The following is a 56776-nucleotide window of genomic DNA, read 5'->3' as shown; positions in this document are numbered from 1 at the left end:
CTGTCCCGGTCTGATCTTCCACGCGCTGCCCGCGCGAAATCCTGCTGACACTTTTCCGCACTCCGCACGTGCGTCTTCGGCGTTGCCGACGACAGCTATCGCGGTGCGGCCATTCGTCCGCGCTCAATTGACTTGGGCGTGTGTGCAGGCGTTCGTGCGTGCCGATCGACGGCGATTCCGTCGCAGACCTACGACACAACAACGACATGGCATCTCACACTTCGAACGCCGCGCGTGCGCGCGCCGCGTCCTCGCCCGCCTCGGCACTCTTTGGCGCAGACCACAATGAACTCGGCCACCGCGATCATCGCCGCGACCGCACACATCGCGCTTCACCAGCCTTTGCACCGCTGCCACTAGCCGCTTGCCTGACGCTGGCCTTCGCCGCCATGCAGGCAAATGCGGCTGACGTTGCCCCTGCGCCGACGTCCACCGTCACACAAACACAGCCCCCCGTCGCGGTTGGACTCGGCGACGATTCGCTCGCGCTCTCGACAACCTTCGTCACCGGCAATCCGCTGGGTCGTGCGGCCGCCGACCTCACGGTGCCTGTCACGGCGCTCGACGGTAAAGCGCTGACGCTGCGCCGCGCAGGCACATTAGGCGAGACGCTCGACGGCCTGCCCGGCGTCTCGTCGACGTCGTACGGCCCGAACGTCAGCCGTCCGATCATCCGCGGTCTCGACGGCGATCGCATTCGCCTGCTGCAAAACGGCACGGGCGCGCTCGACGCGTCGTCGCTGTCTTACGACCACGCCGTTGCACAAGATCCGCTCACCATTGAGCGCGTCGAGATCGTGCGCGGCCCGGCGGCGCTGCTCTATGGCGGCAACGCCGTGGGTGGTGTGGTCAACACCATCGACAATCGGATTCCACGCGAGCCGATCAACGGCGTCTCGGGTGCGGCGGACGTGAGCTACGGCGGTGCGAATCGAGAGCGCGCGGGTGCCGCGTTGCTTGAGGTGGGCAACGGCCAGTTTGCGTTTCACGTCGACGGCTTCGCGCGCAAGAGTACCGATCTGCGCATTCCGGGCTTCGCCCGTTCTGCGCAGCAACGCGCGCGCGATCCCGAGGGCACCGAGCAACCCTCCGGCACGTTGCCGAACAGCAATGGTCAAGCGAGTGGCGCTGCGCTCGGCGCGTCGTGGACGTGGGCGAATGGCTACACCGGCTTGTCCTACTCCGGTTATGACTCAGACTACGGCACGGTCGCCGAAGAAAACACGCGTATCCGTTTGCGTCAGCAGCGCCTCGCGCTGGCGAGCGAAGTGCGCAACTTGAGCGGCCCGTTCACGGCGCTCAAATTCAACTTCGGCTACACCGATTACGAACACAAAGAGATCGAAAACGGCGAGACCGGCACGACCTTCAAGAATCACGGTTACGAAGGCCGCATCGAAGCGCGTCACGCGAAGATCGGGCCGCTCGAAGGCGCCGTCGGCGTGCAGTTCTCGCAGAACACGTTCTCGGCACTCGGCGAAGAGGCCTTCGTGCCGAAGAGCGATACGAGCAACGTGGCACTGTTCGCGCTCGAAGAATGGGCGGTGAATCAGGCGGTGAAGCTGTCATTCGGCGCGCGCATCGAACATACGCACGTGAAGCCGTCGGCTGGCGGCAACGAGCGCTTCGACAATCTACCCACGCGCAACTTCACGCCGGGCAGCGTCTCGGCGGGCGCCGTCTTCGCGTTGGCACCGGCGTGGTCGGTGGCGTTGAACACGTCGTATACCGAACGCGCGCCGACGTTCTATGAGTTGTATGCCAACGGTCCGCACGTGGCGACCGGCATCTGGGAAATCGGCAATGCGCAATCGAAGCTGGAGAAGGCGTTCTCGACCGACCTTTCGCTGCGCTATGCGAGTGGCCCGAACAAGGGCAGCGTCGGGGTGTTCTACAGCCGATTCTCGAACTTCATCGCGCTGGAGAATACGGGGCGCTCTGTGAACGAGGAAGGCGAGCCGGTCACTTCGGGCGGCCTCCCGGTCTATCAATACGCGGGGGTGCCAGCCGAGCTTTACGGCGTGGAAGCCGAGGGCCGAGCGCGGGTGTGGCAAGGCTACGGCAACGTCGATGTGGAGTTGCGCGGCGACTACACGTTGGGCCGCAATCGCGACACTGGTGAGCCGCTGCCGCGTATCGCCCCGCTGCGTTTGACGGCCGCAGTAGCGTACGGACTTGGCCCATGGGGCGCACGCGTGGAAGTCGTGCACGCGAGCAATCAAGGGCGTGTACCGGCGGGTGACCTGACGACCAACGGCTACACCACGCTCGGGGCGGCACTGACCTATCAGTTCAAGACGGGTGGGGCGCAGTGGCTGGCGTATTTGAAGGGCGAGAACCTGACGAATCAGGAAGTGCGTCTGGCCAGCTCGTTCCTGCGCGACATTGCACCGCAGGGCGGACGTGCGGTGCGGGTGGGTCTGCGTACTACGTTCTAAGCGAAACCTGCCGCATAAACGGGGTAATTTCCGAGAAATTATCTCGTCACTCCCGCATCCGCGCGGTGCAATGCCGCGCGGATGGCGTGTTTCGCGATGCCTCTCCCAGCCGATGAAACGCGTGTCAAACACCGCCGTCGACGCCCCTTGATATTCCTTCGATTGCCCTAAACTACAGTCACGTCTCGCCCGGTCGGGCGTCTTTCCTCAGCGACGAGGGGACGCGCGTGAAGTCCGGGCCAATCGTTACGGGGCGCGTGTCGCCCCCCGAAAAGGAACAGGCATGGAGCAATATCACGGCACCACTATCGTCTCCGTTCGGCGCGGCGATCAGGTCGCGCTCGGCGGTGACGGACAGGTCACGCTCGGCAATATCGTGATGAAGGGCACCGCCCGCAAGGTGCGAACCGTTTATGACGGCAAGGTCATGGTCGGATTCGCCGGGGCTACGGCCGATGCGTTCTCGCTGCTCGATCGTTTCGAAGCGAAGTTGCAAAAGCACCAGGGTCATCTGACGCGCTCCGCCGTCGAACTCGCCAAGGACTGGCGTACCGACCGTATGCTGCGCCGTCTCGAAGCGATGATGATCGTCGCCGACGCCGAGACCACGCTGGTGATCACGGGCAACGGCGACGTGCTCGATCCGGAAGGCGGCGTGGCCGCGATCGGTTCGGGCGGTTCGTACGCGGAAGCCGCAGCGCGTGCGCTCGTGCAGAACACCGACTTGTCGCCCGCCGAGATCGTCAAGAAAGCGCTGACGATTGCTGGCGACATGTGCATCTACACGAACCAGAACCACATCATCGAATCGTTGCCGCCCAAGGCTGCCAAGTAACCACCGGGCCGAGGTCAAAGCAGCGACCGACACAGCGATCGAAGCAGCGATTCACGCAACGACTAAACGAGCATCAAGTGACGACGGTCGACGCGCACGCCGCAGCAGGTGGACTCCTGCGGTGTGACTTGCCGGCCGGGGTATGACCGGCCGGGCGTCACCCTGATCGAACCTCTAAATTGGCGAACGTCATGACCCATATGACCCCCTCCGAGATCGTTTCCGAACTCGACAAACACATCATCGGCCAGAACAAGGCCAAGAAGGCAGTCGCGGTGGCATTGCGTAACCGCTGGCGCCGCCAGCAGGTCGCCGACCCGCTGCGTCAGGAAATCACGCCGAAGAACATTCTGATGATTGGCCCGACCGGCGTGGGCAAGACCGAGATCGCGCGCCGTCTGGCCAAGCTGGCCGACGCACCGTTCATCAAGGTCGAAGCGACCAAGTTCACCGAAGTGGGCTATGTGGGCCGTGACGTGGACAGCATCGTGCGCGATCTGGCGGAAATTGCCATCAAGCAGACGCGCGAAGCCGAAATGAAGAAGGTGCGTACCAAGGCCGAAGATCGTGCCGAGGACCGCATTCTCGATTTGCTGCTGCCGACGGGCCGCGAGTCGTCGCGCGACATCCGTTTCGGTTCGGTCGCGCATGAGCCGGAAGCCAGCACCGAAGATAACGCCACGCGTCAGACGTTCCGCAAGCGCCTGCGCGAAGGTGCGCTCGACGACAAGGAAGTTGAACTCGAAGTCGAGATCCCGGCGCAGGGTATGGAGATCATGGGTCCGCCGGGCATGGAAGAAATGACCGAGCAGATCAAGGGCATGTTCGCCAATCTGGGCAACCAGCGCAAAAAGCGCCAGAAGCTCAAGATCAAGGACGCGCTCAAGGTCCTGACCGACGAAGAAGCGTCGAAGATGCTCAACGACGAAGAGGTCAAGCAACTGGCCCTGCGTAACGTCGAGCAGAACGGCATCGTGTTCCTCGACGAAATCGACAAGATCGCCACGCGCAGCGAAGTCGGCGGCGGCGATGTGTCGCGTCAGGGCGTGCAGCGCGACTTGCTGCCGCTGGTCGAAGGCACGACGGTGAGCACGAAGTTCGGCATGATCAAGACGGACCACATCCTGTTCATCGCGAGCGGGGCGTTCCATCTGGCCAAGCCGAGCGATCTGATTCCGGAGTTGCAAGGCCGCTTCCCGATCCGTGTCGAACTCGACTCGCTGTCGGTCGAAGACTTCGAATCGATTCTCACGCAGACCGACGCGAGCCTGGTGAAGCAGTATCAGGCACTGCTCGCAACGGAAGACGTGGCGCTCGAATTCGCGCAAGACGGCATCAAGCGTCTCGCGGAGATTGCCTTCTCGGTCAACGAAAAGACGGAGAACATTGGCGCGCGTCGTCTTTACACCGTGATCGAGAAGTTGCTGGAAGACATCTCGTACAACGCTGGCAAGCAGGCGAATCAAGTCGTGACCATCGACGCGGCGTACGTGAACGAGTCGCTGGGCGAAGTGGCGCAGAACGAAGATTTGTCGCGCTACGTGCTGTAAATTCAGCTGGCGGTAAGCGGTAGATCCAAAAATGAAGAGCGGCCCCTGCGGGGGCCGTTTTTCATGCCTGCGTGGACGACTAGGCCCGGCGCAGTATTCAGCCCACTCTCAGTAGCCGGGTTAAGCCGCGTAGTTCACGATCTTCGATGCGTGCGACGCGATTGGCGCGTGTCGTGTATTCGAGTAGCGTGCCGGGCTCGCGCGCGTAGGCCGAAGAAATGCGAACGTTATCGTGCGCATGCTGCATCAGCGAATTCTCAAGCATGACATGCAATCCTCGTTCCACGTTCGGATCTCCGACAGGACGAATGCGCAAGTCTCCTGTGATCAGCTCGGTCAGGGCACCGACGGTGCGATGTGTCATCGTCATGTACCGCGGCCCCGAGCGCGAAAGGTAATACACCGGCCCGGAGTGCATCTCGATCTCGCCTAACGCGCGGTTGATTTTCCAAGGTGCCTGGGTAGCGCCCCGACTCGAGGAGGGCATCTCAGCCTCAGTGCGTGCCACGATCTTCCATTGGCCGACGTTATCTCCGGGCATCCAGCGATGATAGAGAAAGCGATACAAGCGGCTGCGCAGATAGAGCCGATGCGAGACGTCGAGCAGGTCCGTATTGGTGCCGAGCAAACGCCCCGGGGCACTCACGTCGGGGCTTACCAGTGGGTTGCTCTGCGATGTCACCCACAGGCGCTCGAATCGCAACGTCTGCTCCAGTCGCAACCCATCGGCCACTGTCGCGCGCGAGGTGACATCTTGAGCGAGTGCGTGCGTCGACGGGCGCAAATTCATCTGCCGCTCAAGCATCCGATCCAGGTACCGATTCTCGTCGTGCATGCGGGCGACCACCTCATCCGACACCGGTGTGACGGGACTCTCGACCTGACCGGAATGTGAATTCTCCGACGAGGTCACGGAGCTGCCCGAGGGAGACCGGTAGATGACCCGTTCCTCGTAATCCCAACCCGCTTCGAAGCCGATGCGATCGGTGAGATACACGATCGCACCACGATGCTGCGCCCCGTCGATGGGATCTTTGAGATCGGTCAATGCATGAAGGCACTCATGCAGCCATCCCCGTTCCGCGGGAAACGTCGTGGTGCCCGAGCGCGTCGGGTAGCGTCGTCGCCCGAATTCCTCCTCAGTGCATAGCCAGATGCGACCGGCGTCGGGGTTCACTTTCGGCGGGAATCCATCGGCCACTTCGAGCTTCCATGGTTGCCCGTTCTCCGGCAACGAGGCGCGGTCGATGATGGCGCGGAATGTGGGCGACTTCTCTGCCAAAGATTCCAGTCGAGCAATGACCCGCTTGCCGGGCACTGTCGTGCTGGTGATGAGGTCGGACAAGACGCGCCCGGTCAACGGCGCGCGCGCGGAAACGTAGTCGTAGAACACGCGCATGGCGTCCGTAAGCGACACTCGGCGAGGCCCTTCGACCCATCGTTTTAAATCGATCACCGTGGGCTGCTGTTCAAGTGCGAATGCAGAGAGCGGAGCATGCGGAGGAGAGGGAACGATGGGCTCGATGGGCGGCGTCTGCGTGGCGAAGATCTCGATATCGTCGTTAAAGCTCAACTCGAACGAGGGCTCTGCCCGAGCGCCGGGGCGAGCGTCTTCCGGTAAGCGCTTGATCGACGGGAGTCGCCGTACCTGCACCGGCAATTTCGCCGGATCGACAAACGCATCGAAGGGATCGATTGCCGACGCGTGCGAATCGGAAAAAGACGACACGGAATCAGCGGAGAGCAGATTGAAGTGGGTCAACGACATCGCTTCTGCATTCGCGTCCGAACCTGGTTCGGCCAATGGTTCGGAGAGCACGTTGAGCATCGACATGGAAGAGCGCTGGGACGGTGCCATTCGCATCGTTTCGACGAACGCCTGCTCCATGCGTCTTGTCAGCAGGCGTCCGCCAATATGTGTCAGGCTGCCCATCAGTGCATCGACACCGAGGCCGACCACGCCATCGCTGAACGTCGTGAAGTTGCGGCGAACAATGCCGTCGGCAACTTCCCACGACGGCACCAGAAACGGGACCATCTCTGCAACGGCGCGCCAGTTCCCCTCCTGAGCCTGTTCAACGACGTAGAGCATGGGCGGCGCAATCGTGATGCGATTGAGCATGTCATACGCGGCTTCAAAAAACGACAACCAGTCCGGTGAATCAAGCGACGGCGCGCGCGAGTTCCGGTTGTTCATCCCAACGATAAATTTCAACGCCGACGCGCGGATATGCGAGGTGTTGTCGACACCGGCCAGCCGGATCAACTCATCGATTTTGGCGGGTATTTCGGCACGCCTCTGTAAGCGCTTGTTGAAGGCATCGAGCGCGTGCTTCATCCGCGAATAGCCGTCGATCAGGCGAGTGGGATCACGATCGAAGTAGAAGGTGGTGCGGCGCTCAACAGAGCGAAGAAAATGGTCGACAGGTGTGGTGGACGTTGCGGTGCCACCCAGCCGCGATGGCGCGCCGACATAGTGGGTTGCCGATACGTCCCTATGAAGTTCGTCGGGCGAAAAGCCAAGCTTGCGCAGTATCTCTTCTGCCGCCAGGGTTTCATCGAACACGGGAAGCGGGTCATAGGCCCGCAGGCGACTTTCGAATGTCTCGCTCAGATGGTCGAGCCACCGGTGTCGATCCGCGGTTGTCGACGTTGTCGCGTTTGTCCTGTCGATCAGCAGCGCGCTCAGCGTCGTGACATTACCGAAATTGTCGCAAGGGGTGCTCGCCAAGAGCATATGTGTGGCGGTGACCAGAAGCGGATCGATGGGCCACGACTTTTGATCTTGCCAATCCGATATCAGGCGATTGAACTTCTGAACCATTGCCTTGGCATCGTCAAGATTTCCGGGATCGATCCCGTGCATGGGCCCCAGTCGGGTCACGACGGTGGCCATCGACTGAAGTGGCGTGCCGAACGGATAGTCCGAATTCTCGGCGAGTTCGCCCAAGCGCCCCTTGAGTAACGCCTCAATGCCGTCGCGTGTCTCGCCGGTGGTGGCCCGCACTGACGGAAGGGCCTGTTCGATGCGCTCTGCAATGCACTGCGCCCGCACGCTGTCAATGCGTGTCGTGTTTTGCGCCAGCGTATCCGCCAGCGCTGCGACGCTCATGTCCTGCGCGCCACGTACGGCCACGCCATCGAACCATGGCCCCGCGTCAGTGGGCGCAATCGGAGGTATCAACAGATATCCGACGCGCAGCCGGGCAACGTGATCTTGCAGCAGCATTTGGAAGTGCTGGCATACGGTGGACACTGGGGTGTCTGGGGTCGACGGAGCATCCTGCGAGACTTGCTCGTGCAGGCGTGCGGCTTCCTCCAGCAGGGTTTCATTAAGCCCATCCAACAAGCGGTAGTCGTCCGAGACCACGTCTTGCATCGACAGCCCATGGCGAAGGTGCACGATGCGCACGATGTCGAGTGGCGGCGGCCGGCGATCTCGCAATTCCGTGAAGTTGAACGCCGCGAGCGAATCGTCCACCGGCGCGTCGCTCAGGTCGGACAGCAATCGGGGTTGTCTGAGTTCGCGCTCCCATCGGTGCTCTGCAATCGTATAGACGCGTCGTTGCATGTCGGGTGTCGTGATGCCTTCGGTAAGTAGTGCGCGTTGAAGGTCACCCTGAAGACGTCCCGTGACAAACGATTCGTGAAGCAAGCCGCTGGCCACAAAAGGGCGTGCAAACGCGACGCGCTGTTGCCAAAACCCGGTACCGGTGATGTTCTCGAAGACGGCCTGAGGTGTGCGCGCAAGTACCGGTGTGGGTGTTGTCATCCGGATGGGCACGGCAGGCGTCGTATGCAATGCCACGGTGGCCGGGTTCGTCGATGTCTGCCATTGCGGTCCGATCGCCGTGCTGACGTCCAGATCACGCATCGCCGACATCGCTTGCGGGCATTCATAGTCACCGATGTCTTGACGCATCTCCGCGGCGCGCCCGAGAGTCTCAGACGCCGGACGCAGCCGCCGGCGTGCGAGTGCCGTTCGTGAGTTCGTGCCACACGCACTGGCAATCACAAACAGCGAAGCGAATGCCACGAGCGTCGATGCGATGGCGAGACCCTTGGTCGCTGCCGGTTGTCGCGGTGGCTGCGTCGTCTCAGATTGGCTGGCGGGAAGGTGCGCTCCCGCCAACCGTTTGCTGACGGAATGCGCCGCCTGTATGTCTCGCGCGCAATCGCGCCAGCGCACCGGCACCGTGCCCTCTAACACCGCGGATGGTGCAGGCGGTTGGCGTGCCGGATGCCGAGAGCGTCGCCGCCCGCTACGGTCCTGCGCCGCACGAGGCGATGCGTTGGCGTGAGGCGTGCGCCCGCGGGCGTGATGCGAAGCAATCCAAGGTTGCGGCATATCCGGATCTCCGTCCCGGCAATGCGATACGCGCGTGGGCACGACGATGTGCTAGATGGCGCTCGCTACCGGATAAATGGGGAGTCCTGATGGTGCGCGCTGAAATGCGCATTGCGAAGCCCAGAAAAGGGCTTAGAGAGGGATTTCAGATCAGTCCGAGGCGGCGCTAGGAGCGACGTTTCGGCCGCTCGGACAACCGGCATGCGATGACCGCGATGCCGGTGACGCGGCTTACTGTTTGACCGGCCGCTTGAGCAGTTTGCGTTGCAGCGTGCGGCGATGCATGTTTAGCGCACGCGCCGTCGCCGAGATGTTGCCGTTGTGCTCGGCGAGTACGCGTTGGATGTGCTCCCATTCGAGGCGTGCGACCGACAGCGGCGACGGGTTCTCGATGGCCTCGTCGGCTTGCGTTTCGCTTGCATCGTTGCGCAGCGAGGCGAGGATGGTGTCGGCGTTGGCGGGTTTGGCCAAGTAGTTGTCGGCCCCGTCCTTCACCGCCTGCACCGCTGTGGCGATGCTCGCGTAGCCGGTCAGCACCAGCATGCGGGCCTTCGGTTGCAGGGCGCGCAGCGGCGCGATCAGCGGCAAGCCCGAGTCGTGACCCAGATGCAAATCGACCGAGATCAGGTCGAACTGACGGGTACGCGCCGCGAGCAGTGCCGCGGCACCGTCACCGGCAATTTGCACGTCGTAGCCCCGTCGGGTGAGGGCACGTGCCAGCGTTTCGGCGAAAACGACGTCGTCGTCGATGAGAAGAAAGTGGGAGGCGTTCATGTCTGACTCCGCGAGCCGAAGAAGAAGGTGGCCATCGGCAAGCGCAGCTCGGCGCGCGTGCCTTGCGGCGTGTTGGGGGTAAGGATGATGTCGCCGCCGAGACGTTGTGCGCTGGCGAAAGCGAGATACAGCCCCATGCCGTGCCCGCCGTGCGTACTCATGACGGGCGAGTTGCCCAGTCGCGTGCGCAGTTCGGCGGTCATGCCGGGGCCTTCGTCGCAAACGGTAAAGCGCAGATCGTCAGGCGCGACCGCCACGTCGAGCGTGACCGACGACGGGCTGAAGTAGGCGGCGTTATCGAGCAGGATGGTCAGAATCTGGCCGACCTGAACGGTGTCTTCGATGCGCGCGGTCAGCTGCGGCGGCACATGCAATTGAAACAGCACCTGCGGATGCCGCAAACGCCATTGCGTGGTGAAGGCCGGTAGCCATTCCGCCAACGCTTGACGCACGGGCGCCGCTGCGCGCATCTGCACGTGACCGATGGCGCTTTTGCAAAGCGCGATCTGCTGTTCCAGCGTCTGCAAATCGGGTTCGAACGGTTTGAGCGAGGCGTTGCCTACGCTCTCGCTGCGCAACTCGCCGACGACGACGGCCATCGTCGAGAGCGGCGTGCCAAGTTCATGGGCGACGCTCGCTGCCTGCGCCCCGAGGGCCGCCATGCGCTCATCGCGCAGCAGGCGTTGTTCGGCGCGGGCGAGTTGGGCGTCACGGGCGCGCAGCGCACGCGACATGCGTGACACGAACCAAGCGATGACCAGCACACTCACCACGAAGTTGACCCACATGCCGGCCAGATGCAGCCGCAGCAGATTGCCCGGGTCGGCCAGATCGAGCGGCACGTACTGGAAGTTCAACGCGCCGTAGGCCACGAGCGAGAGCAGCGCGAGCTGCGACGCGTTACGCCACGGCAGTACGGCGGCGGCAATGGCCAGGCCGGGCAGGAACAGCGAGACAAATGGATTGGTGGCGCCGCCCGAGAAGAACAGCAGCGCAGTGAGTGCGGCCAGATCGACCAGCAACTGCCCCATCAGATCGAGATCGGTGCGCCGCTTGGCGCGCTCCACCCCGCGCCGTGCCCGAATCCACGTGAGCACGTTGAACAGCACTTCGAGCGCCACAATGGTGAGCATCGGTTCGAGCGGCAAACGCACGCCGAGCCAGAGTTGTGCGACACCGATAGTGGCCAACTGGCCGACGATGGCCAGACAGCGCAGCCAGAAAAGCTGAACGACGTTGGTTCGCTCGATAGGGAAATGAGTCATACGACAAGTGTACCAAGAGCGGCTCACCGGCCGTCCGGCAGGCCTGGGCGCTGCGACACTCTGCCGCACGCAGAAATTCTAGGTATTACATAGACGCCACGCATCGCCGACGGGCCGCGACTACAATGAATGTCCACGTCCTGCGCGGCACATCGTCGCGCAACGTCTCATGCGATACAAGGCCGGCATCTTCCGGCCGACAACCAAAAGGAGTTTGCATGAAACACAAGATTTGGGTAGCTGCGGCTTTGAGTCTGGCGACGGCATCGGCCTTTGCGCAGGTCGACGTCTCCGACGCGTGGGCGCGCGGCACCGTGCCGGGTCAGACGGCCACGGGCGTGTTCATGACGTTGCAGTCGCATCAGGCGACCACGCTCGTCGGCGTGAGCACCCCGGCGGCAGCCACCGCCGAAGTTCACGAGATGAAGCTCGAAGGCACGCTGATGAAGATGCGTGCGCTGCCCAACGGTCTGCCGTTGCCGGCCAACCAGCCGGTGCAGCTCAAGCCGGGCAGCTATCACATCATGCTCAACGACCTGAAGGCACAGTTGAAGAAGGGCGACACTGTGCCGGTCACGCTGCGCTTCGAGAGCGCCGATCACAAGAAGACGGAGCAGCAGGTGCAAGTGCAAGTGCGCGACCTGACGGCGGCAGCCCCGCCCGCTGGCGGCGCGATGAGCGCCATGCCGGGCATGGCGCACGGCACGCATAGTCAGTAAGCAACGCACATGGCTAACAAGTCGCTCGGTACCCGGCAGAAGCTGATGTTTCGCGGCGTGGGCGGTGCGGGCAGCGGCGCCGGTAAGCTGGCACCTCGTGGCGGGCCGCCGGGCCGGCAGCCCGGCTCAGGGCAGGTCGGCGGGCGTACCCTCGAGCGCGACGCCCGCCGCAAGCAGCGCGGCACGAAGACAGGCGGGGCATAGGCACGCACCGACACCCAGCCGCGCCGAGGCTGGCAGGTGCGGCCAGTCGAGGCACCAGCAGGTCACGTTCGCAGTGCCGGTGTCCCCTGGCTGCACCCCTTGTGCGCCACACGCCACCTCGTTGCCGCATTGCGGGCAGCGGGTGGCATGGCTGGCGCTCGCGATGTTTGTTTTCCCTTCCATCCCTAGTTGATCCCTCGATCCCTCAATACACGGGCATATCCATGCGGATTACCAGCCTGTGAGACGTCGCCCGCCCCAGCGCGGCGGCTGGGTACCCGCTAATCCTAGCCAAGTTGCGCAACTGCAACAGCCGCGGTCCTGTCACCCGTTCGCCACACAGCGCGCGACGATGGCCGATTAAACGCCCTTGAGACGGACATTGGAAGACGATCAGGAAAAATCGGGCGTCAGAGGGCGTCGCCGGTCAAGTGAAAGGGGTGATACGCGGATGACGTCGTAGCCCGGTCACGGGGCGGAATTGACCGCATTTGCGGTTGCTGCCTGAGTGGTGCCGAAGGGTACCGGCGCGCGCACGCCGACGCAAGAAAATTGCCCTTCCAAAACCCGGCAAAGCCCAGCACGCACGGGCTTCTTGGCTGTACAATGCGCCGTGTTTCTGGTCCACCTGCGAAAACGTTCCCGCCATGTCCGATCTGCAACTGAATTCCATCGACGACATCGCACCCGCTCTCAAGGCCGAGATCTTGGCCGAGGCGATGCCGTACATCCGCAAATATCACGGTAAGACCGTGGTGATCAAATACGGCGGCAACGCGATGACCGAGGAGCGCCTGAAACAGGGCTTCGCGCGCGACGTCATTTTGCTCAAGCTCGTGGGGATCAACCCCGTCGTGGTGCACGGCGGCGGTCCGCAGATCGACCAGGCGCTCAAGAAAATCGGCAAGCAGGGCACTTTCATTCAGGGCATGCGTGTCACGGATGAAGAGACCATGGAAGTGGTCGAGTGGGTGCTCGGCGGCGAAGTCCAGCAGGACATCGTGATGCTGATCAACCAGTACGGCGGCCAGGCGGTGGGTCTCACCGGCAAGGACGGCGGTCTCATCAATGCCCGCAAGATGCTGATGCCGGATCGCGAGAACGCCGGTCAGTTCATCGACATCGGCTTCGTCGGCGAAGTCGACTCGATCAACCCGGCCGTGGTGCGCGCGCTGCAAGACGACGCTTTCATCCCGGTGATCTCGCCGATCGGTGTGGGTGAAGACGGTCAGGCGTACAACATCAACGCCGACCTCGTGGCCGGCAAGCTCGCGACGGTACTCGGCGCCGAGAAGCTGGTGATGATGACCAACATTCCGGGTGTGATGGATCGTGAGGGCAATTTGCTCACCGACCTGTCGGCACGCGAAATCGACGAACTGTTTGCCGACGGCACGATCTCGGGCGGCATGCTGCCGAAGATTTCGTCGGCACTCGACGCGGCCAAGAGCGGCGTGAAGTCGGTGCACATCGTCGACGGCCGTATCGAACACTCGGTGCTGCTCGAAATTCTGACCGAGCAACCGTTCGGTACGATGATCCGTTCGCACTAAGCGCAACGCCATGCCGTAAGTTTCATCAACGGACCCCACGGGGTCCGTTTTGCATTCCACCGCCATGCCCACACCTGCCTTTTTCTCATGGAGCGGCGGCAAGGACTCTTGCCTTGCCCTGCACCACGCGCTGTCCCCCGATGCGACCGGCGCGCCGCACTTCGACGTCCGCCGTTTGCTCGCGATGTTCGACGAGACAGGCGACAGCTCGCGCTCGCATGGCCTGCCGCGTGAGTTGATGCAGGCGCAGGCGGATGCGCTAGGCATCGCGCTAGATATCGGCCAAGCCGGTTGGAAGGGTTACGAAGCGGCGTTCATTGCGCGCTTGCAGGCGATGCGCGCAAAAGGCATCACGCATGGCTTGTTCGGCGACATCGACTTGCAGCCGCACCGCGATTGGGAAGAAAAGGTGTGCGCGGCGGCGGGCATGACGGCGGTACTGCCGCTGTGGCAACGCGAGCGTCTGGTACTCGCGCGTGAGTTCATTTCGCTGGGCTATCGCGCGGTCATCGTGTGCGTGGACGGCCGCTATCTCGGGCCGGAGTTCGTGGGTCGGGAATACGACGAGGCGTTGCTTGCCGACTTGCCTGCCAACGTCGATGCGTGCGGCGAGAATGGCGAATTCCACACGTTTGCGTACGCTGGCCCACGCTTTTCACAACCGGTGCCGTGGCATATCGAACGCGTCGAGACGATTCACGGTCCGGCCGAGTACGGCGGCACGCCCTACCACCGGGCGAGCATCGCCGCCGGTGCACAACGAAACGTCACATAGACGCGCATTTGCGGAACCCGTACGCTCGGCGACGATAGCGGCGCACACTTCGCGGCAACACCATCCCCGATACTTTTTATCGGAGGATTGTCATGCCTGCTGTGCAACTTTATTCGCCGCTCACCTCATCGTCTGCGCTGGCAAACGTCAGCGGCCCCGCGCTCGTGCCGTTGCCTCAACCTATCGCGCCCATCTCCCATGCCAGCGTGTTTTACGGCGACTTCGACGGCGCTGCCAATCGTGGCGAACCGCGTGATGCACTGCGTGGCGAACCGGCAGCGCGCGACATCGAATCCGCCCGATCTTCGCCGCAAGCACGTCCGGTGCGCTCGCCGTTCTCGGGCCCGTGTCGCACACGCTATCCGACGCAGGGCGGATTCACGCGGCAGAGCTTATCGTCTCCTAAACAGATTGATGAGCACGAGCATAAGTCGTTCATGCGCAAGAACGGCGAAAGCGTTGTATTCGGCGAGCTATTGGAAATGCTCCGCCCCGTCGGTCAATGTCCGAACCGCCGTTACCAACGCAACGTCGAGTTGCGTGACGCGCTTTGGCATCGCATGTACTGCCATGAAATCTTCGCCTACGCGTCGGTCGACGGGATGGCCATCACGCACAAGATTCCGTCGTTGATGACGGACGAGCCTGCGTATTTCCCGGGCAGCGTCGGCGGCGTGTTCTACGACATCGGCTTCGAAGCGTTACGGCGGCAACGGGTATCGACACGAAAACTCGATGAGATGCCCGCGTCGGACATCGAGCGCGCCGGGCGCTTCGAGGTGCGGCAAATTCTGTTGAGCCGACCGAACCCGCGCGATCCCTATCATGGCTTCACGGCCTACTTCAAACCGTTGCAGTTCCATGCGCATGCCAACGGCATGCAAGACGCCGCCGACATGCTCGATCGCATCACGCGCGACGATTCCTTCGGCTACCCGGTCACTGGGCCCAGCGAAGCTGCCAGTTTCCTCGCGGATGACGCGTCGTTGCTCGATGCTCACTTGCGTGCGTGCGAACGCGCTGCCGAACCAAGTCGCTTGAAGCGTTGGCTTCGCGCTTTCGCAGACTGGCTGCCGAAGCTGTAATGCCAAGTTGAATGTCGGGCGACGATAGCGGCCATCGCACGGTGTCGACATCATCCCGCGATACGCTCACGGAGACTCGACATGCCTGCCCTGCGTCCCTACCATCCACCGATTCGTCCGGCGACCATGCCGGTAGCCCCGACTGTACTGGCACCAACCGGCGCCACGATGCTCGCCACCGATTTCAGAACTGTGACGAACCACACGGGCCGGTTGCCGCCATCGGCGACGTTTCACGAATGGCCAGCGCCTGAACCCGCGTCGCGTGAAGCCAGCGATGTCCCGTGCCGCACGCGCTATGCGGCACAGGGCGGCTTCACGCGGCAGACCGCATCGGGTGCCGAATGGATTTCTCCAAAGGCGCACAACGCCTTCCTGAAACGCAATGCCGACAGCGCGTTGTACGGCGAACTGCTGGAAATGCTCAGACCTGCCAATGCGTGCCCGAACCGACACTACCGTCGAAATGCCGAAGTGAGAGACGAGCTTTCGCGTCGCATCGAATGCCTGCAAATCGTCGGGTATATCTCCGTCATCGAAATGGCGCTTCGCCACGATATCCCGTCGCTCCTCGTTGACGGCGCCGAGTACTTTCCGGGCACTGTCGGCGCGAACTTTTACGACATCGGTTTCGATGTGCTGCATCGTAGCGGCACGGCACGACGGGCGATTCACGAGATGCCAGCAGAAGACGTCAGGGACGCAGGCAGTGACGAGGTGAAACGAATACTGGCGAGCCAACCCAGTGCGCGCGATATGTATTCCGGGTTCGGTGGCTACTTCACGTCATTGCAATTTCACGCACACGCCAACGGCATACAGGACGCGGCCGACATGCTGGATCGTATTACGCGCGACGATTCCTTCGGCAGCCCGATTGTCGGCGGGCTTCATGCCAATACGTTTCTCCTCGCTGACGGATACGCCCTCAACCTTCATCTGGCGCAGTGCGCGCGCAAAAACGTGCCGACGACGCCACAACCTACCTCGTCTGCCTCGGGCATTTGCACCATTCTGTAATGTCGCCGAGAAGGCGTCAGCACTCAGACAGTGGCCGTCAATCGCCGCAGTTCATCGAGCAACTTCACCGCGGGGCTTGGCAGAATGCCCTGACGGCGGCGAAACGCCGTCAGCGTGCGCGTGGCGCGCACCGTGGGAATCGGCAGCGTGTCCATCACGCGCGCTTTGGCTTCCACGTCGTACATCGGTTCGGGCATCCATGTGAGGAAGCCGCAGCGCGCCACCATGCTTTTGAGTACCGGCACCGAGCGCGTTTCTACAACGATATTCGGCAAGCCCAAACCGTGCGCTTCGAAAACCCCCTGCATGTGGGCATACGGCGCGGTGCCGCGCGGGGGAATCGCCCAGCGCTCGCCGAGCGTATCGGCGAGCGCGATGCGCTTCTTCTGGCGCAGCGGATGATCGCATCCGGCCACGACGAAGCTGTCGTCCTGCCAGTGGCAGTCGTTGATCGCGACGATGTCCTCGGTGTCCGGGGCAACCGTCGATAGCGCCAGATCGATCTCGTGGCGCATGAGGCCTTGCGCGAGCCGGTCCCACACCCCTTCGATGATTTCCACGCGCAGATTCGGCCAGCGGGTGAGGACGCGGTCGATCGCCAGCGGCAACACATGACTGGCGATGGCACCGACCGCGCCGACCTTGATCGTGCCTTTCGACAACCCGCGCAGTGCGTCGATTTCCTCGCGCGCCAACTCGGCCTCACGGGCGAGCAGCATCGCGTGCGGTAACAGCGCGTGCCCGACGGCGGTGAGTTCCATCCCCTTGCTGTGGCGCTCGAACAGCGGCGCGCCCAGATCCGTCTCCAGCCGCTTGATGGTGCGGCTCAACGCGGGCTGGGTGAGATGCAACTCCGTCGCCGCGCGCCCGAGACTACCGGTGGCGACGATGGTCGTGAACGCGCGAAGTTGCTGGAGGTTAAGGCTCATGGGCGTGCCGTCTCAGGAAAACCAGCGTGAAAAAAGTCATGCAAAAGCGTAATGACTTCGGCACATAAAAGCAATTCCAGTGCATATATCGGCTGCCTATACTCGGTCGCATTACCTGACACACGCGGATCGCCCTGATCGCGGAGACTGTCGGGACCGACAAGATCAACGAGACAAGCGCAAGTTATGGACGACAGCCGACAACTGCGTGCGGGCGAAGCCGCCAGCACCCCCACTCAACTCACCGTGCGCGAGGTCGTCATCGACCTGATGCGACGCCATGGCATGACCCGCGTGTTCGCCAATCCGGGGTCGACGGAATTGCCGTTGTTCCGCGATTTCCCGGCCGACTTCGAATACGTGCTGGGCCTGCAAGAAGCGGTTGTCGTCGGCATGGCCGACGGCTATGCACAAGCGACCGGCAATGCCGCACTCATCAACCTGCACTCGGCGGCCGGTGTCGGCAACGCCATGGGCAACATCTTCACGGCGTTCAAGAACCAGACGCCGCTCATCGTGACGGCGGGGCAGCAGGCCCGCTCGATACTGCCGTTCGATCCGTTCCTCGCCTCGGTGCGTGCGACTGAATTACCGCAGCCGTACGTCAAGCTCAGCCTTGAACCGGCGCGTGCGGAAGACGTGCCGCTGGCACTCGCCCGTGCGTATCACGTCGCGATGCAGGAGCCGAAGGGCCCGGTGTTCGTGTCGATTCCGGTAGACGACTGGGACCGTCCGGCAGAGCCGGTGCCGCCGCGTCAAGTGAGCACGCGCGTGCAGCCCGACGCGCAGGCACTCGATCAACTCGGGGCGGCGCTCGACGCGAGCGAACGCCCGGTCTTCGTCGTCGGGTCGTCGATCGATCGTGCGGGGGCATTCGATGCCGTGGTCGCATTGGCCGAGCGCCACAACGCCCGCGTCTTCACTGCCCCGATGTGCGCACGTTGCGCGTTTCCGGAAGATCACCGCTTGTTCGCCGGCTTCCTGCCGCCGATGCGCGAGAAGATCGTCGGCCTGCTCGGCGGTCACGATCTGATTCTGGTGATCGGCGCGCCGGCGTTCACGTATCACGTGGAAGGGGCGGGCCCGCACGTGCCGGAAGGCGCCGCGCTTTTCCAACTGATCGAAGATCCGGGCGTCGCCGCATGGACGCCGGTCGGTGCCTCGGTCGTCGGCAACGTGCGCCTCGGCGTCGAAGCGCTGCTTACACGCGCAGCACCGCGCCTGCGTGCGCTACCCGCGTTGCGCGCCGTGCCGCCTGTCGCGACCCCTGGCGATGGCGACGCACCGATGACCACCGCCTTCGCACTGCAAACCTTGGCGAGCCTGCGCAACGCTGACGACATCGTCGTGGAAGAAGCGCCGAGCGCGCGCTCGGTGATGCAGCAATACTTGCCGTTCACGCAAGCGGGAACGTTCTTCACGATGAACAGCGGCGGCCTCGGCTACTCGATGCCCGCAGCGGTCGGCGTAGCGATGGCCAGCCCGGGCCGACGCATCATCGGTCTGATTGGCGATGGCTCCGCGATGTATTCGATTCAGGCGTTGTGGAGCGCGGCGCAATTGCGCTTGCCGATCACGTTCGTGATTCTGAACAACCGTCGCTACGCGGCGTTGCAGGACTTCGCACCGTCGTTCGGTTTCGGTCCGCACGACCCGGTGCAGGGCACCGACTTGCCCGATCTGGATTTCGTCCATCTGGCCGCAGGCATGGGGGTGCGCGGCGAGCGCGTGACGCAGGCGCTTGCGCTGCGCGACGTCTTGTCGCAGGCCATCGCGAGTGGCGAGACCCGACTCGTTGAGATCGAGGTGGCATGATGCACACCCCGACTATGAAGGAGACAGACATGCAAACCCCTCAGACGCTCACCATGCTGATCGGCGGTCAACGCGTTGCCGCGAGCAACGGTGCGACATTCGAACGACGCAATCCGCTCGACGGTGAAGTGGCCTCACGTGCCCCTGCTGCTACCGTCGAAGACGCTCGCGCCGCAGTTCGCGCAGCGCGGGCAGCGTTTCCCGCATGGTCGAGCACTGGCCCGAGCGAACGTCGCGCCCTGCTGATGAAAGCCGCCGACCAGCTCGAAGCAAAGGTCGAACAGTTTCAGGCCGCGATGGCGGCGGAGACCGGCGCGTCAGGTTTGTGGGCCGGTTTCAACGTGCACCTCGCGGCACAAGGTCTGCGCGAAGCGGCCTCGATGACGACGCAGATTGCCGGAGAAGTGATTCCGTCGGACGTTCCCGGCAGCCTTGCGATGGGCTTGCGTCAGGCCGCTGGTGTGGTGCTGGGCATTGCCCCGTGGAATGCACCGGTCATTCTCGGCGTGCGCGCGTTGGCGCTGCCGCTCGCGTGCGGCAATACGGTTGTGTTCAAGGGCTCCGAGCTATGCCCGGCCACGCATGGACTGATCGCCGACGCACTGGACGAAGCCGGTCTGCCGCCGGGCGTGGTGAACTTCGTGACCAATGCACCGCAAGACGCCGGTGCCATCGTCGACGCGTTAATCGCCGAACCGGCCGTGCGGCGCGTGAACTTCACCGGCTCCACCCGCGTAGGTCGCATCATCGCCACGCGTTGCGCTGAACACATCAAACCGGCGGTGCTGGAGCTGGGTGGCAAAGCGCCGTGCCTGGTGCTCGACGATGCCGATCTCGATGCCGCCGTGAATGGCGTGGCCTTCGGTGCGTTCGCCAACTCTGGTCAGATTTGCATGTCGACCGAGCGCATTGTCGTCGCTGAAGCCATTGCCGATGCGTTCACGGAGAAACTGGCAGCAAAGGCCCGCACGCTCCCGCTGGGCGACCCGCGTAAAGGGCCGGTCGTCCTTGGCTCGGTCATCGACATCGCGACCGTCGAGCGCTGTAACGCGCTGATCGACGACGCGTTGGCTAAGGGCGCAAAACTGCTTTGCGGCGGCCGTGCCGAGACGACGTTGATGCCGGCGACGTTGCTCGATCACGTCACGCCCGACATGAAGATCTACAGCGAGGAATCGTTCGGTCCGGTAAAGGGCATCGTACGCGTGAAAGACGACGAAGCGGCGATTGCCTGTGCGAATGACAACGCCTACGGCTTGTCGTCGGCAGTGTTCAGCCGCGACATCGCACGCGCGATGCAAGTTGCCGCACGTATCGAATCCGGCATTTGCCACATCAACGGCCCGACCGTCCACGACGAAGCGCAAATGCCTTTCGGCGGTGTGAAGGCCAGCGGCTGGGGACGTTTCGGTGGCAAAGCCGGCATTCACGAGTTCACCGATCTGCGCTGGGTGACGGTGCAAACGACGCCGCGTCACTACCCGTTTTAAGGCGAGCCAGCGCGGCAGCCCAAGTTTCACAACGCAGGACCACCATACCGCCGCAGCCGGGAGACCGGAACAGACGGCCGGAGGAGACAACCGTGTCACAACCTTATGAGACCGCCCCTGCGGGCGGCGGCAGTTCGATGTCGGAATCGCAGCGCAGCGATGCTGCAAGCCAAAGCGCGCCGCAGGGTGCCGCGGCGGGCTATGGCCGCGTCGTGGCTGCAAGCTGCTTCGGCACCGCCATCGAGTGGTACGACTTTTTCGTGTACGGGTTTCTCGCCCCGATCGTCTTCGACCGGCTGTTTTTCCCGCAGCTCGACCCGATGGCGGGGATGATCGCGGTGTTTGCGACATTCGCTGTCGGCTTCGTCGCGCGGCCCATCGGCGGCATTGTGTTCGGGCACTTCGGCGACCGCATCGGGCGCAAGTCGATCCTGCTCTTCACGCTCATTCTCATGGGCGTGGCGACCACGCTCATCGGTTTGCTGCCGACATACGACATGATCGGCATGTGGGCGCCGATCATGCTCGTAACGCTGCGTTTCGTGCAGGGCTTCGCACTGGGCGGTGAATCGGTCGGTGGCTTGCTGATGACGGTCGAGGGCGCACCGGCCCATCTGCGCGGGCTGTTCGGTGGCTTGATTCAGGCGGCGGGGCCGACGTCGATTGTGGGTGCTTCGCTCGCTATCGTGCTGATTACGCGACTGCCGGAAGAGGATCTCCTTAGCTGGGGCTGGCGCATTCCGTTCCTGGTGAGCTTGCTGCTTGTCGCGCTCGGTACCTATGTGCGATTGAAGGTGGAAGAGTCGCCGACGTTCAAGGCGGTGGAGAAGCATCGCGAGATTGCGAAGGTGCCTGTCGTCGAAGTGCTCACGCACTACTGGCGTCCGACGCTCGTCACGTTCTTCATCTGTCTGGCGGAGACGAGCTTCTTCTATCTGGTGGCGATCTTCTCGCTGTCTTACGGCACGAAGACACTGGGTCTGCCGCGCGGCATGATGGCCGACGGCGTGCTCTACGCGAACATTCTCGCGATGCTCACGATTCCCGCGTTCGGCATGCTCTCCGACAAGCTGGGCCGCCGTCCGATGTTCCTGATGGGCTTGGCTGCGACGGCGATCTTCATCTATCCGTTCTTCCTGATGATGGGCAGCAAGGAAACCGCGCTGGTGGTGATGGCCATCGTGATCGGTGCGGGCGTTATCCACCCGATGATGTTCGGCCCGGAGGGCAGCTTCTTCTCGGAGTTGTTCGACACGCGGGTGCGCTTTTCGGGCGTGTCGCTGGGTAAACAGATCGGCACGGTGCTGGGCGGCGGACTTGCGCCGATGATCGCCGCGAGTCTGCTGGCATGGAGCCACGGGCAGATTTGGCCGGTCATCGCGTACTTCCTCGTGCTGGCAGCGATGGCGCTGATCTCGACATTCCTCGTGCGAGAGACGAAAGACCGGACGCTGTAAGCCGTCATGTATCAAACAAAACGCCCTGCCTCGCAAAGCGAGCAGGGCGTTTTGTATTGTCGTTCGACGCCGAAAAGCCAACTACAGGTCGAGCACCAGCATGGCCGACTTGCTGCGCGAACAGCACGGCAGCATTTGATCGTTAGCAGCGCGTTCATCGTCGGTCAGATAGACGTCGCGATGGTCGGGCGTGCCATCGATCACGCGCGTGAGACAAGTGCCGCACACGCCTTGCTCGCACGACATCTGAACTTCGACGCCTTGCGCCGCGAGCGCTGCAACGATGGTCTCACCGGCCTTGACGTCGATGACACGGCCGCTCGAATGCAGCTTGACCTGAAACGCCGCATCACTCGCGCCATCGGTAGCGATGGGTGCAGCGAAGTACTCGCGGTGCACGTTGCCTTCCGGCCATTGCGCAGCTTCCGCACGCGAGAGCACCGCATCGATGAACCCGGCCGGACCGCACACGTACAGATGCTTGCCGCCCGAAGGCTGCGCGAGAATCGCGTCGAGATCGGCGCGAACGCCTTCGCTGTCGTGATAGATGCGCGTCTTTTCGGCGAGATCTGCTTGCGCGAAACGCTCACCGAACGCGGTGCGCGCTGGTTCGCGCGTGCAGTAATGCACTTCGTACGAGGCACCGCTCGCGGCCAGCGCTTCGGCCATCGCCAGAATCGGCGTCACGCCGATGCCGCCAGCGAGCAGAATGCTGTGCTTCGCGGTGTCGGTCAGCGGGAAGTGATTGCGCGGCTCGCTGATCTCCAACTCGACGCCAGCCGTCAACGCGTGCATGCCTGTCGAGCCACCACGCGACGCCGGGTCGCGCAGCACGCCGAGGCGATAGTGCGGCACATCGCCAGTTTGTCCCGGCGCATTGCACAGCGAGTACTGCCGCACGAGACCGCCCGGCAGATGCACGTCGATATGCGCGCCTGCGGTGAAGCCTGGCAGCGCACTGCCGTCCAGGCTCACCAGTTCGAAAGCGCAGATGTCGGTCGCGACATCGTGCTTGTTCGCCAGCCTGACTTTCATGCTGCGTGCTCCGACCCTTGCGCGGCACCTGCACGTTCCGCTTCGAGCAGACGATCAAGCACTTTGCGCGACTGCACACCGCCAGCGTCGATGTTGAGCTTGAGAATCTTCTTCTCCGGATACGCCGACAGGTTGCGCTGCTGTGCTTCGAGCACTTCTTGGTCTTCGGCGAAGATACCGCCTTGCCCGCGTTTAATCGCCGCCGTCAGTTCTGCGTCCTCCGGCTTGAAGTTGCGTGCCATGCCCCAGAAATACCAGATCGACTCATCGGTCTCGGGCGTGATGAAATCCACCACGATGCTGCCCGCCTTCTTATCTGCTGGCGCTTCGTAACCGCCATGACCGGCATGCGCGACACCCACTTCGATCATCACGTGGCTCGGCGGCGTGAAGCGGCAGATTTGCCAGCGGTCGCACGGCACCTGGTCGTCGAGACCGTTCGCGCGCAGTGCACTCGCCCAGAACGGCGGCGCCTTGATGTTTTCCATATGACGTGCGGTCACGACGCTGTCGCCTTCCGTGACCGTCTTCGGCGGGGCTTCTTCGATTTCTTCCTGCCCGATACTCGTCGCGTGCACGTACGTCTCGTGCGTGAGATCCATCAGGTTATCGATCATCAGGCGGTAATCGCACTTGATGTGATACAGCCCGCCGCCGTACGCCCACTGATCGCTCACGGCCCATTCGAGATGCGGAATCTCGTCGGCATTGGCCAGCGCGGCATCGCCCGGCCAGACCCACACGAAGCCATAACGCTCCACGCACGGATACGCGCGCGTCTTCGGAAAGCCGCCCACGCGCTGACCGACCATCTTCGTGCACTTGCCGCCGCCATCGACCGTCAGGCCGTGATAGCCGCACACCAACTGACCGTCTTTGACGAAGCCCAGCGACAGCGCCGCGCCGCGATGCGGGCAGAAGTCTTCGAGCGCTGCGACCTTACCGTCGCCGTCGCGGAAGAACACCATCGGCTCGTTGCAGACCTTGCGGCCCAGCGGTTTTTCGGCGAACTCGTCGGGCGTGCAAGCGACATACCAAGTGTTTTTGAGGAACATGATCGTTTGTCTCCTTGGCGCGCCTGGGGACGGCGCACTCTTGTTTCGATACGGGATAAGGAAAAGGTCGGCAGGGCGGGGCGGCGTAACGCCTCAGAGCAACTGCGCCCCCATGCTGTGTTCTTGCGTCACGATGTGCTCGCGGCACATGAATTCGGCACGGTCAGGCTGACGCGCAGCAATCGCCTCGACGATGGCGTGATGCTGGCGATGCGCATACGCGATGATGTCTGCGTATTGGCGACGGTCTTCGTGACCGAACGCCACCGTGCGGGGTGCCACGAACGGCACCAGATTGCAGCGAGCGATAAAGCCCTCGAGCAACGGGTTATGCGCACCGGTCACGAGCAGATCGTGAAAGCGCGCATTGAGCGAGGCGTAGCCAATTTGCACCTCCGGCGTCATCGTGTGATCGGCCAGCAGGGCGTCGCCTTCGGCGAGCAACTCGCGCAGTTGCTTCAACAACTCGGCGCTCGCGCCTTTCTCTGCGAGCAGGCGTGCGGCGTAGCCTTCGAGCGCGCCCCGCAGGTGCAGCGCTTCGACGCTCTCATCTCGCGTGTGAGCGCGCACGGCGTAACCGCGTTGTCCGGCACGCACCACCAACCCTTCTTCGGCGAGTACCGGCAGCGCTTGCCGTATCGGCATACGCGAGACCCCGAGTTGCTCAGCGAGCTTCGCTTCCGCAAGGCGTTCGCCGGGGGCGAGCTCGCCCTTGAGAATCATCTCGCGCAGTTGAACGGTGGTCGGCGTGGGGTGCAGCATGCGTTTCCTTGTGATCGCTGGATGGCGTTGCCGGTCTCCAAGATTCCGGCTTTTTTCATTATGGGATCCCGTAATTACAAAACGCATCAGTAGATACCCTTGTTTATGCAAATATGGGATCCCGTATAGACTCGGCCCTGCATAAATGCGGGGGGAGCCATGCACGACCACGGCGCCCTCTCGGCACTACAAGACAAGAGACGGAGACTTATCGTGGCAAAGATCATTGGGGGGATTGGCACGTCGCACGTGCCGACCATCGGCGTGGCGTACGACAAGGGCAAGCAGCAGGATCCCGCGTGGGCACCGCTGTTTCAGGGCTATGAACCTGTCGCGAAGTGGCTCGCCGAGAAGCAAGCCGACGTGCTTGTGTTTTTCTATAACGATCACGCCACGACGTTCTTCTTCGACATGTACCCGACGTTCGCGCTGGGCGTGGGCGAGTCGTTCCCGATTGCCGACGAAGGGGCCGGGTTGCGTCCGCTGCCGCCGATTCGCGGCGACGTGGCGTTGCAGGCGCACATTGCCGAGTCGCTCGTGAACGACGAGTTCGACATCACCGTCTTCCAGGACAAACCCATCGATCACGGCTGTGCTTCGCCGCTGCCGCTGCTCTGGCCGCATAAGCCGGACTGGCCGGGCACGGTTGTACCCATCGCCATCAACGTGTTGCAGTACCCGCTGCCCACGGGCCGCCGCTGCTACCGGCTGGGGCAGGCGGTGCGTCGCGCCATCGAGTCGTATCCGGAAGATCTGCGCGTGGTTGTCGTCGGCACCGGCGGTCTCTCGCACCAGATTCACGGCGAGCGCACGGGCTTCAACGATGAGTCGTGGGACCGCGAATTCCTCGAGCTGCTTCAACACGAACCCGAGACGCTGGCCGAACTCAAGCATGTGGACTACGTGCGTCGTGGCGGCGCGGAAAGCGTCGAGCAAATCATGTGGCTGTCGATGCGCGGCGCGCTCGGCCCGAACATCAAACGCCTGCACCTGAACTACTACTTGGCCACCACTACGGCCATGACCGTCGCGCTCTACGAGGAGGCCGCATGAATCCGCAACTCGAAGGCATCGAGACGATCACCGGGACTTACGCATTCGACTTGCGCGTGAGCAACCGCACGTTGGCGCTCAACCGCTTCTTCTGGCACATGATTCGCGCCGAGAACCGCGAGACGTATTTGAACGATCCGGTCGCGGCGATGACGGCAGCGGGGTTGTCCGCCGAGGAACAGGCGCTGGTGCAAGCGCAAGACTGGCTTGGGCTCGTGCGTCACGGCGTGAACTTCTTCGTGCTGGAGAAGTTCGCACGGGTGGTGCGCAAGACCAATCTGGAGGTGTACGCGATCATGCGTGGCGAGTCGTTCGACGACTTTATGGCAACGCGTCGCGTGCCGACGATGCGCTAAGCCGGACACCCTGCATGTCGATCGACACCGTCATCAGTCTCACCAACGCGCCGCCGACGTCGAGCCTTGCCTGTCACGAGCGCGGCACGTGGAGCCGTGCGCCGCAGAACAACGACGCCACGCTGCTGTGCCGCAAGTTGCGCGGCTTGCGTGCGATGGTTGCCGTGCTGGAATGCGATTCCGTCGCACGGGCGGCGCGCATGTTGCATCTGTCGCAGTCGGCGGTGGCCCGTTCGATTTCCGATATCGAAGCAGAACTGGGTTTCCCGCTGTTTCATCGCAGCGGGCGCGGCCTGATTCCGAACGCCGCAGGACAGCGTCTGGGCGTGCGGGCAACGCGTGCATTGGCGGAGCTGGCTAACGGTTATCGCGAAGCTTTCGCGGCCACCGCGTCGCAGGCCGATGGCGGCGCGCGTGCGGCGAGCCGCTTCGCCGCGGTGGTAGCACCTCAGCAACTCACCAGTTTTATCGCCGTGGCGGAACTGGGCAGCGGATCGCTCGCCGCGAACCGGTTGCAATGCTCGCAGCCGACGATTCAACGCAATCTCGATCAGCTTGAGGACCTCATCGGTATCAAGCTGTTTCGGCGCACGCCGCGCGGCACGCGTCTGACCGACGAAGCACAGGCGCTCCTCGGTCCGGTCAAGCGCGCACTCGCGGAGCTGGCGATTGCCGAGGACGAACTCGCCCCGTTCGGCGGACGTCAGCAAGGCACGGTGATCGTCGCCGCGCTGCCGTTGTCGAGCGGTTTTCTGTTGCCGAAGGCCATCGACAGCCTGCTGCACAAGTCGCCGTATCTCACGGTGACGGTGGTCGACGGGACTTACGAAGCGCTGGTGCGTCAGTTGCGACAAGCCGATGTCGACATGATCGTCGGCGCGCTACGTGCGAACGACGTCCCCGCCGATATCCGGCAGGAAGCGCTCTTCGAAGATCACCTGTCGGTGGTCGCGCGTGCGGGCCATCCGTGTCTGACGATGGGCCGCGAACCCACGCTGGCAGAACTGGCGCAGTACGGCTGGGTGAGTCCGTTGCCGTGCACGCCCGCGCGTGGCGTGTTCGAGCGCGTGTTCCGTGCAGAAGGGCTGACGTTGCCGCAGACGCAGGTGCACGCGAGCAGTTCACCAGTGGTGCGCGGACTGTTGCTGTCCAGCGACCGGCTCGCGTTGCTCTCTCCGGTGCAGATCACGTCGGAGTTGCGCACAGGCGAACTGGTCGTCGTGCCAGTGCCGCTTCAGCATGCGCGCCGCGCGATCGGTCTCGCAATGCGCCGCGACGGTCTGCTCTCACCGGCGGCCGAACAACTGCTCGACGAATTGCGGGCATTGGCTCCGTCGGTCATGCACCCGAACTGACCCGTGCGGCACGCCCGCACGATACGTCTGGCGAGCGCGGCGAAATTCGCCGGATTCGCCATGACTTGCATGTCGCGCGACTCGCTCGCGCGAGTGCGCCTCTCTCCTTAACCCGCGTATTGCCACCCGCCCGCACAGCCTTATGCTGCGGGCCTTCCACCGGTGGCGTCGCGTGTGTCCCGCAGCGCGAAATTACCGTGCCTGAAATCCCTCGATTACGTAGGGGAAATCTCGGGGATATACGAAAAACGCAACGCTCGACGCGGGACTTTCATTCGACGCCACCATTTCGGCTGCCTAAGCTGTTCCGGACATCATCGAAAAGGCCCGCCTTCCCGGCGCGGACCTCACCAAAAAACGGAGCGGCGCGCGACGCCGACGAGGAGACGACACCATGATGAAGCGCCACTTGTGGCTCGCTGTGGCACTTGCGAGCGTTTGCCAGTTCACCGCTATGGCGGCTCGCGCCGACGATATCAAGATCGGCGTGCTGGGCCTGTTCTCCGGCTCGGCCTCGTGGTGGGGCACCGAGTACCGCCGCGGTATCAACCTGTGGATGGACCAGAACAAGAACAAGGTCGGCGACGACACGCTCGTGATTCTCGAGCGCGACGAAGGCGGTGTGAACCCGCAACGCACGCGTCAGCTCGCACAAGAGCTCGTGGTGCGCGATCAGGTGCAATACCTGTTCGGCGGCTCGTTCACGCCGAACGTGCTGGCGATGGCGGACGTGGCCAACCAGACCAAGACGCCGCTCGTGATCGGTAACTCGGGCACGTCGAGCGTGACGCTCAAGTCGCCGTACTTCGTGCGCACGGGCTTTACGCAATGGACCGTGAGCGTGCCGCTCGTTGAATACGCTGCGAGCAAGGGCATCAAGAACGCCGCCATCGTGGTGGCCGACTTCGCCACGGGCTACGACGCCATCGACGCTTATTCGGAAACCTTCAAGAAAGCCGGCGGCAAGATCAGCGTCGAAGTGAAGGTGCCGCTGGGCACGACGGACTTCTCGAGCTACCTGCAACGCGTGCGCGATGCCAAGCCCGAAGCCGTCTTCATGTTTATGCCGGTGGGCCCGATGTCGGCCGGTTTCGTGAAGGCCTTCAAGGAACGCGAACTCGACAAGGCAGGCATCCAGCTCTTCGCCACCACGGAGACGATGGAGTCCGACTTGCCCGCCATTGGCGACAGCGCACTGGGCACGATCACCGCGCTGCACTACTCGCCGTTCCTCACGTCGCCGGAAAACGTGGCGTTCGTGAAGGCCTACAAGGCGAAGTACGGTCCGGGCGCACTGCCGTCGATCGCTTCGGTGTCGGCCTACGACTCGATGACGCTCATCGCACAGATGATCAAGGCGACCAAGGGCAAGAAGGACGCAGATAAGGCCATCGCCGCCGTGAAGGGCTACGCCTGGACGAGCGCTCGCGGGCCGGTGTCGATCGACCCGAAGACGCGCGAAATCATTCAGAACGTGTACATCCGCCGCGTGGAAACCATCGACGGCAAGCTCGGCAACAAGCCCATCGAGACGTTCAAGTCGGTGGTCGAGCCGTGGCACATCAGCCACCCGCAAGTGGCGGCCAAGTAATCCACGCAATCGAAGCTTTCACCGCAATCGATGTGACAGCGAGCGCCCACGCGCTCGCTCCCCCCGCCCCCGGTAATTCCTCATGACGCAATCGCTTGCCACCTTCCTGTCGTTGTCGATCGACGGCGTGGCCTACGGGATGCTGCTGTTTCTCATCTCTGTCGGTCTCACCGTCACGCTCGGCGTGATGCGCGTAGTCAACCTCGCGCACTCCGCTTTCGCGATGATCGGCGGCTATTTCACCTTGTGGGCCATGCAACACGCAGGGCTCGACTTCTTCGTCGCACTGCTCGTCGGCGTGGCCGGCACGATGGTGCTCGGTGCTGTACTCGAGCGCACGCTGTATCGCTGGGTCTACACCGCGAACGGTCTCGGGCAGTTGCTCATGACGATCGGGCTGGCGTTCATCATCTGCGCCATCGCCAAGCACCTCGCCGGGACGGAGCTGCAAACCATTCCGGTGCCGCAGGGGCTGCGCGGCACGTGGGACTTCGGCGGCTTCTCGGTCTCGATTTATCGCATCTTCGCGCTGGTGTGCAGCGCGGTCGTCGCCCTCGGTATCTGGTGGGGGCTGGAGCGCACGCCGTTCGGCGCCAAGCTGCGCGCTGCCGTCGATAACCCGCGCATGGCGCGTTGCGTCGGCATCGACGTGCCGCTCGTGTTCTCGATCACGTTCGCCATCGGTTGCGGCTTGTCGGGTCTGGGCGGTGCGCTCTCGAGCCAGATTCTGCCGCTGGAGCCGTACTACGGCCTCAAGTACCTCGTGCTGGTGCTGATCGTGGTGGCTGCGGGCGGTCTGGGCAGCCTGCGCGGCTCGCTGTACGCGGGTCTGCTGCTCGGTCTGATCGATACGCTGGGGCGCTACTACGTGCCTGCACTCGGCGCTTTCATGATTTATCTGGCCGTGCTGGCCATTCTGCTGATCCGCCCGCAAGGGTTGGTCGGCCGTGCGTGAGCGGAGGGTGACGATGCAAAACACGAATCCCTCGACGCTGGCCGGTGTGGCCCAGGTCGCCCTGGCGCTGCGCCGCAAACGGCTTGGCATGCTCGACGCGTTCCTGCTGGTGGCCGCCGTTGCCACGTACTTCTTCGCCGATCTGTATCTCGCGCTTGCTACGAGCGTGGTGATCATGATCATCTTCGCGCTCTCGCTCGATCTCGTGCAGGGCTACTGCGGTATCGAAACGCTCGGCCATGCGGCGTTCTTCGGCAGCGGGGCTTATGCCGCTGGTTTGTTCGCGCTGCATGTCTCACCCAATCCGTTGCTGGGGCTTGTTGCGGGTGCCGTCGTTGCAGCAGTGGTCGGCCTGATTACCGGCATCGTCGTGCTGCGCGTGAGCGGGCTGACGCAGATCATGCTCACGCTCGCGTGCGCCACGCTGCTGTATGAAGCGGGCAACATCGCCAAGTCGATCACGATGGGCGACGACGGTCTGACCGGCTACACCATCGCGCCGGTGCTAGGCCTGTTCGAGTTCGATATCTACGGGCACACGGCGTATCTCTATGCGCTCGTGGTGCTGGTGGTGGTCTTCTTATTCACGCAATTCCTCGTGAATTCGCCGTTCGGCCTCACGGTGCAAGGCATTCGCGAGAACGCTATGCGGATGTCGCTGCTCGGTGTGCGCGTGGGCTTTCGTCGCCTGATGCTCTACACGATTGCGGCTGCCGTTGCCGGTGTGGCCGGTGCGCTCTCCGCGCAGGTCAACAACATCGTTGCCCTCGACACGCTCTCGTTCACGCTGTCCGCCAACGTGCTGGTCATGCTCGCACTGGGCGGCACCGGACGCCTCTACGGCGCAGTGCTCGGCGCAGTGGTGTTCATGGTGCTGTCCGACCGTATCGCGGCGATCGACCCGACGAACTGGCTGGCGGCGCTGGGCGTGCTGCTGATCGTCGTGGTGCGCTTCGCGCCGGACGGGTTGATCGGTGTGGTCGATCGCTTTGCATTGCGTGCGCGCCGTCGCAACGTGCCCGCGCCCGCCGAAACGAATGCCAAGGCGAACACGGACAAGGAGGTGACGCCGTGAGCGCCGCACTCGAAATTCAAGGACTGTCGAAGCGCTTCGGCCAGCTCGATGTCACGCGCAACGTCAGCCTGTCGCTGCAAGCCGGTGCACGCCATGCACTGATCGGCCCGAACGGCGCGGGCAAAAGCACGCTGATGAACCTGCTGACCGGTGTGCTCAAGCCCAACTCGGGCGTGGTACGCGTGGGGGGCACGGACGTCACGTCGATGGCTTCGCATAAGCGAGTGAAGCTGGGGCTGGCGCGCACGTTCCAGCTCAACACGCTGTTCAACACGCTGACCGTGGCCGAGAACGTTGCGCTGGCGCTCACGTCGCGTCGCGGTCTCGATGGTTGCATCGGCAAGCCGTTGGCGAATCGTCCTGCGGTGGTGGAAGAAGCCGCCGAGCGTCTGCGCGCGCTGGGCATGCTCGATCTCGCTGGCCGCCGTATCGACGAACTCGCTTACGGCCAACGCCGTCAAGTGGAAATCGCACTCGGTCTCGCGCTCGATCCGAAGGTGCTGCTGCTCGACGAGCCCGTCGCCGGTGTGCCGTCCGGGCAGGGCCGCAAGCTGTTCGATTTGCTTGAACGCCTGCCCGAAGACGTGGCGGTGATGGTCATCGAGCACGACATGGATCTGGTCTTCCGCTTCGCGCGCCGTATCACCGTGCTGGTGGAAGGTGCGGTGCTGATGGAAGGCGAGAAGGAAGAAGTGCGCCGCGACCCGCGAGTGCGTGACATTTATCTGGGGCGTCGCCATGACTGACATCCTGCTTGAAGCCGGTGGCCTCTCTGCGGGCTACGGCGAAACCATCGTGCTCGAAGACTTGAGCCTGCGCGTCGCCGCTGGCGAAGCCATCGCCATTCTTGGCCGTAACGGCGTGGGCAAGAGCACGTTGCTGCTTAGTCTGCTCGGACTGACCACGCGCCACGGCGGCGTGATTCGCTATCTGGAAAACGACATCTCGCATTGGCCTGCGTACAAACGGGCGCGCGCCGGGCTCGCCTTGGTGCCGCAGGAGCGCGAGATCTTCAAGTCGCTCTCCGTCGAAGAGAACCTGCAAGTCTCGGCGATGGGCGACGCATGGACGCTGGAGCGCGTGTACGACCTGTTCCCGCGCCTGGCCGAGCGCCGTCGCAACCTCGGCAATCAACTCTCCGGCGGCGAGCAACAGATGCTCGCCATCGGCCGCGCTCTGATCGGCAACCCCCGTGTGGTGCTGTTCGACGAGCCGTTCGAAGGACTCGCGCCGGTGATCGTCGACCAACTGGTCGATGCGTTCTGGAAGCTGCGCGCGGATGGCGGCATGGGTGTGGTGCTGGTGGAGCAGCACGCGGAATTGGGGCTGGAGCTGACCGACCGCGCGCTGGTGCTCGACCGGGGCCGTGAGGTTTGGGCAGGACGCAGCAGCGAGCTCGCCGCGTCGCCGGAATTGCTCGGCGCGCTGGTTGGGTTGGAAAGCGTTTGATCGCCGGGGCACGGCCGTAAGCGATACGCATTAGGAATCGACGGAACATCATGACGACATCACAGAACAACACGAACACGACGGGCCTGTCCGGCCTTGTCGTCAGCGCCCACTCGGCAGACTTCGTCTGGCGCGCGGCGGGCACCATCGCCACGCATGTGGCGCAGGGTTATCGCATGAAGGTCGTGTGCCTCTCGTTCGGCGAGCGCGGCGAGTCGGCCAAGCTCTGGCGCAAAGGCGCAGAGATGACCGAAGCGAAGGTCAAAGCGGCACGCCGTGAAGAAGCGCAACGCGCAGCCGACATTCTCGGCGCGGAGATCGAATTCCTCGATATCGGCGACTACCCGATGCGCGTGTCCGACGAGACGCTGTTCCGGCTCGTCGATATCTATCGCGAGTTGCAGCCGTCGTTCGTGCTGAGCCATTCGGAGAAAGACCCCTACAACTTCGACCATCCGCTCGCGATGCACGTCACGCAGGAAGCCCGGGTGATTGCACAGGCCGAAGGCCACAAGCCGGGCGAGAAAGTGATCGGCGCGCCCGCTGTGCTGGCGTTCGAGCCGCATCAGACCGAACAGTGCGAGTGGATTCCCAACACCTTCGTCGACATCACCCCGGTGTGGGAAACGAAGCGCGCCGCCATCGAATGCATGGCCGGGCAAGAGCACCTCTGGGATTACTACACGCGCGTGGCCTTGCAGCGCGGCGTGCAGGCCAAGCGCAACATCGGCATCACGGCCTCACGCGACATCAAATATGCAGAAGGGCTCATGCGTCTGACGCCCGTCGTTACGGAGCAACTGTCATGATTCGCGGCGTCGTCGTTCGTCAAATTCCCCGCGTCGATGCCGCTACGCTCGACATTCTGCGCAGCGCAGGCAGCGCAACCGTGCACGAGGCGCAGAGCCGTCTCGGCCTGATGGCGACGTATATGCGTCCCATCTACGCAGGTGCCGCCGTGGCAGGCAGCGCCGTGACCGTGCTGGCACCGCCGTCGGATAACTGGATGCTGCACGTCGCTGTCGAACAAGCACAGCCGGGCGACATCGTGGTCGTCGGCGTGACCTCTCCGTGCGACGACGGTTACTTCGGCGACTTGCTCGCCACGTCGATGAAAGCACGCGGCGTCGCTGGGCTTGTGATCGATGCGGGCTGCCGCGATATCGCCACGCTCACCGAGATGAAGTTCCCGGTCTGGTCGAAGGCGATCTCCTCGCAAGGCACCGTGAAGGAAACCCTCGGTTCAGTGAACGTGCCGGTGGTGTGCGCGAACCAGATCGTGAACCCCGGCGACGTGATCGTGGCGGATGACGACGGCGTGACCGTCGTGCCTTACGCCACGGCGCAGGCCGTCGCGAAGGCGGCAGCGGCACGCGGTGCCGACGAAGCCTACAAGCGCGGCGTGCTCGCTGGCGGCACGTTGGGGCTGGACTATTACAAGATGCGCGAGCGTCTGGCCGCCAAAGGCCTGCGCTATGTCGACTCGCTCGACGAATTGCAGGGCGAGTGACGATGAGCGTGGGTGAACTCGTGAAGCACTCGCAAACACGCATCGACGCGGCGGTCATTCGCGGCGGCACGTCGAAGGGCCTGTATTTTCTCGCCGACGACTTGCCTGGCGATGCCGCCACGCGCGATGCGGTGCTGCTCGCTGCGATGGGCTCGCCCGACGCGCGACAGATCGACGGTATGGGCGGTGCCGATCCGCTGACCAGCAAGGTCGCGATTGTCTCGCGCGCGACGCGGCCCGATGCCGACGTCGACTATCTCTTCGCCCAAGTCGTGGTCGACGAAGCGCGTGTCGATTACGGACAGAACTGCGGCAACTTGCTTGCTGGCGTCGGGCCGTTTGCTATCGAACGCGGTCTCGTCGCCGTCGCGGGCGATGTGACCGATGTTGCGATTCATATGGTCAACACGGGGCAAGTGGCGCTCGCGACCGTACAGACGCCCGCTGACTCGGTGAAGTACGACGGCGACATCGCCATTGATGGTGTGCCGGGCACCGCGGCGCCGATTCCGCTGATGTTCCGCGACACTGCTGGCTCGACGTGCGGTGAATTATTCCCGACGGGCGCACGTCAGGACGTCGTCGACGGTGTTGCGGTGACGTGCATCGACAACGGCATGCCGCTGGTGCTGATGCGCGCTGCCGATCTGGGCGGCACGGGTACCGAGTCGTGCGAACAACTCGAGACCGGTGCGCAGTTTCAGGCAATGCGCGAAAAGATCGAAGCCATTCGACTCGCCGTTGGCCCGCGCATGAATCTTGGCGACGTGCGCTCGCGCACGGTGCCCAAGATGTGCCTCGTGGCACCGCCGCAAGCGGGCGGGGCGTTGCTCACGCGTTGCTTTATTCCGCATCGTTGCCACTCGTCGATCGGCGTGCTGGCGGCGGTGAGTGTGGCGACGGCGGCCGCCTTGCCGGGCACCGTCTGTCACGACTTGGCCGTGGTGCCGGATGACGTCGCACCGCTGATGTCTATCGAACATCCGACCGGTGAATTCACCGTGCGCCTGACGCTCGCGCGTAGCGAGACCGGAGACAGCGAAGTCACGGGCGCTGGGTTGCTGCGCACCGCGCGCTGGCTCTTCGACGGGCAGGTGTGCATACCCCGTAGCGTCTGGGCGCAGGGAGGGCGGGCATGAGCACCGCACGTCCCCCGTTGCTCATGCTTCCCGGCTTGCTCTGCGATCAGGTGGCGTGGGCCGCCACCGCTGCGTTGTTGCCGGAACACGATTGCCGCGTGCCCGCGTGGGGCATGCTCGATTCCATCGAAGCGATGGCACGCCACGTCCTCGCCAGCGTCGCCGAGCCGCGCTTTGCCGTGGCGGGACATTCGATGGGCGGGCGCATTGCGCTGGAAGTGGTGCGTCTCGCACCCGAGCGCGTCACGCATCTCGCGTTGCTCGACACGGGTTATCAGGCATTACCGGAAGGCGAAGCCGCCGAGAAAGAACGTGCCGGACGCGCCGCGTTGCTCGCACGCTCGCGCGACGCCGGTATGCGCGCGATGGGGCAGGTCTGGGCCACCGGCATGGTGCATCCGGACCAGATCGGCACACCGTTGTTCGCCGCGATTCTCGACATGATCGAGCGCAGCAACCCCGATCAATTCGCTGCGCAAATTCACGCGCTGTTGGGCCGTCCTGAAGCCACGCCGCAACTCGCGGGCATTCGTTGCCCGACGCTTGTGCTGTGCGGCCGTCAAGACACATGGAGCCCGCTCGCCCGTCACGAAATCATGGCCGCGACGATTCCCGGCGCGACGCTGAGCGTGATCGAAGACAGCGGCCACATGAGCCCGATGGAGCGCCCGCAAGCCGTGGCCGCCGCATTGCAGGCGTGGCTCGATACACCCGCCCACGGCATGGCCGGAGCGCAGGCATGACCTCTCTCGATATGACACACACCATCGATCAGAACACGCTCGACGCGATGCTCGCCAAGCAGGCGTGTCAGGACCTCGTGATGCGCTTTGCCGCCTGCAACGACCGGCGCGATCCGCAGGGACTGGGCGCTTTGTTTGCGGAGAAGGGTGTGCTCGTGCGCCCGGGCGGCGAGCCGTTGGTCGGGCCCGCAGCGATCGCAGCGGCCTACGCCGATCGCCCTGCCGAGCGGATGACGCGCCATCTCGTCGGCAATGTGCTGATCGACGTGACGTCAGCGACCAGCGCCATCGGCAGCAGCACGGTGCTGCTGTGGAGCGGTTCGACACAAGACGCACCGGGGCCGTTTGGCCGCCCGGCGCAGGGCCGTCAGGTCATGGGCGAGTTCGAGGACACGTTCGTGAAGACGGCACAAGGCTGGCGCATCGCACGACGCGAAGCGCGGTTCACGCTTGTGCGCGACGCGTGAGGGGTCACGCGCCGCGCTTGATGGGCAATTTGGAGGTAGCAGGGAAAAAGAAGTCAAAAGGCGGGCCGGCGCGTTGACGCCATCAGTCCGACGTTTGGCGTGGGGTAGTAGCTGTGTATTTATAAAACAAGGGGACAGAAGTGAAATTGAAATACGCATTGGCCGCTGGCCTGATGCTGGGTGCAGGCCTGGCACAAGCCCAAAGCAACGTCACGGTGTACGGCATTATCGACACCGGTATCGCCTATTACAACAATGCTGCCAACGGCGGCAGCTTCGTTGGCGAACCGACGCTCACCGGCAAGGTGCCGTCGCGCTTCGGCTTCAAGGGTGTGGAAGATCTGGGCGGTGGTCTCAAGGCCGTCTTCACGTTGGAAAACGGCTTCCAGCCGGGCACGGGTAGCCTGAACTACGGTGGACGTCTGTTCGGCCGTCAGGCGAACGTCGGTCTGTCGAGTTCGTGGGGCACGCTGCTCATCGGCCGTCAGAACAACATGACGTTCTACGTGACCGGTAACGCCGACGTGATCGGACCGTCGATCTTCTCTCTCGCGAGTATCGATCCGTACATCGCCAATGCGCGCAGCGACAGCGCCATCGGCTACATGGGCAAGTTCTCCGGCGTGACGCTGGGCGCGACCTACAGCTTCGGGCGCGATGCGTCGAGCGCTGGCGGGCCGTCGGCGACGAACTGCGCGGGCAACGTGGCAGGCAACTACCAGGCGTGTAAGCAATTCACGGGCTTGATCGGCTACGACTACGAGAACTTCGGTATCTCGGCATCGTACGACCAGATGCGCGGCAACACGGGCGCGGCGGCACCGCTGACGAGCTCGCAATACACCGATTCGCACTCGGTGATTAACGCGTACTACAAGTGGTCGACGGGCCGCGTGGGCGGTGGCTGGATTCACCGCAACGTGAGCGCCGATGCCGCGTCGCTGCGCTCGGACATCTACTTCATCGGCTTCACGTATTTGCCGACGATCACGTGGGCGTTCGATGCACAGGCGATCCGTTACCAACTCAAGAGCCGTGCCAACGCGACGATGCTGATCGGGCGCGCCACGTACTCGCTGTCCAAGCGTACGTCGCTGTACGGCATGGCTGGCTGGGTGGCGAATAGCCAGAACGGCGCCGTGGCGATTGCGGCTGGCGGCTCGGTGGTCACGGGCGGCAACCAGTTCGGCACGATGCTGGGCATTCAGCACACGTTCTGATCGGGCCATCCCGTTGTCGTTTTGTTGTCGATGTTCTGACGCGAGCCTCGGTTCGCGTTAGCCAGATACGCGGTGCTGCGCGCGTGAATTCGTCCGGGGGGGCGGTTCACATGACGCGCGGCACCGCGTCACTCCCTCTTGCTGCGGCATACGACGTGGTGGCGGTGCCGCGCACCACGAGAGAGTGATCCGGCAGACGTCGCGTGGCCGTTCCGTGTGCAGCCGTACATTCCCCGAGCTGCACCACCGCACGCGATCTTCCTGCCCGGCCCGGGTGGTTCAGTCAACCGTTCTCCCGGGCCGTCCATTTTTCCTTGCCGGCTCGCTCGGCAGCTTGGCTCGCGTCGGCGCGCCTGCCTCTCGCGTTTCACGCATTTCCGGTAATCTGCGCATGTCCAAAAGCGTGACCCAATCCATGCCTTCTCCCGCGCCACTGGCCGACGGACTGAGCGCCCGTGCGCGGCGCATCGCCGTGCCGTCGATTCTGCTCGGCACCTTCCTTGGCAATCTCGACGCCTCGATCGCCAACGTCGCGCTACCGACCATCGCGCGCGATTTGGTGGCCGACCCCGCGGCGACGGTGTGGGTCGTCAACGCTTATCAATTGATCTTCGCCATGGCCGTGCTGCCGCTCGCCGCGTTGGGTGAGAAGCTCGGCTATCGGCGCGTGTTTCTGTTCGGGGTGGCTGGTTTCACGGTCGCGTCGCTCGGGTGTGCGCTTGCGCCGAACTTGGCGTGGTTGGTTGCGGCGCGCGTGGTGCAGGGGTTGTGCGGTGCGTGTATGTCGACCATCGTGCCCGCGCTGCTTCGCATGGTCTTTCCACCGAATATGGGTGGCCGGGCAATTTCATTGCTCGCGCTGACGGTGGCGTTGTCGACGGCGGCGGGGCCGAGTGCCGCCGCGCTGATTCTCTCGCTGGGCGACTGGCGTTGGCTCTTTGCGATCAATCTGCCGATCGGACTGGCGGCGTTCGCCGCGTCGTCGCGCTTCCTGCCCGCGACGCCAGGTGCTGACCGGCGGCTCGATGTGCCCGGTGCGTTGCTCAATGCCGTGGCGCTCGCGCTCATCATCATCGGACTGGGGCACGTGGGCGAGGCCGGTCACCATGGCGTGGCTGCGTTGCAGATTGTGCTGGGGCTGGTGGTCGCTGTCATTCTCGTGCGGCATCAACGTGCGCAGTCTGCGCCCTTGCTGCCGCTGGATCTGATGCGCGTGCCGGTGCTGGCGCTGTCGTCGTTGACGTCGGTCGCTTGTTATATGGCGCAGACGTTGTCGTATGTCGGCATGCCGTTTCTGTTGCAGCACGCGATGGCGCGCAGCGAGGCGGTGACCGGTCTGTTGATTACGCCTTGGCCTTTGGTCATCGTGTTCGTGGCCCCGCTCGCGGGTCGCTGGTCAGACCGCTTCGACAGCGCGCGTATGAGCGCGTTGGGGCTGGGCGTGTTTGCGGTGGGATTGGCGTCGCTCGCTTGGCTGCCCGCGGACGCTTCGAACTGGGGCATCGCCGCACGCATGGCCATATGCGGCGTGGGGTTCGGTTTCTTCCAGACACCCAACAACCGCATCATCATGATGGGCGCGCCGCGTGAGCGCAGTGGGGCGGCGAGCGGGCTGATGACGATTGCGCGCACCGTGGGCATGACGCTCGGTGCGGCGCTCGTCGCGCTGCTCTTCGACGTTTATGGCGATGACGGTGCCCGCGCCGCGATGGTGGCGGCAACGGTGCTCGCTGCGCTGGGTGGTGTCGTGAGCCTACTGCGGGTGAGGGCGAAGGGCAACGCAAGCGCGTAGGCGGTGCGGGGCATGGCGATGGCAAGCGTGGTGAGCGCTCGCCATCGACGCGATGAACGGATGGCGCGCATAAGGCTGGCTGAGCCGATTTGTCAAAGCGGGGCTTGCGCGATAGCATCTTGCCTTTCCGTGGTCTGCTGCGGTGCCCGCAGGGCGCCGTCTTCCCAAATGCCGGTGTCCCCCGTGTCCCCTTCTCACGTACTGAGCCGACGCCGCCGGGCGAACCGCGCCCGCAGCGAACACGGCGGACGCGGCCCGGTCTGGCTGTTCGATCTCGACAACACGCTACATCGCGCGTCGCACGCGATCTTTCCGCGCATTAACCGCGCGATGACCGCCTACATCGAAGAGAAGCTGGGCGTGCCCCGCGACGTGGCGAATCACCTGCGGTTTTCCTATACACAACGTTACGGCGCGGTGCTGCTGGGCCTCATCAAGCACCACGCGATCGACCCGCATGACTTCCTGGCTCGCGTGCACGAGCTGCCGCCGCTGGCCGAGGTGCTGCGCGCCGAGCGCGGGCTGGGACGCCTGCTGGCCGGGTTGCCCGGGCGCAAGATTCTGCTGACCAACGCCCCCGCAAGCTACGCCATGGCGATTGTCGATGCGTTGGGAATTCGCCGACACTTCGAGCGGTGTGTGAGCATCGAAGACATGGCCGATCGCCGCGCGTGGCGGGCCAAGCCGGACGCGATCATGCTGCGCCGGTTGTTGGTGCGAGAGGGGCTGGCGCCGCACCGCACTTGGCTGGTCGAGGACACCCGCTCGCATTTGAAGCACCTGCGGCATTTCGGCATCGGCACGGTATGGATTACCGGCCATCTGCCGACGAGAAACAGCCACGGCGACGTGATGCCGCGCAGTGGGCGCCCACACTATGTGGATATCAAAGTACAATCTCTGCGCGAGTTACGGGCGCGCCTTGCGACCGGGGCCGGCGCGAGACGCATCGCCCGGGCCGCCCGACAATCAAATCCCTACCGATAACGACCAGACGATGCAGCAGGAAAACTCTTCGAGCGGGGCCGGTTACGGCACCGCCGATGCGCTGGAGGCCGCACCCGCGCCGGTGAAGACCACTCGCCCCAAGCCGGGCGAGCGCCGTGTGCAGGTTCTGCAAACCCTCGCGGCCATGCTCGAGACGCCCAAGGGCGAGAAGATCACCACGGCCGCGCTCGCCGCGCGCCTGGATGTCTCCGAAGCGGCGCTCTATCGCCACTTCGCGAGCAAGGCCCAGATGTTCGAAGGGCTCATCGAGTTCATCGAACAGACCATTTTCGGTCTGATCAATCAGATCTCCGCACAGGATCAGGACGGTGTGACGCAAGCACGCGCCATCGTGTTGATGCTGCTTGGTTTCGCCGAGAAGAACCCGGGGATGACCCGCGTGCTGACGGGCGAAGCGCTGGTGGGCGAGCATGAACGCCTGCAAGAGCGCATGAACCAGTTGCTCGATCGCATCGAAGCGTCGCTGCGTCAGGTGCTGCGTCTGGCGTCTGCACAAGGCACGCTGCCGGAAACGTTCGATGCGAACTCGCGAGCGAACTTGCTGGTGTCGTACGTGCTGGGCCGCTGGCACCGTTTCGCCAAGAGCGGCTTCAAGCGCACGCCGACCGAAGGCGCTGAGCCGCAGGTGGCGGCGCTGCTGCGCTAAGGCCTCACCAAGGGCGAACGTCATCGTTCGCCCTTGTCGCGTCTGCTGACGGCCAAGCCTATGTAGGGTGCATGTATGGACCCAATGTCAGCTACGCAGATTACGTTATACTTTTGGAACTCGTGATGGGGCCGCTGCCAAGCTGATGGTGCAGTTGGTGCAATCGCGATGATTGGCGCGCCGATTTGGTGACTCGCTTGCGGGCGCGCGAATGACTTCGACAGGGGCTGGGCTCCGTTGGAGGCATTCAATACAAATGCGGCTAAAGAGGTCGTTCGCGCACCCCGCCCGTTTTTCGTCGACCTTTTTCCCCGCACCAAACGCCTAAGGACCGCTGCCGTCTTTTCGGACAGCGCGACCGGCATGTTTCGGACAGGAAATATGGAATCGTCAGTCGGAATCGTCACGCCACAGCGGATGCATTTTGCGCAGCCGCTGGCACTGCAAAACGGCAGCACTCTCGCGGGCTACGACCTGATGGTCGAGACTTACGGCGAGTTGAACGCCGATCGCAGCAATGCCGTGCTGGTGTGCCACGCGCTCAACGCGTCGCATCACGTGGCGGGTATCGCCGCCGATAACCCCAAGGACATCGGCTGGTGGGACAACATGGTCGGGCCCGGCAAGCCGCTCGACACCAACCGCTTCTTCGTCATCGGTGTGAACAATCTCGGCTCGTGCTTCGGCTCGACCGGCCCGATGAGTCTCGATGAAAGCACGGGCACGCCTTACGGCGCGCGCTTTCCCGTCATCACGGTCGAAGACTGGGTGAACGCGCAGGCGCGTGTGGCCGACGTGTTCGGCATTCAGAAATTTGCGGCGGTGATGGGCGGCAGCCTCGGCGGCATGCAGGCGCTTGCGTGGAGCATCATGTATCCCGAGCGTGTCGGTCACTGTCTGGTGATTGCCTCCACGCCGAAGCTCTCGGCACAGAACATCGCCTTCAATGAAGTGGCTCGCTCGGCCATTCTCTCCGATCCCGATTTTCACGGCGGCGACTACTACGCGCATGGTGTCGTGCCGCGTCGCGGCTTGCGTGTTGCGCGCATGATCGGCCACATCACCTATTTGTCCGACGAGGACATGGCCACCAAGTTCGGCCGCGCACTGCGTCGCGCCGAAGCGCTGGTGGATGGGGTGAAGGGGGCGGACGGTGCCGCAGCCGCACAAGATGACGGCTATCGCTTCAGCTTCGATGTGGAGTTCGAAGTGGAGTCGTATCTGCGCTATCAGGGCGATAAGTTCGCCGAATACTTCGACGCCAATACCTATTTGCTGATCACGCGCGCGCTCGATTATTTCGATCCGGCGCGCACGGTCGGCGGCGACCTGTCGCGTGCGTTGGCGCACACGACGGCGAAGTATTTGATCGTATCGTTTGCGACGGACTGGCGTTTCGCGCCGAACCGCTCGCGTGAAATCGTCAAGGCGCTGCTCGACACGCGTCGCACCGTGAGCTACGCCGAAATCGACGCGCCGCACGGTCACGACGCTTTCCTGCTTACCGATGCGCGCTATCACAATCTGGTGCGCGCCTATTACGAACGTATCGCCGAGGAGGTCGGGGTATGAGTCAGTCCACGGATCAAACCACGACGCCTACGACTAGCGCGCAAGCTGCGCGACTGGCGGCTTCGGGCAATCAGATTACGGCGTCGCTCGCCGATCGCGCCGACTTTCGCGTGATCGCGCGCTGGATCGAGCCGGGCTCGCAAGTGCTCGATCTCGGTTGCAGCGATGGGTCGCTGCTGCGTCTGCTGTCAGACGAACTCGATGTGAGCGGCTACGGTGTCGAGATCGATGACGCCGGTGTGCTGGCGTCGGCCAAACGCGGCATCAATGTGATTCAGCAGAATATGGAAGGCGGGTTGGCGCTGTTCGAAGACAATAGCTTCGACACCGTCATCCTGTCGCAGACGCTGCAAACCATTCACCGCACGGCGGACATTCTGCGCGAGACGGTACGCGTGGGACGCGAGGCGATCGTGTCGTTCCCGAACTTCGGTTACTGGCCGCATCGGTTGTCGGTGTTGCAGGGCCGCATGCCGGTGTCGAAGAGCTTGCCGTTTCAGTGGCACAACACGCCGAACGTGCGTGTGCTGACGATCAAGGATTTCGAAGCGTTGGCGCCGGAAGTCGGCGTCGAGATTCTGGATCGCGCGGTGTTGCATAACGGGCGTCTCGTGTCGGTGGGCGCGAACTGGCGTGGTAGTCTTGCGGTCTATCGCGTCAAGCGTTCCTGAACCGACGGTTGCGGCGGCGGAGCGGCGCGCCGGGTGCCATGATGACCGACAGTGGATGGTCAGGGGCGATCGGGTGCCGTACGTCGTGCGCAGCCGGCCCCAACTGTCCTGTCCATGACCGATTCGCTGCCGCCCGACGACGGGCGAGTGTTTCACCCCACGCGGATGATCATCTGCGTGATTCTCGGCTTCACCTCCGGCTTGCCCTTGTTCATCCTGCTCAATCTCGTGCAGGCATGGCTGCGCAGCGAGCAGGTGGACCTCAAGGCGATTGGTCTCTTCGCCCTCATTCAATTCCCCTATACGTGGAAGTTTCTGTGGGCGCCGCTCATGGATCGCTTCGCGCCGAATCTGTTCGGTTGGAAGCCGGGACGGCGGCGCGGGTGGATGTTCGTCACGCAGTTGCTGGTGGCGGGTGCTGTGGCGCTCATGGGGACGTATTCGCCGCAGCGCGATCTGATGACGATTGCCGCGCTTGCGGCGGCGCTGGCGTTCTTTAGCGCGAGTCTCGACATCTGTCTCGACGCGTATCGCCGCGAGTTGCTCTCCGACCGGGAGCAGGGTTTGGGCACGGCGATGCATGTGAATGCCTACAAGGTGGCCGGGCTGGTGCCGGGTTCGCTCGCGCTGATCATGGCGGACCACCTGCCGTGGTCGCAGGTGTTTTTCGTGACGGCGGCGTTCATGCTGCCGGGGCTGATCATGACGCTGGTCGTCAAAGAGCCGGAGATTCGCGGCACGCCGCCGAAGACGTTGCGCGAGGCGGTGGTCGAGCCGTTCCATGAGTTCGTGACGCGCGGGGGATGGACGAAGGCGCTGCTGGTGTTGGCGTTCATCTTTCTGTACAAGCTGGGCGATTCGATGGCGACGTCGTTGGCGACGTCGTTCTATCTCGATTTGGGATTCACTAAAACGCAGATCGGCGTGGTGGCGAAGGCGACGAGTCTGTGGGCGAGTGTCGCGGGCGGGATCATTGGTGGCGTGTGGCTAATCAAGCTCGGCATCAATCGCGGGCTGTGGGTGTTTGGCGTGCTGCAATTGGTGTCGGTGCTGGGGTTCGCGTGGCTGGCGGAGGCGGGCGCGGTGGTGGCGGGACTTGGCGCGGTGATCGCGTTCGAGGCGTTCACGGCGGGGCTGGGGACGGCGGCGTTCACGGCTTACATCGCCCGCACGACGGACCCACGCTATACGGCGACGCAGTTCGCGTTGTTCACGAGTCTGGCGTCGGTGCCGCGCACGTTCGCGAATGCGGGCACGGGGTATATCGTCGACGGTGTGGGCTGGCTGACGTTCTTCCTGATTTGCACCGCACTCGCCGTGCCCGGCATGTTGCTGCTGCCGAAGGTCGCGCCTTGGGGCGCAGACGATGACGGCGGCGACGGCGTGCCGCAAACGAGCGGTGCACGATAGTCGTCATGTCGTGATGACAAAGGGGCCCATCCTCGCGGATTGGCCCCTCGCTTTTTTCAATGCGTGCAGTGCTTACAACGCGTGATCGTAGTCCACTGTCAGCGGCGCATGATCGCTGAACTTGATGTCGCGGAATACTGACGTCGTCTTCGCTTTGCCAGCGATGCCCGGTGTCGCGATCTGATAATCGATGCGCCACCCGACGTTCTTCGCATACGCCTGACCGCGGTTGCTCCACCACGTGTATTGCTCCGGGCGTTGATCGAGCGTGCGGAAAACATCCACATACCCGTGATCGTCGAACAACTGCGTGAGCCACGCGCGCTCTTCCGGCAGGAAACCCGAGTTCTTCAGGTTGCCCTTCCAGTTCTTGATGTCGATTTCCTTGTGCGCGATATTCACGTCGCCACACAGCACCACTTCACGGCCCGCGGCCTTCAGTTCAAGCAGGTGCGGCATGAAGTCGGCCATGAAACGGAATTTCGCCGCCTGACGCTCTTCGCCGCTCGACCCCGACGGGATATACACCGAGATCACCGACAGGTTGCCGTAGCGCACTTCGACATAACGGCCTTCGGCATCGAACTCGTCTTGGCCCCAGCCGATCAGGATGTCGTCAGGCTCGCGGCGCACGTACACGCCCGCACCGCTGTAACCCTTCTTCTCGGCGTAGTGGAAGTAGCCCTGATAGTCGTGCGGCTTGAGAAAGTCGGGCGTCATGTCGGGCAACTGCGCCTTGATCTCTTGCACACACAAGATGTCGGCATCCTGCTTGCCGAACCACTCGAAAAAGCCCTTCTTGGCGGCCGATCGCACGCCGTTCAGATTCGCGGTGATGATGCGCATAGGTCTCGATGTGCCGCGCTCGCCGCGCAGCCGGGGGAAGAAAATGTCAGCGGCAAGGATACCGCATCGTCATTTAGCGCGCCGGTTGACGCCTCGTCGCCCCCGCAATGGCCGCCTTCGCGTCGCCATCGCCACCCGGCCCGAGAATGTCGCGCGCCAACGCTAGCCAGCGCCGCGCCGCATGCGAGAGGTACGAATCGCGCCGCCACGCCATCGCCAAATCCCACGGAATCTCCGGGTCGCGAATATCCGCGATGACGAACCGCTTCGGATCGAGCCGCGCACAAAACGGCTCGGGCAACAACGCAATGCCCACGCCGTTGTCGACCATCGAGGCAATGAAGTCCCATTGGCTCGAACGCCCGGCAATCTTCGGCGTGAAACCCGCCCGCCGACATGCGGCAATCACCAACTCTGACAGCGCAAAGCCCTCGCCGTAAAACACGAACGGCTCGTCACGCAGTTCGCCTAAGCCGACCGACGCGCGCCCCTCCCATGTCGACTCGCGCGGCGCGATCAAACGCAACTGGTAATGACACACGGGAAGCACGTCGAGAATCGCCGGATCGATCGGCAGCAACACGGCACCCAGTTCGATTTCACCGGCCAACAGCGCCTGCTCGATGGCCCGCGAGCCGGTCTCGAACAGCTTCATCTCGATATCCGGATAGTGCTGATGGAACGCCCCGATCACCGGAATGAAGAGATCGCCGCCCAACGGGGGAATGCCGATCGACAACTCGCCACGCGCCACCGTCTCGAGGTCAGCCAACTCCTGCTGCAACCGCGCATACGCGGCGAGCACATCCTGTCCGCGCTCGAACACCACGCGGCCCGCATCGGTCAGTTGCAGTCGGCGCCCCATGCCGCGTTCTTCGCGCAACATGAGCGGCGTGCCCAACTCGTCTTCGAGCGCCTTGACCATTTTGCTGACCGTCGGCTGCGTCACAAACAACGCTTCCGCCGCCGCCGTGAAGCTCTGCTGTCGCACAACTTCCACAAATCCTCGCAACGCACGCAGTTCCATTTTGGGTCTCCCGATTGCACCAATATGGTGCTATCCGCCGCAAAGCCCCGTCGTATAAGGCTTTCTCATGCACTATTAGGGTTAATACTTAAATTATTCCGATATGGAATGGTTTTGATGATTGTAATTCATTATATTTATGTTGCAGCGCTTCCTATACTGCTCTCCATGTTGAAGCAAAACCCCCAGGAGAGTGCCATGACCAAGTTGATCGCCAGCCGTCTGTATAGCCGCAGCAAGCGCGCCGTGGACGTGGTGTGGCAGATTGCGCTGCTCACTGGCATCTATCTGGTGGCCGATGCTGCGTCGCGTCATTTTCACTTGCCCCTGCCGGGTGGCGTTCTCGGTCTGTTCGCGGTGGTCGGTCTGCTCATGAGCGGCGTGCTCAAGGCCGACAAGATCAAGCGCGGTGCCGACTGGTTCTTGGCCGAGATGATTCTCTTCTTCGTGCCGATGGTCGCCGCGGTCATGCAATACACCGACTTGCTGCGCCACGAAGGCCTGCAACTGCTCGCCGTGATCGGCGTGGGCACTGTGCTCGTGATGGTCTCGACTGCCTTGGCGGTGGACCTTGCCTGCCGTGCCGAGCGCCGCATGAAGGCCGTCTTCGTGCGCATTCCGGCACGCCGCGCGGCGCACAACGCGCGCTAAACCAACGCCCCTTGAGCGCCTGCGGGAGCCCGATGGGCTTTCGCAAACCCTGTTTTTACCTCTCGCCGGATTACTGTCATGAATCATACGGCGCTCCTGCTGCTCGCTCTTACCGTCGTGTTTTATTACGTGTCGAAGCGCCTCTACGCGCGTTTCGGCAAGGTGTGGCTCGGCCCGGCCATTCTCGCGCCGGTACTGCTCATCGCGGTGATGGTCGGCGGCGATATCTCGTACACCACGTACATCTCGGATTCGCGCTGGCTCGTCTGGCTGCTCGGCCCCACGACCATCGCCTTTGCGGTGCCGATTTACGAACACCGCGACATCATTCGCCGTCACGCATTTGCACTGACCGTGGGTGTGCTCGTCGCGATGATCGTGGCGGTGGGCAGTTCGTTCGTGCTGGCCCGTTTGTTCGAATTGCCGCCGGAGATGGCGCGCAGCCTGCTCGCCCGTTCGATCTCGACGCCGTTCGCGCTCGTGGTCTCCGATAAGGTGGGCGGCTCCCGCGATCTGGTCGGCCTGTTCGTGATCGTGACCGGCTTCATCGGCATGCTGCTGGGTGAAGCGCTGTTGTCGTGGCTGCCGCTGCGTACGCGCATGGCGCGCGGCGCACCGTTCGGTGCCGGGGCCCACGGTTTCGGCACGGCCAAAGCGCGCCAGATCGGTAGCGAGGAAGGCGTGGTCGCCAGCCTCGTGATGATGATCAACGGCATCGTGATGGTGTTTGCCGCACCGCTACTCACGCATCTGCCGATCTAACCGCTGGAAGGTGCGTGGCCGCATCTTCCACGCGCCTATTGCGTGACGTCCGTAACGGCTCTCGCTGCAAAAAAATAACCCTTCAAGCGTCGCCCCTGAGCCGACGCGCCGCATGAGTTTTGCTACAATGCGCCAGTCTTGAGGAGCGTTGCGACAACGAACAAACGTTGCCAGGCTCAAGATCCTTCCCATTGGCCCCCGCCGGCCCCCGGTTCCACCCGGATAGTTCGGCGCGTCAGCCCCAAGAACGGCGCTCACGTCCCAACTATCTAGACATTTAGAGAAAGGAGGCGTGATGAACGCCGTAGTCGATTCGAAATTCAACGATTTCCACGTAGCCGATATCAAGCTGGCCGATTGGGGCCGCAAAGAACTGCGCATCGCCGAGAGCGAAATGCCGGGTCTGATGGCCACGCGTGAAGAGTTCAAGGCCAGCCAGCCGCTCAAGGGCGCCCGCATCGCCGGTTCGCTCCACATGACGATCCAGACGGGCGTGCTCATCGAGACGCTGACCGCGCTGGGCGCCGAAGTGCGCTGGGCCTCGTGCAACATTTTCTCGACGCAAGATCACGCTGCTGCCGCGATCGCTGCTGCCGGTATCCCCGTGTTCGCCTTCAAGGGCGAATCGCTCGACGAATACTGGGAATACAGCCACAAGATCTTCGAATGGCCGAACGGTGAGTTCGCCAACATGATTCTCGACGACGGCGGCGACGCCACGCTGCTGCTGATTCTGGGCAGCAAGGCCGAGAAGGACCTCTCGGTTGTGGGCAACCCGACCAACGAAGAAGAAGTGGCCCTGTACGCCGCAATCAAGCGTCACATCGAAATCGATCCGCAGTGGTACAGCAAGCGCCTGTCGCAGATCAAGGGCGTGACCGAAGAAACCACCACGGGCGTGCACCGTCTGTATCAGATGGAAAAGGACGGCACGCTGCCGTTCCCGGCCATCAACGTCAACGACTCGGTGACCAAGTCGAAGTTCGACAACCTGTACGGCTGCCGCGAGTCGCTCGTCGACGGTATCAAGCGCGCGACCGACGTGATGATCGCCGGCAAGATCGCCCTCGTGGCAGGCTATGGCGACGTGGGTAAGGGCTGCGCCCAAAGCCTGCGTGGTCTGGGCGCGACGGTGTGGGTCACCGAAATCGATCCGATCTGCGCGCTGCAAGCCGCGATGGAAGGCTACCGCGTCGTGACGATGGAATACGCCGCCGACAAGGCCGACATCTTCGTGACCGCCACGGGCAACTTCCACGTGATCGATCACGACCACATGGCCGCGATGAAGAATCAGGCCATCGTGTGCAACATCGGTCACTTCGACTCGGAAATCAACGTCGCGTCGACCCGCAAGTACGAGTGGGAAAACATCAAGCCGCAAGTCGACCACATCATCTTCCCGGACGGCAAGCGCATCATCCTGTTGGCAGAAGGCCGCCTCGTGAATCTGGGCTGCGCCACCGGCCACCCGTCGTTCGTGATGAGCAACTCGTTCACCAACCAGACCCTCGCGCAGATCGAACTGTTCGTGGACGGCGCCAAGTACAAGAACAGCGTGTACGTGCTGCCGAAGCATCTGGACGAGAAGGTTGCGCGCCTGCACCTGGGCCGCATCGGTGCCGAGCTGACCGTGCTGAGCGACGATCAGGCGAAGTACATCAGCGTCGAGAAGAACGGTCCGTTCAAGCCGGCGCACTACCGCTATTAATTCGCTAGTCGATAGCGATTGATTGGCGGTAACCGCGCGGCCGCATCTCGTGTGCGGCCGCGCAAGATTTTGTCACTGCCGGTGGTGACGCCGACACAGATCGGCATCGTTCACCGGCGCGTCCTTCGGAGCTTGCTATGCGTCTGCTGCTGATTTGGCTCATCAATGCCATCGCACTTCTCGTTTTGCCGCACGTCATCTCGGGCGTTCAGCTCAAGGGGATTGGTACTGCGCTGATTGTTGCGGTCGTGCTCGGCCTCATCAACGCCTTCCTGCGTCCGCTGCTCGTGATCCTCACGTTGCCGGTCACGGTCGTCACGCTCGGCTTGTTCATCTTCGTGATTAACGCGCTGCTGTTCTGGCTGGCGTCTCACGTGGTCAAGGGCTTTGAGGTTTCCGGCTTCTGGGCGGCGCTCTTCGGCTCGCTGCTGTACAGCTTGATTTCGTGGATTCTGTCGGCGCTGGTGTTCGGCGGCGATCGCGCCACGAACGTTTAATTCGCGCGCCAGCGCGTCAGTGTTCATCCGCAGGAATTTGCAGTTATGGTGCCATCCCTTCGTGTCGATCAGGCTCTCGTATCGCGAGGCCTCGCGGCGTCGCGTACTGCCGCGCAACGGCTGATCGACGCGGGGCGGGTGTACTTCGCGGACACCGACACGGTGCTCAAGAAGGCCAGCCAACTCGTGGCGAGCGATGAAGTGCTCGAAGTGCGCGCCGCAGCTGACGGCCTTCCGGGCGAAGACCGATACGTGTCGCGCGGTGGATTGAAGCTCGAAGGCGCGCTCGTCGCTGCCGGGCTCGATGCCGACGCACTGAAGGCCCGCATCGCGCTCGACGTCGGTCTGTCGACCGGTGGCTTTGCGGACTGTCTGTTGCACGCAGGCGTGGCGCAGGTGATCGGTGTCGACGTCGGTCACGGGCAACTGCATGCGCGACTGAGCGCAGAGCCGCGGTTGATCTCGCTGGAAGGCATCAACGCGCGGCATCTGTCGCGTGAGCTGCTCGACGAGCAATTAGCAGCGCTGACATCGCGCGCGGAGGTGGGGGCCCCGGTGCCCGCACTCACATCGGTACCAGAAGCGGGTTTCGATCTGATCGTGGGCGACGTGTCGTTCATCTCGCTCACGCTGGTGCTGCCTGCGCTCGCACCGCTGCTAGCGAAGGATGGCAACTTGCTGATGCTGGTCAAACCGCAGTTCGAGGTGGGGCGCGAACACATCGGGCGCGGCGGGCTGGTACGCGACGCCGCGCAATACGCGCAAGTGGAGACAAAGATCCGCACTGCCTGCGAGTCGCTCGGCCTCACTGTGGCCAGCTGGTTCGACAGCCCGATCACGGGCGGTGACGGTAACCGAGAGTTTTTCGTACACGCCACGCATGCCACCACCGCATGAGTGCCCCGCGAACCACTCTCTCGATAATCAGAAGATCATGACGCAACCTTCCTTCAGCTTCGAATTCTTCCCGCCCAAGACCGCCGAGGGCGCGGAGAAGCTGCGTGCGACGCGCCAACAATTGTTCCCGCTGGGACCGAAATTCGTCTCGGTGACGTTCGGGGCCGGTGGCTCGACCCAGCAGGGCACGATCGATACCGTGGTGGAAATCCAACGCGAAGGCGTCGAGGCGGCACCGCACTTGTCGTGCGTGGGTTCGACCAAAGAGAACATTCGCGACATCTTGCAGACGTACCGTAGTCACGGCATTCGTCACATCGTGGCCTTGCGCGGCGACCTGCCGTCGGGCATGGGCGAGATCGGCGAGTTTCGCTACGCGTCGGAGCTGGTGGAATTCATCCGCGCCGAGACTGGCGACTGGTTCCACATCGAAGTGGCCGCTTACCCCGAGTACCACCCGCAGGCGAAGTCGCCGCGTCTGGATCTCGAACACTTCGCCAACAAGGTGAAGGCCGGGGCGAACGCCGCGATCACACAGTACTTCTTCAATGCGGATGCGTACTTCCGCTTCGTCGACGACGCCAAGCGACTCGGCGTGGACGTGCCGATCGTGCCGGGCATCATGCCGATCACGAATTACTCGCAGATGATGCGGTTCTCGGAAATGTGCGGCGCGGAAGTGCCGCGCTGGATCGCCAAGCGCCTCGAAGGCTTCGGCGACGACCGCGAGTCGATCCGTGCCTTCGGCCTCGATGTGGTGACGGCCTTGTGCGAGCGCCTGCTCGCGGACGGCGCGCCGGGTCTGCATTTCTATACGCTTAATGCGGCATCGGCGACCAAGGCCATGTGGCAGCGGCTCGGCCTGTAAGCTGGCCAGCGGCCCGGATAGACATCCGGGCCGATTTTCTTTCCGCCGCCTCCCGTCTCCTCCCTTTTCCTCCCTTCACCTCCCCGTATTTCCTGCCAGTACGCCCTGTGACAAGCAGGTCGCCGATTGCGCAGATCCGGCGCATGAATGTCAATCCCAATCAAAATTAAGTGTTTTCCTAAAAGAAAACGCTGCAAATCGGCAATTCGCTAGGGATTTGGCGTGTTGTGACGCGAGGTAACCTTCAGTAATATTCCCGGGTGCTCGGCGGCGAACCCGAACCGGGGGACCCGATCCTGAGCCTCGAAAATACTATTCCGAGGAGCCTATGAAACGAACCCACACCCTGCGTTTGCTTTTGGCGGCCTCCCTGCTTGCCGGCGCGGCCGTGATCCAGCCCGCCTCAGCAGTCGAGCTCCCGAACAAGACCCTCGTGTATTGCTCCGAGGGCAGTCCCGCCGGTTTCGATCCGGGGCAACTGACCACCGGCACCGATTTCGATCCCGCCGACGCGATCTACAACCGCCTGATCGCCTTCGTTCCGGGCGAAACCGGTGTGATGCCGTCGCTCGCCGAGAAGTGGGATATCTCGCCGGACAACAAGATCTACACCTTCCATTTGCGTAAGGGCGTCAAGTTCCACACCACCGAGTACTTCACGCCGACGCGTGACTTCAATGCCGAAGACGTGAAGTTCACGTTCGAGCGCATGGGCGATCGCGAGATGGCCTTCCGCAAGGCGTATCCGGCTGAGTTTCCATACTTCGTCGACATGGGCCTTCAGAAGGATATCGACCGTATCGAGATCGTCGATCCGTACACCGTGCGCTTCGTGCTGAAACAGGTCGATGCGCCGTTTATCCAGAATCTGGCCATGTCGTTCGCGTCGATTCTGTCGAAGGAATACGCCGACAAGCTGCTCACCGCGAACAATGCCCGCGATATCGCGCTCAAGCCGGTCGGCACGGGCCCGTTCATCTTCCGCAGCTACACGAAGGACGCGACGCTGCGTCTGGACGGCAACAAGGACTACTGGAATACGAACCTGCCGCCGAAGGTGAGCAAGCTGATCTTCGCGATCACCACCGACGCGAACGTCCGTATCCAGAAGCTCAAGCGCAACGAGTGCCAGGTGGCAACGTACCCGCGCCCGGCCGACGTCGATTCGCTCAAGGCCGATATCTCGGCGCAGGGCAAGGCCTCGAAACTCAAGATGCCGGATCAGGTCGGTTTCAACCTCGGCTACGTGGCGTACAACGTGCAGAAGAAGCCGCTCGATCGTGTGGAAGTGCGTCAGGCACTCGACATGGCGATCAACAAGCCGGCGATTCTTCAGTCTGTGTACGGCTCGGCAGGGCAGTTGTCGAACGGTGCACCGATGCCGCCGACGCAATGGTCCTACGACAAGAACATCAAGCCGGCCGGCTACGACCCCGAGAAAGCCAAAGCGTTGCTCGAAAAGGCGGGCGTGAAGAATATCGAAATCACGCTGTGGGCGATGCCGGTGCAACGTCCGTACAACCCGAACGGCAAGCTGATGGCGGAAATGATTCAGGCCGACTGGGCGAAGATCGGCGTGAAGGCGAACATCGTCACGTACGAGTGGGGTGAGTACATCAAGCGCGCCAAGGCAGGTGAGCACGACGCACTGCTCATCGGCTGGACGGGCGACAACGGCGATCCGGACAACTGGCTCGGCGTGCTGCTCGGCTGCGATTCGATGAACGGCAACAACTTCTCGAAGTGGTGCTACAAGCCGTTCGACGACCTCATCAAGCAAGCTCGTCAGACCACGGACGTTGGCGCGCGTACGAAGCTGTACACGCAAGCGCAGGAAATCTTCGCGCAACAACTGCCGTTCTCGCCGATCGCGCACTCCACGCAATACAAGCCGATGGCGACGAACGTGAAGGGCTTCAAGCTCAGCCCGTTCAGCCGTAACAGCTTTGCCGGTGTGTCGCTCGACTGATCGGGCTTCCCCTGAAGGCGACGGCAACGATCGTCGCCAGTAGCACGCAATTGATTGGTATCAAGCAGGCAGACCTGGCCGCCGCGCCTGGGTCTGCTTGCCGCACCAAGACATAAGACCGTCTACGACTGATTAACGCGGCACAGCGCCACCCGTCCTGCCGCCGGGGGCGGGCGGTGCGCAAGCCCACGGAACCCTCATATGCTGAGATTCGTCCTGCGACGACTGGGCATGGTGATCCCGACCTTTATCGGCATCACCGTCCTGGCGTTCGCGCTGATTCACCTCATTCCCGGCGATCCGATCGAAGTGCTTGTGGGCGAGCGTAACCTCGACCCCGTGATGCACGCCGAAGCCATGAAACGGCTCGGGCTCGATCAACCGCTCACCACGCAATATTTCGTCTATCTGAAGCACGCCGCGCAAGGCGACCTCGGGCGCTCCATCGTCACCAACGAAGGAGTGCTCCACGAGTTCTTCGCGCGCTTTCCCGCGACGCTCGAACTGGCCACCTGCGCCATGTTGTTCGCGCTGATCGTCGGTCTGCCCGCTGGGGTGGCCGCATCGCTGCGGCGCGGCAAGATGCTCGACCACACCACGATGGGGGCGGCGCTCACTGGCTATTCGATGCCCATCTTCTGGTGGGGACTGTTGCTCATCATGCTGTTCTCGGTCGATCTGCAATGGACGCCCGTGTCAGGGCGCATCGGCGTGGAATACGACGTGCCGGTCGTGACTGGGTTCATGCTCATCGATACGTTGCTCTCGGGCGATCAGGGCGCGTTCTCATCGGCAGTCAGTCACCTGATTCTGCCGACCATCGTGCTCGGCACTGTGCCGCTCGCGGTGATTGCCCGGATGACGCGCTCGGCCATGCTCGAAGTGCTGCGTGAAGACTACATTCGCACCGCGCGTGCGAAGGGGTTGTCGCCGTGGCGCGTGATAGTTGTGCACGCGTTGCGTAACGCACTCATCCCGGTGATTACCGTGATCGGCTTGCAAGTCGGCACGCTGCTCGCGGGCGCGGTGCTCACGGAGAACGTGTTCTCGTGGCCCGGCATCGGCAAATGGCTGATCGACGCCATTTTGCGACGCGACTATCCGGTGGTGCAGGGCGGCATTCTGCTCATCGCGACGGGCGTCATTCTGGTCAACCTGCTGGTCGACGTGCTCTACGGCGTCGTCAACCCGCGCATTCGGCACTGAAGGAGGTCAACCATGAGTGACGCACCTGCCACGCTGCCGCCTCCCGCCGCTGTGACCGCCACGCCTCGTGGGCGACTGGTCCGGGAGTTCCTGCGCAGCTTTACCGCCAATCGCGGCGCGACGTTTGCCGCGATTATTTTGATGCTGATGTTCATTGCGGCCATCTTCGCGCCGCTGATCGCGCCACACAGTCCCATCGAGCAGTACCGCGACTTCGTGAAGATTCCGCCCGCGTGGTTCGAGGGCGGCAACGCCAGTTTTCTGCTGGGCACTGACGAAGCCGGGCGCGACATTCTTTCTCGCCTGATCTTCGGTGCGCGCTTGTCGTTCTGGATCGGTCTGTCGTCGGTGGTGCTGTCGCTGATTCCCGGCATCTTGCTCGGCTTGCTCGCGGCGTTTTTCCCGCGCTGGCTCGACACGCCGATCATGCGGCTGATGGACATGATGATGGCGCTGCCGTCGCTGTTGCTCGCCGTCGCAGTGGTGGCGATCATCGGCCCGGGGCTCGCCAACACGACCATCGCGATTGCCATCGTGACGTTGCCTGCGTACGTGCGTCTGACGCGCGCGGCGGCCATCGGCGAATTGCAGCGCGAATATGTGACCGCGTCGCGCATGGCTGGTGCGGGCACGTTGCGGCTGATGTTCTCGACGGTGTTGCCGAACTGCGCGGCACCGCTGATTGTGCAGGCGACGCTGAGCTTCTCGGTGGCGATTCTCGACGCGGCGGCGCTCGGCTTTCTCGGTCTGGGTGTGCAGCCGCCGCTCGCCGAGTGGGGCTCGATGCTCGCTTCGGCGCGCGACTATATGGAAAGTGCCTGGTGGATTGTGACGCTGCCCGGCCTTGCGATCGTCATCTCGGTCCTTGCGATCAACCTGGTCGGTGACGGCCTGCGCGACGCCCTCGACCCCAAACTGAAGCGAATCGCATGAGTCTGCTTACCATCCGCAATCTTTCGGTCGATTTCGACGGCGCGCGCGCGGTCGAAGCGATCAACCTCGATGTCGGTCAAGGCGAGATCCTCGGCGTGGTCGGCGAGTCCGGTTCCGGCAAGAGCGTGACCATGCTCGCGCTCATGGGGCTGATCGACGCCCCCGGGCGTGTGCGTGCCGATGAGGTGACGTTCGACGGCCGCGACCTGCTGCATGCGACGGCCCGGCAACGCCGCAATATCGTCGGCCGCGACGTCTCGATGATCTTTCAGGACGCGCTCTCCAGCC

53 protein-coding genes and 1 riboswitch (2 of these 54 cut by a window edge) are annotated in these 56776 nt (G+C 63.2%); of the genes, 43 read left to right on the top strand and 10 right to left on the bottom strand.

Annotated features, from left to right (window positions below):
- The 4 genes from ACPWR9_RS04020 to hslU form a co-directional block, all read left to right on the top strand.
- A protein-coding gene (locus ACPWR9_RS04020; protein WP_426296362.1) for a hypothetical protein crosses the window boundary here: on the top strand, positions 1–14 show its final stretch. It extends 436 nt beyond the left edge of the window; the window shows 14 of its 450 coding nt (coding positions 437–450); its start codon lies beyond the left edge, outside the window; its stop codon occupies positions 12–14.
- A gap of 375 nt (positions 15–389) precedes the next feature.
- The gene (locus ACPWR9_RS04015) at positions 390–2438 is read left to right on the top strand and encodes a TonB-dependent receptor (RefSeq protein WP_426296630.1); all 2049 of its coding nucleotides are present in this window, start codon (positions 390–392) and stop codon (positions 2436–2438) included.
- A gap of 283 nt (positions 2439–2721) precedes the next feature.
- On the top strand, positions 2722–3273 hold the full coding sequence (gene hslV, locus ACPWR9_RS04010) for an ATP-dependent protease subunit HslV (RefSeq protein WP_150679652.1): 552 nt from the start codon (positions 2722–2724) through the stop codon (positions 3271–3273).
- A gap of 191 nt (positions 3274–3464) precedes the next feature.
- Positions 3465–4823: an ATP-dependent protease ATPase subunit HslU gene (hslU, locus tag ACPWR9_RS04005; protein WP_426296363.1), complete on the top strand. Its 1359-nt coding sequence runs from the start codon at positions 3465–3467 to the stop codon at positions 4821–4823.
- Between the two features lie 97 nt (positions 4824–4920).
- Here the strand turns inward: hslU and ACPWR9_RS04000 are convergent, their stop codons facing one another.
- The 3 genes from ACPWR9_RS04000 to ACPWR9_RS03990 form a co-directional block, all read right to left on the bottom strand.
- A complete protein-coding gene (locus ACPWR9_RS04000; protein WP_426296364.1) occupies positions 4921–8202 on the bottom strand; it encodes a hypothetical protein in 3282 nt (1093 codons plus the stop codon).
- A gap of 1200 nt (positions 8203–9402) precedes the next feature.
- A complete protein-coding gene (locus ACPWR9_RS03995; protein WP_150679655.1) occupies positions 9403–9945 on the bottom strand; it encodes a response regulator transcription factor in 543 nt (180 codons plus the stop codon).
- On the bottom strand, positions 9942–11210 hold the full coding sequence (locus ACPWR9_RS03990; RefSeq protein WP_426296365.1) for an ATP-binding protein: 1269 nt from the start codon (positions 11208–11210) through the stop codon (positions 9942–9944). The genes ACPWR9_RS03995 and ACPWR9_RS03990 overlap by 4 nt, the downstream gene beginning before the upstream one ends.
- A gap of 218 nt (positions 11211–11428) precedes the next feature.
- Here ACPWR9_RS03990 and ACPWR9_RS03985 point away from each other — a divergent pair, with 218 nt between their 5' ends.
- Positions 11429–11929 (top strand): copper chaperone PCu(A)C, encoded by a 501-nt coding sequence (locus ACPWR9_RS03985; protein WP_426296366.1) that lies wholly within the window; start codon positions 11429–11431, stop codon positions 11927–11929.
- 9 nt (positions 11930–11938) lie between these two features.
- Positions 11939–12133 (top strand): hypothetical protein, encoded by a 195-nt coding sequence (locus tag ACPWR9_RS03980; RefSeq protein ID WP_426296648.1) that lies wholly within the window; start codon positions 11939–11941, stop codon positions 12131–12133.
- On the opposite strand, the gene ACPWR9_RS03975 is transcribed toward ACPWR9_RS03980, so the two are convergent.
- Positions 12056–12316 carry a cysteine-rich CWC family protein gene (locus tag ACPWR9_RS03975; RefSeq protein WP_426296367.1) on the bottom strand — a complete coding sequence of 87 codons (261 nt, stop codon included), beginning with the start codon at positions 12314–12316 and terminating at the stop codon, positions 12056–12058. The two genes, ACPWR9_RS03980 and ACPWR9_RS03975, sit on opposite strands and share 78 nt — an antisense overlap.
- A 464-nt stretch (positions 12317–12780) precedes the next feature.
- Here ACPWR9_RS03975 and argB point away from each other — a divergent pair, with 464 nt between their 5' ends.
- The 4 genes from argB (at position 12781) to ACPWR9_RS03955 (ending at position 16566) form a co-directional block, all read left to right on the top strand.
- Positions 12781–13686: an acetylglutamate kinase gene (argB, locus tag ACPWR9_RS03970; protein ID WP_426296368.1), complete on the top strand. Its 906-nt coding sequence runs from the start codon at positions 12781–12783 to the stop codon at positions 13684–13686.
- 64 nt (positions 13687–13750) lie between these two features.
- Positions 13751–14461 carry an adenosine nucleotide hydrolase gene (locus ACPWR9_RS03965; RefSeq protein WP_426296369.1) on the top strand — a complete coding sequence of 237 codons (711 nt, stop codon included), beginning with the start codon at positions 13751–13753 and terminating at the stop codon, positions 14459–14461.
- Between the two features lie 92 nt (positions 14462–14553).
- Positions 14554–15546 carry a hypothetical protein gene (locus ACPWR9_RS03960; protein WP_426296370.1) on the top strand — a complete coding sequence of 331 codons (993 nt, stop codon included), beginning with the start codon at positions 14554–14556 and terminating at the stop codon, positions 15544–15546.
- Between the two features lie 81 nt (positions 15547–15627).
- Complete coding sequence (locus ACPWR9_RS03955; protein ID WP_426296371.1) at positions 15628–16566, top strand: hypothetical protein; 939 nt, start codon at positions 15628–15630, stop codon at positions 16564–16566.
- Positions 16567–16589: 23 nt separating this feature from the next.
- Here the strand turns inward: ACPWR9_RS03955 and ACPWR9_RS03950 are convergent, their stop codons facing one another.
- Positions 16590–17495 carry a LysR substrate-binding domain-containing protein gene (locus tag ACPWR9_RS03950; RefSeq protein ID WP_426296372.1) on the bottom strand — a complete coding sequence of 302 codons (906 nt, stop codon included), beginning with the start codon at positions 17493–17495 and terminating at the stop codon, positions 16590–16592.
- A 186-nt stretch (positions 17496–17681) separates the two neighbouring features.
- Here ACPWR9_RS03950 and mdlC point away from each other — a divergent pair, with 186 nt between their 5' ends.
- From mdlC to ACPWR9_RS03935, 3 genes are all read left to right on the top strand, one after another.
- Positions 17682–19310, top strand: coding sequence for a benzoylformate decarboxylase (mdlC, locus tag ACPWR9_RS03945; protein ID WP_426296373.1), 1629 nt, complete (start codon positions 17682–17684; stop codon positions 19308–19310).
- Between the two features lie 29 nt (positions 19311–19339).
- On the top strand, positions 19340–20800 hold the full coding sequence (locus ACPWR9_RS03940; RefSeq protein ID WP_426296374.1) for an aldehyde dehydrogenase: 1461 nt from the start codon (positions 19340–19342) through the stop codon (positions 20798–20800).
- Positions 20801–20892: 92 nt separating this feature from the next.
- On the top strand, positions 20893–22257 hold the full coding sequence (locus tag ACPWR9_RS03935) for an MFS transporter (protein WP_426296375.1): 1365 nt from the start codon (positions 20893–20895) through the stop codon (positions 22255–22257).
- 81 nt (positions 22258–22338) lie between these two features.
- Here ACPWR9_RS03935 and ACPWR9_RS03930 read toward each other — a convergent pair whose 3' ends face one another.
- The 3 genes from ACPWR9_RS03930 to ACPWR9_RS03920 form a co-directional block, all read right to left on the bottom strand.
- Entirely contained in the window at positions 22339–23292 is a 954-nt protein-coding gene (locus tag ACPWR9_RS03930) for a PDR/VanB family oxidoreductase (protein WP_426296376.1), read from the bottom strand.
- Entirely contained in the window at positions 23289–24347 is a 1059-nt protein-coding gene (locus tag ACPWR9_RS03925) for a Rieske 2Fe-2S domain-containing protein (protein WP_426296377.1), read from the bottom strand. Before ACPWR9_RS03925 ends, ACPWR9_RS03930 begins: the two co-directional genes overlap by 4 nt.
- 93 nt (positions 24348–24440) lie before the next feature.
- On the bottom strand, positions 24441–25109 hold the full coding sequence (locus ACPWR9_RS03920) for a GntR family transcriptional regulator (protein WP_426296378.1): 669 nt from the start codon (positions 25107–25109) through the stop codon (positions 24441–24443).
- Between the two features lie 213 nt (positions 25110–25322).
- Between ACPWR9_RS03920 and ACPWR9_RS03915 the strand changes: the two genes are divergently transcribed.
- The 20 genes from ACPWR9_RS03915 (at position 25323) to ACPWR9_RS03820 (ending at position 45121) form a co-directional block, all read left to right on the top strand.
- Complete coding sequence (locus tag ACPWR9_RS03915) at positions 25323–26162, top strand: gallate dioxygenase (RefSeq protein ID WP_426296379.1); 840 nt, start codon at positions 25323–25325, stop codon at positions 26160–26162.
- A complete protein-coding gene (locus tag ACPWR9_RS03910) occupies positions 26159–26518 on the top strand; it encodes a protocatechuate 3,4-dioxygenase (RefSeq protein ID WP_426296380.1) in 360 nt (119 codons plus the stop codon). Before ACPWR9_RS03915 ends, ACPWR9_RS03910 begins: the two co-directional genes overlap by 4 nt.
- A 14-nt stretch (positions 26519–26532) precedes the next feature.
- Positions 26533–27873, top strand: a complete 1341-nt coding sequence (locus ACPWR9_RS03905; RefSeq protein ID WP_426296381.1) for a LysR family transcriptional regulator — start codon at positions 26533–26535, stop codon at positions 27871–27873.
- Positions 27874–28267: 394 nt separating this feature from the next.
- A complete protein-coding gene (locus ACPWR9_RS03900) occupies positions 28268–29464 on the top strand; it encodes an ABC transporter substrate-binding protein (protein ID WP_426296382.1) in 1197 nt (398 codons plus the stop codon).
- Between the two features lie 82 nt (positions 29465–29546).
- Positions 29547–30419: a branched-chain amino acid ABC transporter permease gene (locus tag ACPWR9_RS03895; protein ID WP_426296383.1), complete on the top strand. Its 873-nt coding sequence runs from the start codon at positions 29547–29549 to the stop codon at positions 30417–30419.
- Positions 30420–30432: 13 nt separating this feature from the next.
- Positions 30433–31494, top strand: a complete 1062-nt coding sequence (locus ACPWR9_RS03890; protein WP_426296384.1) for a branched-chain amino acid ABC transporter permease — start codon at positions 30433–30435, stop codon at positions 31492–31494.
- The gene (locus ACPWR9_RS03885; protein ID WP_426296385.1) at positions 31491–32240 is read left to right on the top strand and encodes an ABC transporter ATP-binding protein; all 750 of its coding nucleotides are present in this window, start codon (positions 31491–31493) and stop codon (positions 32238–32240) included. The genes ACPWR9_RS03890 and ACPWR9_RS03885 overlap by 4 nt, the downstream gene beginning before the upstream one ends.
- Positions 32233–32943, top strand: a complete 711-nt coding sequence (locus tag ACPWR9_RS03880) for an ABC transporter ATP-binding protein (RefSeq protein WP_426296386.1) — start codon at positions 32233–32235, stop codon at positions 32941–32943. Before ACPWR9_RS03885 ends, ACPWR9_RS03880 begins: the two co-directional genes overlap by 8 nt.
- A gap of 50 nt (positions 32944–32993) precedes the next feature.
- Positions 32994–33752, top strand: coding sequence for a PIG-L deacetylase family protein (locus ACPWR9_RS03875; RefSeq protein WP_217426945.1), 759 nt, complete (start codon positions 32994–32996; stop codon positions 33750–33752).
- Entirely contained in the window at positions 33749–34453 is a 705-nt protein-coding gene (locus tag ACPWR9_RS03870; protein ID WP_426296387.1) for a 4-carboxy-4-hydroxy-2-oxoadipate aldolase/oxaloacetate decarboxylase, read from the top strand. The genes ACPWR9_RS03875 and ACPWR9_RS03870 overlap by 4 nt, the downstream gene beginning before the upstream one ends.
- Before the next feature lie 2 nt (positions 34454–34455).
- Positions 34456–35592, top strand: a complete 1137-nt coding sequence (locus ACPWR9_RS03865) for a 4-oxalomesaconate tautomerase (RefSeq protein ID WP_426296388.1) — start codon at positions 34456–34458, stop codon at positions 35590–35592.
- Entirely contained in the window at positions 35589–36335 is a 747-nt protein-coding gene (locus ACPWR9_RS03860; RefSeq protein ID WP_426296389.1) for an alpha/beta fold hydrolase, read from the top strand. The genes ACPWR9_RS03865 and ACPWR9_RS03860 overlap by 4 nt, the downstream gene beginning before the upstream one ends.
- The gene (locus ACPWR9_RS03855; RefSeq protein ID WP_426296390.1) at positions 36332–36802 is read left to right on the top strand and encodes a nuclear transport factor 2 family protein; all 471 of its coding nucleotides are present in this window, start codon (positions 36332–36334) and stop codon (positions 36800–36802) included. Before ACPWR9_RS03860 ends, ACPWR9_RS03855 begins: the two co-directional genes overlap by 4 nt.
- Positions 36803–36975: 173 nt before the next feature.
- Entirely contained in the window at positions 36976–38022 is a 1047-nt protein-coding gene (locus ACPWR9_RS03850) for a porin (RefSeq protein ID WP_426296631.1), read from the top strand.
- Positions 38023–38437: 415 nt separating this feature from the next.
- Complete coding sequence (locus ACPWR9_RS03845) at positions 38438–39814, top strand: MFS transporter (protein ID WP_426296391.1); 1377 nt, start codon at positions 38438–38440, stop codon at positions 39812–39814.
- A 168-nt stretch (positions 39815–39982) separates the two neighbouring features.
- Positions 39983–40801 carry an HAD-IA family hydrolase gene (locus tag ACPWR9_RS03840; protein WP_426296392.1) on the top strand — a complete coding sequence of 273 codons (819 nt, stop codon included), beginning with the start codon at positions 39983–39985 and terminating at the stop codon, positions 40799–40801.
- 10 nt (positions 40802–40811) lie between these two features.
- Positions 40812–41468 carry a nucleoid occlusion factor SlmA gene (gene slmA / locus ACPWR9_RS03835; protein WP_150679680.1) on the top strand — a complete coding sequence of 219 codons (657 nt, stop codon included), beginning with the start codon at positions 40812–40814 and terminating at the stop codon, positions 41466–41468.
- Between the two features lie 363 nt (positions 41469–41831).
- Positions 41832–43040 carry a homoserine O-succinyltransferase MetX gene (gene metX, locus ACPWR9_RS03830; protein ID WP_426296393.1) on the top strand — a complete coding sequence of 403 codons (1209 nt, stop codon included), beginning with the start codon at positions 41832–41834 and terminating at the stop codon, positions 43038–43040.
- Positions 43037–43711 carry a methionine biosynthesis protein MetW gene (gene metW, locus ACPWR9_RS03825; RefSeq protein ID WP_246182515.1) on the top strand — a complete coding sequence of 225 codons (675 nt, stop codon included), beginning with the start codon at positions 43037–43039 and terminating at the stop codon, positions 43709–43711. Before metX ends, metW begins: the two co-directional genes overlap by 4 nt.
- 114 nt (positions 43712–43825) lie before the next feature.
- The gene (locus ACPWR9_RS03820; RefSeq protein ID WP_426296394.1) at positions 43826–45121 is read left to right on the top strand and encodes an AmpG family muropeptide MFS transporter; all 1296 of its coding nucleotides are present in this window, start codon (positions 43826–43828) and stop codon (positions 45119–45121) included.
- Positions 45122–45193: 72 nt separating this feature from the next.
- Here ACPWR9_RS03820 and ACPWR9_RS03815 read toward each other — a convergent pair whose 3' ends face one another.
- Both ACPWR9_RS03815 and ACPWR9_RS03810 read right to left on the bottom strand, forming a co-directional pair.
- On the bottom strand, positions 45194–45967 hold the full coding sequence (locus tag ACPWR9_RS03815) for an exodeoxyribonuclease III (RefSeq protein WP_426296395.1): 774 nt from the start codon (positions 45965–45967) through the stop codon (positions 45194–45196).
- A 73-nt stretch (positions 45968–46040) separates the two neighbouring features.
- Complete coding sequence (locus ACPWR9_RS03810; RefSeq protein ID WP_150679684.1) at positions 46041–46994, bottom strand: LysR family transcriptional regulator; 954 nt, start codon at positions 46992–46994, stop codon at positions 46041–46043.
- Between the two features lie 198 nt (positions 46995–47192).
- Between ACPWR9_RS03810 and ACPWR9_RS03805 the strand changes: the two genes are divergently transcribed.
- From ACPWR9_RS03805 to ACPWR9_RS03760, 10 genes are all read left to right on the top strand, one after another.
- Positions 47193–47645: a CidA/LrgA family protein gene (locus ACPWR9_RS03805; RefSeq protein ID WP_426296396.1), complete on the top strand. Its 453-nt coding sequence runs from the start codon at positions 47193–47195 to the stop codon at positions 47643–47645.
- 78 nt (positions 47646–47723) lie between these two features.
- The gene (locus ACPWR9_RS03800) at positions 47724–48407 is read left to right on the top strand and encodes an LrgB family protein (RefSeq protein ID WP_058376859.1); all 684 of its coding nucleotides are present in this window, start codon (positions 47724–47726) and stop codon (positions 48405–48407) included.
- Between the two features lie 134 nt (positions 48408–48541).
- Positions 48542–48670, top strand: a riboswitch (S-adenosyl-L-homocysteine riboswitch).
- 32 nt (positions 48671–48702) lie between these two features.
- On the top strand, positions 48703–50118 hold the full coding sequence (gene ahcY, locus ACPWR9_RS03795; protein WP_426296397.1) for an adenosylhomocysteinase: 1416 nt from the start codon (positions 48703–48705) through the stop codon (positions 50116–50118).
- A 137-nt stretch (positions 50119–50255) separates the two neighbouring features.
- A complete protein-coding gene (locus ACPWR9_RS03790; protein WP_150679687.1) occupies positions 50256–50615 on the top strand; it encodes a phage holin family protein in 360 nt (119 codons plus the stop codon).
- A gap of 45 nt (positions 50616–50660) precedes the next feature.
- The gene (locus ACPWR9_RS03785) at positions 50661–51512 is read left to right on the top strand and encodes a TlyA family RNA methyltransferase (RefSeq protein ID WP_426296398.1); all 852 of its coding nucleotides are present in this window, start codon (positions 50661–50663) and stop codon (positions 51510–51512) included.
- Positions 51513–51549: 37 nt separating this feature from the next.
- Complete coding sequence (metF, locus tag ACPWR9_RS03780) at positions 51550–52380, top strand: methylenetetrahydrofolate reductase [NAD(P)H] (RefSeq protein WP_150680380.1); 831 nt, start codon at positions 51550–51552, stop codon at positions 52378–52380.
- Between the two features lie 328 nt (positions 52381–52708).
- On the top strand, positions 52709–54349 hold the full coding sequence (locus tag ACPWR9_RS03775) for an ABC transporter substrate-binding protein (protein WP_426296399.1): 1641 nt from the start codon (positions 52709–52711) through the stop codon (positions 54347–54349).
- A 201-nt stretch (positions 54350–54550) separates the two neighbouring features.
- Positions 54551–55555 carry an ABC transporter permease subunit gene (locus tag ACPWR9_RS03770; RefSeq protein WP_150679690.1) on the top strand — a complete coding sequence of 335 codons (1005 nt, stop codon included), beginning with the start codon at positions 54551–54553 and terminating at the stop codon, positions 55553–55555.
- A 12-nt stretch (positions 55556–55567) separates the two neighbouring features.
- The gene (locus tag ACPWR9_RS03765) at positions 55568–56488 is read left to right on the top strand and encodes an ABC transporter permease subunit (protein WP_426296400.1); all 921 of its coding nucleotides are present in this window, start codon (positions 55568–55570) and stop codon (positions 56486–56488) included.
- Positions 56485–56776, top strand: the beginning of a protein-coding gene (locus ACPWR9_RS03760) for an ABC transporter ATP-binding protein (protein WP_426296401.1). 740 nt of this gene lie beyond the right edge of the window; the window shows 292 of its 1032 coding nt (coding positions 1–292); the start codon lies at positions 56485–56487; its stop codon lies beyond the right edge, outside the window. Before ACPWR9_RS03765 ends, ACPWR9_RS03760 begins: the two co-directional genes overlap by 4 nt.

Origin of the sequence: Pandoraea pneumonica (assembly GCF_049918595.1) — a bacterium.
Lineage (GTDB): Bacteria > Pseudomonadota > Gammaproteobacteria > Burkholderiales > Burkholderiaceae > Pandoraea > Pandoraea pneumonica_A.
This window is presented reverse-complemented; position numbering and strand designations above follow the sequence as displayed.

Excerpts from the sequence above, each read along its gene's own strand:
- ACPWR9_RS03870 (WP_426296387.1), top strand. The coding sequence starts at position 33,749 with ATGATTCGCGGCGTCGTCGTTCGTCAAATTCCCCGCGTCGATGCCGCT.
- metF (WP_150680380.1), top strand. The coding sequence starts at position 51,550 with ATGACGCAACCTTCCTTCAGCTTCGAATTCTTCCCGCCCAAGACCGCC.
- ACPWR9_RS03890 (WP_426296384.1), top strand. The coding sequence starts at position 30,433 with ATGCAAAACACGAATCCCTCGACGCTGGCCGGTGTGGCCCAGGTCGCC.
- argB (WP_426296368.1), top strand. The coding sequence starts at position 12,781 with ATGTCCGATCTGCAACTGAATTCCATCGACGACATCGCACCCGCTCTC.
- hslV (WP_150679652.1), top strand. The coding sequence starts at position 2,722 with ATGGAGCAATATCACGGCACCACTATCGTCTCCGTTCGGCGCGGCGAT.
- ACPWR9_RS03790 (WP_150679687.1), top strand. The coding sequence starts at position 50,256 with ATGCGTCTGCTGCTGATTTGGCTCATCAATGCCATCGCACTTCTCGTT.
- ACPWR9_RS03905 (WP_426296381.1), top strand. The coding sequence starts at position 26,533 with ATGTCGATCGACACCGTCATCAGTCTCACCAACGCGCCGCCGACGTCG.
- ACPWR9_RS03855 (WP_426296390.1), top strand. The coding sequence starts at position 36,332 with ATGACCTCTCTCGATATGACACACACCATCGATCAGAACACGCTCGAC.
- ACPWR9_RS03985 (WP_426296366.1), top strand. The coding sequence starts at position 11,429 with ATGAAACACAAGATTTGGGTAGCTGCGGCTTTGAGTCTGGCGACGGCA.
- ACPWR9_RS03865 (WP_426296388.1), top strand. The coding sequence starts at position 34,456 with ATGAGCGTGGGTGAACTCGTGAAGCACTCGCAAACACGCATCGACGCG.
- ACPWR9_RS03900 (WP_426296382.1), top strand. The coding sequence starts at position 28,268 with ATGATGAAGCGCCACTTGTGGCTCGCTGTGGCACTTGCGAGCGTTTGC.
- ACPWR9_RS03840 (WP_426296392.1), top strand. The coding sequence starts at position 39,983 with ATGCCGGTGTCCCCCGTGTCCCCTTCTCACGTACTGAGCCGACGCCGC.
- ACPWR9_RS03955 (WP_426296371.1), top strand. The coding sequence starts at position 15,628 with ATGCCTGCCCTGCGTCCCTACCATCCACCGATTCGTCCGGCGACCATG.
- ACPWR9_RS03775 (WP_426296399.1), top strand. The coding sequence starts at position 52,709 with ATGAAACGAACCCACACCCTGCGTTTGCTTTTGGCGGCCTCCCTGCTT.
- ACPWR9_RS03810 (WP_150679684.1), bottom strand. The coding sequence starts at position 46,994 with ATGGAACTGCGTGCGTTGCGAGGATTTGTGGAAGTTGTGCGACAGCAG.
- ahcY (WP_426296397.1), top strand. The coding sequence starts at position 48,703 with ATGAACGCCGTAGTCGATTCGAAATTCAACGATTTCCACGTAGCCGAT.
- ACPWR9_RS03860 (WP_426296389.1), top strand. The coding sequence starts at position 35,589 with ATGAGCACCGCACGTCCCCCGTTGCTCATGCTTCCCGGCTTGCTCTGC.
- ACPWR9_RS03845 (WP_426296391.1), top strand. The coding sequence starts at position 38,438 with ATGCCTTCTCCCGCGCCACTGGCCGACGGACTGAGCGCCCGTGCGCGG.
- ACPWR9_RS03820 (WP_426296394.1), top strand. The coding sequence starts at position 43,826 with ATGACCGATTCGCTGCCGCCCGACGACGGGCGAGTGTTTCACCCCACG.
- ACPWR9_RS03805 (WP_426296396.1), top strand. The coding sequence starts at position 47,193 with ATGACCAAGTTGATCGCCAGCCGTCTGTATAGCCGCAGCAAGCGCGCC.
- ACPWR9_RS03950 (WP_426296372.1), bottom strand. The coding sequence starts at position 17,495 with ATGAGCCTTAACCTCCAGCAACTTCGCGCGTTCACGACCATCGTCGCC.
- ACPWR9_RS03925 (WP_426296377.1), bottom strand. The coding sequence starts at position 24,347 with ATGTTCCTCAAAAACACTTGGTATGTCGCTTGCACGCCCGACGAGTTC.
- ACPWR9_RS03850 (WP_426296631.1), top strand. The coding sequence starts at position 36,976 with ATGCTGGGTGCAGGCCTGGCACAAGCCCAAAGCAACGTCACGGTGTAC.
- metX (WP_426296393.1), top strand. The coding sequence starts at position 41,832 with ATGTTTCGGACAGGAAATATGGAATCGTCAGTCGGAATCGTCACGCCA.
- ACPWR9_RS03765 (WP_426296400.1), top strand. The coding sequence starts at position 55,568 with ATGAGTGACGCACCTGCCACGCTGCCGCCTCCCGCCGCTGTGACCGCC.
- ACPWR9_RS03875 (WP_217426945.1), top strand. The coding sequence starts at position 32,994 with ATGACGACATCACAGAACAACACGAACACGACGGGCCTGTCCGGCCTT.
- ACPWR9_RS03910 (WP_426296380.1), top strand. The coding sequence starts at position 26,159 with ATGAATCCGCAACTCGAAGGCATCGAGACGATCACCGGGACTTACGCA.
- ACPWR9_RS03995 (WP_150679655.1), bottom strand. The coding sequence starts at position 9,945 with ATGAACGCCTCCCACTTTCTTCTCATCGACGACGACGTCGTTTTCGCC.
- ACPWR9_RS03975 (WP_426296367.1), bottom strand. The coding sequence starts at position 12,316 with ATGGAAGGGAAAACAAACATCGCGAGCGCCAGCCATGCCACCCGCTGC.
- ACPWR9_RS03785 (WP_426296398.1), top strand. The coding sequence starts at position 50,661 with ATGGTGCCATCCCTTCGTGTCGATCAGGCTCTCGTATCGCGAGGCCTC.
- ACPWR9_RS03880 (WP_426296386.1), top strand. The coding sequence starts at position 32,233 with ATGACTGACATCCTGCTTGAAGCCGGTGGCCTCTCTGCGGGCTACGGC.
- ACPWR9_RS03920 (WP_426296378.1), bottom strand. The coding sequence starts at position 25,109 with ATGCTGCACCCCACGCCGACCACCGTTCAACTGCGCGAGATGATTCTC.
- ACPWR9_RS03965 (WP_426296369.1), top strand. The coding sequence starts at position 13,751 with ATGCCCACACCTGCCTTTTTCTCATGGAGCGGCGGCAAGGACTCTTGC.
- mdlC (WP_426296373.1), top strand. The coding sequence starts at position 17,682 with ATGGACGACAGCCGACAACTGCGTGCGGGCGAAGCCGCCAGCACCCCC.
- ACPWR9_RS03980 (WP_426296648.1), top strand. The coding sequence starts at position 11,939 with ATGGCTAACAAGTCGCTCGGTACCCGGCAGAAGCTGATGTTTCGCGGC.
- ACPWR9_RS03930 (WP_426296376.1), bottom strand. The coding sequence starts at position 23,292 with ATGAAAGTCAGGCTGGCGAACAAGCACGATGTCGCGACCGACATCTGC.
- ACPWR9_RS04015 (WP_426296630.1), top strand. The coding sequence starts at position 390 with ATGCAGGCAAATGCGGCTGACGTTGCCCCTGCGCCGACGTCCACCGTC.
- ACPWR9_RS03815 (WP_426296395.1), bottom strand. The coding sequence starts at position 45,967 with ATGCGCATCATCACCGCGAATCTGAACGGCGTGCGATCGGCCGCCAAG.
- ACPWR9_RS03990 (WP_426296365.1), bottom strand. The coding sequence starts at position 11,210 with ATGACTCATTTCCCTATCGAGCGAACCAACGTCGTTCAGCTTTTCTGG.
- slmA (WP_150679680.1), top strand. The coding sequence starts at position 40,812 with ATGCAGCAGGAAAACTCTTCGAGCGGGGCCGGTTACGGCACCGCCGAT.
- metW (WP_246182515.1), top strand. The coding sequence starts at position 43,037 with ATGAGTCAGTCCACGGATCAAACCACGACGCCTACGACTAGCGCGCAA.
- ACPWR9_RS03770 (WP_150679690.1), top strand. The coding sequence starts at position 54,551 with ATGCTGAGATTCGTCCTGCGACGACTGGGCATGGTGATCCCGACCTTT.
- ACPWR9_RS03960 (WP_426296370.1), top strand. The coding sequence starts at position 14,554 with ATGCCTGCTGTGCAACTTTATTCGCCGCTCACCTCATCGTCTGCGCTG.
- ACPWR9_RS03800 (WP_058376859.1), top strand. The coding sequence starts at position 47,724 with ATGAATCATACGGCGCTCCTGCTGCTCGCTCTTACCGTCGTGTTTTAT.
- ACPWR9_RS04000 (WP_426296364.1), bottom strand. The coding sequence starts at position 8,202 with ATGCAAGACGTGGTCTCGGACGACTACCGCTTGTTGGATGGGCTTAAT.
- hslU (WP_426296363.1), top strand. The coding sequence starts at position 3,465 with ATGACCCATATGACCCCCTCCGAGATCGTTTCCGAACTCGACAAACAC.
- ACPWR9_RS03940 (WP_426296374.1), top strand. The coding sequence starts at position 19,340 with ATGCAAACCCCTCAGACGCTCACCATGCTGATCGGCGGTCAACGCGTT.
- ACPWR9_RS03895 (WP_426296383.1), top strand. The coding sequence starts at position 29,547 with ATGACGCAATCGCTTGCCACCTTCCTGTCGTTGTCGATCGACGGCGTG.